The sequence below is a fragment of the Bacillus sp. AFS040349 genome, from assembly GCF_002577655.1.
Lineage (GTDB): Bacteria > Bacillota > Bacilli > Bacillales > Bacillaceae > Metabacillus.
Map to the genome: position 1 here is coordinate 1 of NZ_NUMC01000055.1, position 57671 is coordinate 57671.

The 57671-nt window shown below is 33.9% G+C and carries 69 protein-coding genes (1 of these 69 running past the window's edge); 64 read left to right on the plus strand and 5 right to left on the minus strand.

All coding sequences use genetic code 11. From position 1 onward, the window contains the following. Nucleotides 1-42: 42 nt before the first annotated feature. The 25 genes from COD11_RS12880 to COD11_RS13000 all read left to right on the plus strand — a co-directional run bounded on the left by COD11_RS12880 (nt 43) and on the right by COD11_RS13000 (nt 22093). Nucleotides 43-741 carry a P-loop NTPase family protein gene (locus tag COD11_RS12880; protein ID WP_098797312.1) on the plus strand — a complete coding sequence of 233 codons (699 nt, stop codon included), beginning with the start codon at nt 43-45 and terminating at the stop codon, nt 739-741. After that, on the plus strand, nt 738-1610 hold the full coding sequence (locus tag COD11_RS12885) for a hypothetical protein (RefSeq protein ID WP_098797313.1): 873 nt from the start codon (nt 738-740) through the stop codon (nt 1608-1610). The genes COD11_RS12880 and COD11_RS12885 overlap by 4 nt, the downstream gene beginning before the upstream one ends. Before the next feature lies 1 nt (nt 1611). Further along, nucleotides 1612-3492 carry a P-loop NTPase family protein gene (locus tag COD11_RS12890; RefSeq protein ID WP_176551073.1) on the plus strand — a complete coding sequence of 627 codons (1881 nt, stop codon included), beginning with the start codon at nt 1612-1614 and terminating at the stop codon, nt 3490-3492. 7 nt (nt 3493-3499) lie between these two features. Beyond that, on the plus strand, nt 3500-3808 hold the full coding sequence (locus tag COD11_RS12895; RefSeq protein WP_098797314.1) for a hypothetical protein: 309 nt from the start codon (nt 3500-3502) through the stop codon (nt 3806-3808). Next, nucleotides 3802-5859: a hypothetical protein gene (locus COD11_RS12900; protein WP_098797315.1), complete on the plus strand. Its 2058-nt coding sequence runs from the start codon at nt 3802-3804 to the stop codon at nt 5857-5859. Before COD11_RS12895 ends, COD11_RS12900 begins: the two co-directional genes overlap by 7 nt. A 29-nt stretch (nt 5860-5888) precedes the next feature. Then, nucleotides 5889-6335, plus strand: a complete 447-nt coding sequence (locus COD11_RS12905; RefSeq protein ID WP_098797316.1) for an ABC transporter permease — start codon at nt 5889-5891, stop codon at nt 6333-6335. 14 nt (nt 6336-6349) lie between these two features. Beyond that, entirely contained in the window at nt 6350-6739 is a 390-nt protein-coding gene (locus tag COD11_RS12910; RefSeq protein ID WP_098797317.1) for a hypothetical protein, read from the plus strand. A 3-nt stretch (nt 6740-6742) separates the two neighbouring features. Beyond that, a complete protein-coding gene (locus COD11_RS12915; protein ID WP_098797318.1) occupies nt 6743-7297 on the plus strand; it encodes a hypothetical protein in 555 nt (184 codons plus the stop codon). Continuing rightward, on the plus strand, nt 7284-8249 hold the full coding sequence (locus COD11_RS12920) for a hypothetical protein (protein ID WP_098797319.1): 966 nt from the start codon (nt 7284-7286) through the stop codon (nt 8247-8249). The genes COD11_RS12915 and COD11_RS12920 overlap by 14 nt, the downstream gene beginning before the upstream one ends. 105 nt (nt 8250-8354) lie before the next feature. Then, the gene (locus COD11_RS12925; protein WP_098797320.1) at nt 8355-8549 is read left to right on the plus strand and encodes a hypothetical protein; all 195 of its coding nucleotides are present in this window, start codon (nt 8355-8357) and stop codon (nt 8547-8549) included. A gap of 40 nt (nt 8550-8589) precedes the next feature. Beyond that, nucleotides 8590-9576: a hypothetical protein gene (locus COD11_RS12930; protein WP_098797321.1), complete on the plus strand. Its 987-nt coding sequence runs from the start codon at nt 8590-8592 to the stop codon at nt 9574-9576. Nucleotides 9577-9586: 10 nt separating this feature from the next. Continuing rightward, on the plus strand, nt 9587-13093 hold the full coding sequence (locus tag COD11_RS12935) for a DUF5704 domain-containing protein (RefSeq protein ID WP_098797322.1): 3507 nt from the start codon (nt 9587-9589) through the stop codon (nt 13091-13093). A 101-nt stretch (nt 13094-13194) separates the two neighbouring features. Continuing rightward, nucleotides 13195-14253, plus strand: a complete 1059-nt coding sequence (locus COD11_RS12940; protein ID WP_176551074.1) for a GGDEF domain-containing protein — start codon at nt 13195-13197, stop codon at nt 14251-14253. 223 nt (nt 14254-14476) lie between these two features. Beyond that, nucleotides 14477-14689, plus strand: coding sequence for a helix-turn-helix domain-containing protein (locus tag COD11_RS12945; RefSeq protein WP_098797324.1), 213 nt, complete (start codon nt 14477-14479; stop codon nt 14687-14689). Between the two features lie 184 nt (nt 14690-14873). After that, on the plus strand, nt 14874-15221 hold the full coding sequence (locus tag COD11_RS12950; RefSeq protein ID WP_098797325.1) for a hypothetical protein: 348 nt from the start codon (nt 14874-14876) through the stop codon (nt 15219-15221). 289 nt (nt 15222-15510) lie between these two features. After that, nucleotides 15511-16044 (plus strand): hypothetical protein, encoded by a 534-nt coding sequence (locus COD11_RS12955; protein WP_098797326.1) that lies wholly within the window; start codon nt 15511-15513, stop codon nt 16042-16044. Next, entirely contained in the window at nt 16041-16442 is a 402-nt protein-coding gene (locus COD11_RS12960) for a hypothetical protein (RefSeq protein ID WP_098797327.1), read from the plus strand. Before COD11_RS12955 ends, COD11_RS12960 begins: the two co-directional genes overlap by 4 nt. Further along, complete coding sequence (locus COD11_RS12965; protein WP_098797328.1) at nt 16436-16672, plus strand: hypothetical protein; 237 nt, start codon at nt 16436-16438, stop codon at nt 16670-16672. Before COD11_RS12960 ends, COD11_RS12965 begins: the two co-directional genes overlap by 7 nt. Before the next feature lie 19 nt (nt 16673-16691). Continuing rightward, on the plus strand, nt 16692-16961 hold the full coding sequence (locus COD11_RS12970; RefSeq protein ID WP_098797329.1) for a hypothetical protein: 270 nt from the start codon (nt 16692-16694) through the stop codon (nt 16959-16961). Between the two features lie 91 nt (nt 16962-17052). Further along, on the plus strand, nt 17053-17976 hold the full coding sequence (locus COD11_RS12975) for a hypothetical protein (protein ID WP_098797330.1): 924 nt from the start codon (nt 17053-17055) through the stop codon (nt 17974-17976). A gap of 61 nt (nt 17977-18037) precedes the next feature. After that, entirely contained in the window at nt 18038-18508 is a 471-nt protein-coding gene (locus COD11_RS12980) for a hypothetical protein (protein WP_098797331.1), read from the plus strand. A 42-nt stretch (nt 18509-18550) separates the two neighbouring features. Further along, nucleotides 18551-19117 carry a hypothetical protein gene (locus COD11_RS12985; protein ID WP_098797332.1) on the plus strand — a complete coding sequence of 189 codons (567 nt, stop codon included), beginning with the start codon at nt 18551-18553 and terminating at the stop codon, nt 19115-19117. Nucleotides 19118-19247: 130 nt separating this feature from the next. Next, a complete protein-coding gene (locus COD11_RS12990; protein ID WP_098797333.1) occupies nt 19248-20039 on the plus strand; it encodes a hypothetical protein in 792 nt (263 codons plus the stop codon). 125 nt (nt 20040-20164) lie between these two features. Next, nucleotides 20165-21883, plus strand: a complete 1719-nt coding sequence (locus COD11_RS12995; protein ID WP_141549685.1) for an adenine nucleotide alpha hydrolase family protein — start codon at nt 20165-20167, stop codon at nt 21881-21883. Between the two features lie 21 nt (nt 21884-21904). Continuing rightward, nucleotides 21905-22093 (plus strand): hypothetical protein, encoded by a 189-nt coding sequence (locus tag COD11_RS13000; RefSeq protein WP_098797335.1) that lies wholly within the window; start codon nt 21905-21907, stop codon nt 22091-22093. A gap of 280 nt (nt 22094-22373) precedes the next feature. Here COD11_RS13000 and COD11_RS13010 read toward each other — a convergent pair whose 3' ends face one another. Together COD11_RS13010 and COD11_RS13015 are read right to left on the minus strand one after the other, a co-directional pair. Further along, nucleotides 22374-22733: a hypothetical protein gene (locus COD11_RS13010; protein WP_098797337.1), complete on the minus strand. Its 360-nt coding sequence runs from the start codon at nt 22731-22733 to the stop codon at nt 22374-22376. Nucleotides 22734-22816: 83 nt separating this feature from the next. Further along, a complete protein-coding gene (locus tag COD11_RS13015) occupies nt 22817-23179 on the minus strand; it encodes a helix-turn-helix domain-containing protein (RefSeq protein WP_098797338.1) in 363 nt (120 codons plus the stop codon). Between the two features lie 281 nt (nt 23180-23460). Here COD11_RS13015 and COD11_RS13020 point away from each other — a divergent pair, with 281 nt between their 5' ends. From COD11_RS13020 to COD11_RS13175, 35 genes are all read left to right on the plus strand, one after another. Next, the gene (locus tag COD11_RS13020) at nt 23461-24327 is read left to right on the plus strand and encodes a hypothetical protein (protein ID WP_098797339.1); all 867 of its coding nucleotides are present in this window, start codon (nt 23461-23463) and stop codon (nt 24325-24327) included. 164 nt (nt 24328-24491) lie between these two features. Next, complete coding sequence (locus COD11_RS13025; RefSeq protein WP_098797340.1) at nt 24492-25037, plus strand: hypothetical protein; 546 nt, start codon at nt 24492-24494, stop codon at nt 25035-25037. Nucleotides 25038-25314: 277 nt separating this feature from the next. After that, nucleotides 25315-25665 carry a DUF6018 family natural product bioysynthesis protein gene (locus tag COD11_RS13030; RefSeq protein ID WP_098797341.1) on the plus strand — a complete coding sequence of 117 codons (351 nt, stop codon included), beginning with the start codon at nt 25315-25317 and terminating at the stop codon, nt 25663-25665. Between the two features lie 94 nt (nt 25666-25759). Beyond that, nucleotides 25760-26398, plus strand: coding sequence for a JAB domain-containing protein (locus COD11_RS13035; RefSeq protein WP_098797342.1), 639 nt, complete (start codon nt 25760-25762; stop codon nt 26396-26398). Between the two features lie 62 nt (nt 26399-26460). After that, nucleotides 26461-26955: a single-stranded DNA-binding protein gene (gene ssb / locus COD11_RS13040; RefSeq protein ID WP_098797343.1), complete on the plus strand. Its 495-nt coding sequence runs from the start codon at nt 26461-26463 to the stop codon at nt 26953-26955. A gap of 119 nt (nt 26956-27074) precedes the next feature. After that, a complete protein-coding gene (locus COD11_RS13045; RefSeq protein ID WP_141549686.1) occupies nt 27075-28148 on the plus strand; it encodes a DUF6094 domain-containing protein in 1074 nt (357 codons plus the stop codon). A 61-nt stretch (nt 28149-28209) separates the two neighbouring features. Then, nucleotides 28210-28644: a hypothetical protein gene (locus tag COD11_RS13050; protein ID WP_098797344.1), complete on the plus strand. Its 435-nt coding sequence runs from the start codon at nt 28210-28212 to the stop codon at nt 28642-28644. A gap of 25 nt (nt 28645-28669) precedes the next feature. Continuing rightward, complete coding sequence (locus COD11_RS13055; RefSeq protein ID WP_098797345.1) at nt 28670-28954, plus strand: hypothetical protein; 285 nt, start codon at nt 28670-28672, stop codon at nt 28952-28954. 95 nt (nt 28955-29049) lie between these two features. Beyond that, the gene (locus COD11_RS13060; protein ID WP_098797346.1) at nt 29050-29397 is read left to right on the plus strand and encodes a hypothetical protein; all 348 of its coding nucleotides are present in this window, start codon (nt 29050-29052) and stop codon (nt 29395-29397) included. A gap of 90 nt (nt 29398-29487) precedes the next feature. Next, entirely contained in the window at nt 29488-31329 is a 1842-nt protein-coding gene (locus COD11_RS13065) for an LPD1 domain-containing protein (protein WP_098797347.1), read from the plus strand. A gap of 79 nt (nt 31330-31408) precedes the next feature. Then, entirely contained in the window at nt 31409-32815 is a 1407-nt protein-coding gene (locus COD11_RS13070; RefSeq protein WP_176551075.1) for a DNA cytosine methyltransferase, read from the plus strand. 74 nt (nt 32816-32889) lie between these two features. Further along, complete coding sequence (locus COD11_RS13075; protein WP_098797349.1) at nt 32890-33747, plus strand: hypothetical protein; 858 nt, start codon at nt 32890-32892, stop codon at nt 33745-33747. A 435-nt stretch (nt 33748-34182) separates the two neighbouring features. Continuing rightward, on the plus strand, nt 34183-35259 hold the full coding sequence (locus tag COD11_RS13080; protein WP_098797350.1) for a DnaA N-terminal domain-containing protein: 1077 nt from the start codon (nt 34183-34185) through the stop codon (nt 35257-35259). A gap of 626 nt (nt 35260-35885) precedes the next feature. After that, nucleotides 35886-36767, plus strand: a complete 882-nt coding sequence (locus COD11_RS13085) for an ArdC-like ssDNA-binding domain-containing protein (protein ID WP_176551076.1) — start codon at nt 35886-35888, stop codon at nt 36765-36767. Between the two features lie 30 nt (nt 36768-36797). Beyond that, complete coding sequence (locus tag COD11_RS26860; protein ID WP_176551077.1) at nt 36798-36962, plus strand: hypothetical protein; 165 nt, start codon at nt 36798-36800, stop codon at nt 36960-36962. 114 nt (nt 36963-37076) lie between these two features. Next, a complete protein-coding gene (locus tag COD11_RS13090; protein ID WP_098797352.1) occupies nt 37077-40391 on the plus strand; it encodes a helicase-related protein in 3315 nt (1104 codons plus the stop codon). A 19-nt stretch (nt 40392-40410) separates the two neighbouring features. Next, nucleotides 40411-41208, plus strand: a complete 798-nt coding sequence (locus COD11_RS13095) for a hypothetical protein (protein ID WP_098797353.1) — start codon at nt 40411-40413, stop codon at nt 41206-41208. 425 nt (nt 41209-41633) lie between these two features. Continuing rightward, a complete protein-coding gene (locus tag COD11_RS13100; RefSeq protein ID WP_098797354.1) occupies nt 41634-42299 on the plus strand; it encodes a hypothetical protein in 666 nt (221 codons plus the stop codon). 201 nt (nt 42300-42500) lie between these two features. After that, the gene (locus COD11_RS13105; protein WP_098797355.1) at nt 42501-43103 is read left to right on the plus strand and encodes a hypothetical protein; all 603 of its coding nucleotides are present in this window, start codon (nt 42501-42503) and stop codon (nt 43101-43103) included. Between the two features lie 30 nt (nt 43104-43133). Then, a complete protein-coding gene (locus COD11_RS13110) occupies nt 43134-43781 on the plus strand; it encodes a hypothetical protein (protein WP_098797356.1) in 648 nt (215 codons plus the stop codon). Between the two features lie 135 nt (nt 43782-43916). Beyond that, nucleotides 43917-44357 carry a response regulator gene (locus COD11_RS13115; protein WP_098797357.1) on the plus strand — a complete coding sequence of 147 codons (441 nt, stop codon included), beginning with the start codon at nt 43917-43919 and terminating at the stop codon, nt 44355-44357. A gap of 98 nt (nt 44358-44455) precedes the next feature. Next, nucleotides 44456-44776, plus strand: coding sequence for a DUF2325 domain-containing protein (locus COD11_RS13120; protein ID WP_098797358.1), 321 nt, complete (start codon nt 44456-44458; stop codon nt 44774-44776). A gap of 34 nt (nt 44777-44810) precedes the next feature. Beyond that, a complete protein-coding gene (locus COD11_RS13125) occupies nt 44811-47018 on the plus strand; it encodes a type IA DNA topoisomerase (RefSeq protein ID WP_176551078.1) in 2208 nt (735 codons plus the stop codon). A gap of 15 nt (nt 47019-47033) precedes the next feature. Next, complete coding sequence (locus COD11_RS13130) at nt 47034-47294, plus strand: hypothetical protein (RefSeq protein WP_098797360.1); 261 nt, start codon at nt 47034-47036, stop codon at nt 47292-47294. Nucleotides 47295-47329: 35 nt separating this feature from the next. Continuing rightward, nucleotides 47330-48181 (plus strand): hypothetical protein, encoded by an 852-nt coding sequence (locus COD11_RS13135; protein ID WP_098797361.1) that lies wholly within the window; start codon nt 47330-47332, stop codon nt 48179-48181. A gap of 26 nt (nt 48182-48207) precedes the next feature. Beyond that, the gene (locus tag COD11_RS13140; protein ID WP_098797362.1) at nt 48208-48567 is read left to right on the plus strand and encodes a hypothetical protein; all 360 of its coding nucleotides are present in this window, start codon (nt 48208-48210) and stop codon (nt 48565-48567) included. Between the two features lie 2 nt (nt 48568-48569). Continuing rightward, nucleotides 48570-48728, plus strand: coding sequence for a hypothetical protein (locus COD11_RS26865; protein WP_176551079.1), 159 nt, complete (start codon nt 48570-48572; stop codon nt 48726-48728). Nucleotides 48729-48870: 142 nt separating this feature from the next. Then, nucleotides 48871-49692, plus strand: coding sequence for a tyrosine-type recombinase/integrase (locus tag COD11_RS13145; RefSeq protein ID WP_098797363.1), 822 nt, complete (start codon nt 48871-48873; stop codon nt 49690-49692). Between the two features lie 28 nt (nt 49693-49720). After that, nucleotides 49721-50083 carry a YhjD family protein gene (locus COD11_RS13150; protein ID WP_098797364.1) on the plus strand — a complete coding sequence of 121 codons (363 nt, stop codon included), beginning with the start codon at nt 49721-49723 and terminating at the stop codon, nt 50081-50083. A gap of 21 nt (nt 50084-50104) precedes the next feature. Next, nucleotides 50105-50236: a hypothetical protein gene (locus COD11_RS27535; protein ID WP_255301621.1), complete on the plus strand. Its 132-nt coding sequence runs from the start codon at nt 50105-50107 to the stop codon at nt 50234-50236. A gap of 28 nt (nt 50237-50264) precedes the next feature. Next, complete coding sequence (locus COD11_RS13155; RefSeq protein WP_098797365.1) at nt 50265-50612, plus strand: hypothetical protein; 348 nt, start codon at nt 50265-50267, stop codon at nt 50610-50612. A 38-nt stretch (nt 50613-50650) separates the two neighbouring features. Beyond that, nucleotides 50651-50983, plus strand: a complete 333-nt coding sequence (locus tag COD11_RS13160) for a hypothetical protein (protein ID WP_098797366.1) — start codon at nt 50651-50653, stop codon at nt 50981-50983. 215 nt (nt 50984-51198) lie between these two features. Next, complete coding sequence (locus COD11_RS13165; protein ID WP_098797367.1) at nt 51199-51378, plus strand: Myb-like DNA-binding domain-containing protein; 180 nt, start codon at nt 51199-51201, stop codon at nt 51376-51378. 17 nt (nt 51379-51395) lie between these two features. Then, nucleotides 51396-51602, plus strand: a complete 207-nt coding sequence (locus tag COD11_RS13170) for an aspartyl-phosphate phosphatase Spo0E family protein (protein WP_098797368.1) — start codon at nt 51396-51398, stop codon at nt 51600-51602. A gap of 286 nt (nt 51603-51888) precedes the next feature. Continuing rightward, complete coding sequence (locus COD11_RS13175; protein ID WP_098797369.1) at nt 51889-52347, plus strand: hypothetical protein; 459 nt, start codon at nt 51889-51891, stop codon at nt 52345-52347. 61 nt (nt 52348-52408) lie between these two features. Here COD11_RS13175 and COD11_RS13180 read toward each other — a convergent pair whose 3' ends face one another. Then, on the minus strand, nt 52409-53617 hold the full coding sequence (locus COD11_RS13180) for a hypothetical protein (RefSeq protein ID WP_098797370.1): 1209 nt from the start codon (nt 53615-53617) through the stop codon (nt 52409-52411). 289 nt (nt 53618-53906) lie between these two features. Between COD11_RS13180 and COD11_RS13185 the strand changes: the two genes are divergently transcribed. The 4 genes from COD11_RS13185 to COD11_RS13200 all read left to right on the plus strand — a co-directional run bounded on the left by COD11_RS13185 (nt 53907) and on the right by COD11_RS13200 (nt 56155). Then, the gene (locus COD11_RS13185; RefSeq protein WP_098797371.1) at nt 53907-54119 is read left to right on the plus strand and encodes a hypothetical protein; all 213 of its coding nucleotides are present in this window, start codon (nt 53907-53909) and stop codon (nt 54117-54119) included. 390 nt (nt 54120-54509) lie between these two features. Further along, nucleotides 54510-54917 (plus strand): hypothetical protein, encoded by a 408-nt coding sequence (locus tag COD11_RS13190; RefSeq protein ID WP_098797372.1) that lies wholly within the window; start codon nt 54510-54512, stop codon nt 54915-54917. 2 nt (nt 54918-54919) lie between these two features. Next, entirely contained in the window at nt 54920-55513 is a 594-nt protein-coding gene (locus COD11_RS13195) for a hypothetical protein (protein WP_098797373.1), read from the plus strand. Between the two features lie 138 nt (nt 55514-55651). After that, nucleotides 55652-56155, plus strand: coding sequence for a hypothetical protein (locus COD11_RS13200; RefSeq protein WP_098797374.1), 504 nt, complete (start codon nt 55652-55654; stop codon nt 56153-56155). A gap of 157 nt (nt 56156-56312) precedes the next feature. On the opposite strand, the gene COD11_RS13205 is transcribed toward COD11_RS13200, so the two are convergent. Then, nucleotides 56313-56888, minus strand: a complete 576-nt coding sequence (locus tag COD11_RS13205; RefSeq protein ID WP_098797375.1) for a lasso peptide biosynthesis protein — start codon at nt 56886-56888, stop codon at nt 56313-56315. 133 nt (nt 56889-57021) lie between these two features. Then, nucleotides 57022-57671 carry the 3' portion of a tyrosine-type recombinase/integrase gene (locus COD11_RS13210; RefSeq protein ID WP_098797376.1) on the minus strand. The gene runs 511 nt beyond the window's last position, so only the last 650 of its 1161 coding nucleotides appear in the window; its start codon lies beyond the right edge, outside the window — the gene reads right to left on this strand; the stop codon is at nt 57022-57024.

A 57671-nucleotide genomic window follows, 5' to 3' on the forward strand; every position in this document is an offset into this window, starting at 1 on the left:
AGAAGTTTTGACAATACGGAAACAAGTGAAGGGGAGTAACGTATGAAAAAGGTTTTGTTCCTGGGAACAAGAGATAAGAGCGACTTGGTATTATATGTTGCTCTTACACTCGCCCAAATTGGTTATAAAACAGCCGTTGTCGATTGTTCTAAGAAAAAACGATATTTACGGACCTATACGAATTACACTGATAAGAATGAACTGTATGATTTCTTCAACATTGACATTGCGGCAGCTAATAGCCCAAACGAGTTAGAGTCCATTATGAAACAATCAAACGAAAAATTAGAATCCTATGATTTTGTTTTAGTTGATATTGATAACCTTGATAGCAAGTCTAATTGGAGACCATTTGATAGACGTTACTATGTTGGAGATCACGACAAAATCAATTTAATTGATGATGGTGAGTTAGTGAACAGTTTCTTACAAGAAAATGAAAAAGAAGTGGAATTCAATAAGGTCACATATGAAGTACCGAGTGATGTTGATGAAGCATATTTAAATCAATTATTTAATCACAAGATCAAATGGACCGCTTCAAGTTATGAATTACCATTCGATGAAATGGATGCTGCGAATAAAATCAACATGCAATATAACATGGAACCAACATTTAAAAAGTTATCTAAAGATTATAAGAAGGTTATCACATCTATTGTCACTTCAATTGCTGGTAATCACGAAAAAGAAAGTAAGATCGCAATGAAAAAAATGGAGAAGGGAGATTTCGTCATATGAGTACAGTAGCATTTTGGTCGCCAGTCCATGGACAAGCGGGTAATACAGCAAACCTTATTGCAACTTCAAGCATGTTAGCAGTTGAGTATAGTAACCGAACAATGGTGACACAAACTCAACTCTCTCACTCAACATTAGAGGCAGCGTTCACCAAAAGCACCGGAAAGGGGGATTTACTTAATTTCTCTGATACAGGAATTGATGCACTAGAGAGGCTTGCAAGAAGTAAACGATTAACAGACGAAAAAGTATCAGATTACACAATATCTGTTATTAACGGCCGATTAGAACTATTGGTCGGTAGTTCGAAGCCAAGTAAGACGATGTATGAAAACATCGACAGTGTACTTGATACCATCTTCACTGTTTCTTCTAAGTTTTATGATTTTTGTATGGTCGATGTTCATTCAGGTACGCAAAACAAGATGACTCGAAGAGTCTTAGATGAAGCAGATTTAATTGTTGTAAATCTTAATCAAAATGTTCATGTCTTGGATCGTTTCTTTAATAAAGAAGATTGGCTTGAAGTATTAGATGAAAAACCATATGTAATTGTACTTTCGCAATATGACCCACATTCACATTATTCTGTTAAGAATATTCAAAGGAAGTATAAATGTAAGCAACCTATTCTAACGGTCCCTTACAACACTGCTTTTAGAGATGCTTGTAATAATCGTGATGTCGTGGAATTCTTCTTAAGAGCTTCAAAAGCAAAGAAAAATAACCCAAATCATTTCTTTGTTACAGAAGTGCAAAAATTAATTAAAGAAATTATGAAACAAACACAACAGCAAGTCATAGTAGATGAGGTTGAAGAACAAAGTAATGCTACGAAATTGAATTTACTTGAGACAGGGGCTTCTTAATATGTCGGCTGCCTTAAATCTAATTATCATCTTAGTTTTACTTATTCTCATAACAATTTTTCTAGTGATTAAATTAACTCAACGAAAAGATGTAGAGAAAAGAGTGAAGCAAAATCAAAAAAACTATGACATTGAAGAATTTTCAATACTAAAGATTGTTGAATATGTTAAAAATTCCTTGAATGAAATATCAAACTCTAATCTCCACGACCTTGGTCTTTCAGAACAAGAATACTTGCGAAGAAAGCGGAAGCGTACAGAGTTAGAGGACGCATTAAAAAGTTGTAATACAGGTAATGTGAATGACAAGTTGTATGTGAAAGAATTTATTGGAGATCTTTTAATTCAGTCTTACAACATTAATGAAGAAACTATAAACATTCCAATTCCCTTCTTAGATAAAAGTAAGTTATCACATCAAGATAAATTTGATATTCTCTTACATCTATATAAGAAAAAATATGATACAAAAGCATTATCAAAGCTGATCGATACGTACAATTTAGACAGGTTAAAGCCTGTAGAAAATGCAGACTCAGAAGGATATTACATCACAAAAAAAGAGATTGATACCATCTTTCAAAAAGAATACATCAAGAGCCTTAATTTTGACGACAAGCTTCAAATTGTTGTTCAACGTGTCTACTCGATTTACAAAGGATTCGGAGTTATTGATGACATTCGTGACCAAGTAATTGACGGAATTAGTGGAGGTGTTTCTGGATTACCTGAAACGATCCAATCTATTGAAGAAGAGGTTGAAGCATTAAATACACTTCAATCATCCCCTAGAACGGTGGATTCAGTTTGGATTATGTATAAGGGTAAAACGATTCATCTTTCATTCCTGTCTTTTGGTACGTTATCAGAACTGCGAAGAGTAACTCAGAACATTTATAAGTTTAATAACCCAGGTCAATTATCCGAATCTCGTCCATACATAGTTAATGAAATGGCTGATGGTTCACGTGTAGTAGTTGTTCGACCTAACTTTTCTGAATCATGGGCTTTCTTTATTCGTAAATTTGACTTACCAAACGCCTCTCTTGAAAGTATTGTTCAAGATGAAAACAGTGAGATCGTTATTAATCTATTAAGATTTCTAATGGCTGGTGCAAGAGTAACAGGAATTACTGGTCAACAGGGATCTGGTAAAACGACACTTCTCATGGCGTTGATTAAGTATATTAGTCCAACTCATAACTTACGTATTCAAGAATTGGCCTTTGAGCTACATCTGAGAAAAATATACTCTGGTCGAAACATTCTTTCTTTCCAAGAAACAGAACATGTTTCCGGTCAAGAGGGATTAGATTTACAGAAGAAAACAGATGGTTCCGTTAATATTCTCGGTGAGGTTGCTAGTCACGAGGTTGCAACTTGGATGATCCAAATGGCGCAGGTTGCTTCTGAATTTACAGTCTTTACTCACCATGCTAAGACATTTAAAAAATTAATTGAAGCATTGAGAAACTCTCTTCTAAAAACTGGAATGTTCTCAGATGAGAAGATTGCTGAAGAACAAGTAGTAAATGTTATTAACTTTGACGTTCACTTAATAAAAGATTCAAGTGGACACCGTTATATTGAACGAATCACTGAATGCATTCCATTGAACGATGAAGTTGATTATCCAATGGAATGGAGAGATAAAGAAACGAAGGAAGAGAAGTTAGACGCCATGATGGAAACCATGACTGAATACTTCAGACGCCGAACTGATCGTAAAGCTTACCAATACCGTAACATCATTGAGTATCGTGATGGTAAATACGTTGCTGTTAGCAAAATTAGTGATAACCAATTGACTGAAATGATGGAACGCATGACACCTAAACAAGCAAAAGAATTTGCAGAGTTTACTAGAAAGAACTGGGGGTAACGAGATTATGAATTTCCTAATAGTTTTCTTAATGATTGTTACTCTTGGAATTCTCATTCTTATATTAAAAGAACCCAGTATTCCACGTTTATTAAAAATTGTGTATGCTGCAGCTTTGTTACCAAACATTTTTGCTATACAAATTCGGCAATTAATTATTAGTAAACTACCTCATTTAGCACCATTTTATGAAAGTCAATTAGGTGGCACATTTATAGTAGTTATTTATGTTATTGCTTTTGTAGCAAGTTTAACGGTTCTGCTAGTCAGTAAAGGGATGAAGCCTGCAAGTATTGGGGGTGAAGAAGTTTGCTAATTGAATTAATATTAGCCCTTTCCGTTATAGGTTTTCTAGCTTTTCTCATACTTTACGTATATGTAAGTAGAAAAATGGAAGGACAAGAGAAACAAACAAACGTCTCATTATTACTCCCTAAAGAAAAAAGAGGATTTCGTTATAAGTTTAGTATTTTAGCTCAAAAATATTACCCTATATTCGTTAGAACACCAATATTAAGAGGATTAGTACGAAATGTAAGAGTACGCTTGGAAACAATTAATACCTATGATGAATACAAAATTCGTAGAGAAGTAATGAAGATCATCCTAATTGCTCTTAGTATTTCAGTTTTTATCCTATTGGTTTGTTCCTTGTTTAATCAGAGTATCTTGTACCTTTGTATTGTTCTTATAGCAGTAATATTTCTAAATGGTGTATTAATTGATATGTTTGTGCATCGTTTAGAGGACAGATTATTGAAACAATTTAAAGACTTTTTATCTGACGTAAGACACAGCTTTCAGCAATATAAAATGATAGATACAGCTATATATGAAGCAACAAAACAAGCTCAATACGAAATGAAATTACAAGGGGATCGAATCTATCAAATACTTGACTCTACTAACCCTCATGAAAAGTTGAGTGAATATGAAAGTGTGGCACCCAATCGTTTCTTAAAAGCTTTTGCAAGTATTTGTGTTCTGGTACTTGAAAAAGGAGATGTAAGAAATGCTGATGGCTCAGTCTTTCTAAACGGATTATCTGGTTTAACCCAGGAGTTAAACTATGAAATTCTTCATAGAGATCGATTGTCACAGATCTTTAAGGGATTAAGCGTCGTTACAGTTATTCCAATTATTTTCACTTTACCTATTCGACACTGGGCCGTTACTTATTTTCCTTCCATGATAGCTTTTTATGATAGTCGAATCGGACTTATATCACAATTGATTTTATACTTTGTGATTATCACCGCTTATGTACTGATTAGAAAAATGAGAGAAGTCAATGAAGCGAAATACACAGCCCGAATAAAAAGAAAACTCTTAAGTGAAAGGCTCTATAATATCAAACCAATTACATATGTGGTTGATGCTTTTACACCTAAGTATTATCAAAAGGATTATTTTAAGTTAACTCGTTTAATTAAACAGGCAAATTCACCTACAACGCTAGAGTGGCTTACAACTCAGAGGATCATGGTATCTATTCTTACGTTTCTTTTTATCGTAGGTGCTTTCATATTTAGTAGCTACTCTATAAGCCAACATGCTTTATATAGCCCAACAACAGATGTTTTAATGGGGAAATTGACTGAAGAGGAAAGAATAGCAGCTGAACAAAGAACAGATTTTGATCGTGAAGTAATACTTCATTTTAAGGGGGTGAAAGACAGGACATACGAAGATATCGTTACATATGTGACAGAACATCTCGAAAGTGAAAGTGGACAAGCTTCTGAGATTACTGTAACAGCTGATAGGATATATCAAAAATTGAAAACTGTTGAATCGTCATATTTTAAATGGTGGGAACTAATAATCGCGGTTCTCGGTACCGTTATTGCATACTATTCTCCAGTCTGGTTACTTCATTTCCAAGCATTCTTGAGAAAAATGGATATGGAAGAGGAAGTAAATCAATTTTATACCATCATCTCTGTTGTCTCACACTTTGAAAGTGTATCTGCACAAAATGTACTAGAGTGGATGGAACGCTTTGCGGTTATCTTTAAAGAGCCCCTAAAAAAGTGTCTATTAAACTATGATAGTGGACCTGATGAAGCTCTTGAAGAACTAAAAGAGGATGTATCTTTTCTTCCTTTCTCAAGATTAGTAGACCGCTTAACTTTAGCAGTTCAACGAATATCTGTGAAAGATTCCTTCGATGATATTGATTTAGAAAAACAATTTTATGTAGAACAAAGAAATCGTTATAACGAAAATGTTCTAAACAACAAAAAAACGTGGGGCGAAATAATATCGTTTGCCTCAATCCACACGTTAATCTTTTTATACTTAGTTATTCCAATGCTGTATATCAGTATTACGAATGCAGCAAACATGATGAAGCAATTTCTATAAAAATACTATTCTAATGGAGAGTGAAACAAATGACTGAAACACCACAAAAAGCACTTTTACTAGGTGCGGCATTATTTATCACAATCGCTTTAATCACTTTGGGGGTTGTCGTCTATAATACTGCATCTGATGGAGCTAAGACAGCAAATAAAGAGTTTAGTTCAATCCAAACTGAGCTTTCAGAGCAAACATTCTTAGTCTATGACAATACGGATATTAGTGGATCACAAGTAATTAATGCTATTCGTAAATTTGATGATGATGAACTTGGTATTAAAGTAACGACTGGTAAAGGAACAGCATGGTACAACTATGATGCTACTAATCCAGATACATTAACTACAGCTTCAGGTGCAATTGCTAATACATCAATTGAAACGAACAATGCTTATATTAATCCAAGCGGTAAATTTGCTGCTAAAATCATTCGTGATAGTAACGATGTTATTCGTGCCATTCAATTTACACAACAATAATATAGGAGATTCATATGGAAGTTATCCTGAAATTCCTAACACTTATGGTAGCTGCGTTCATGACATTGGGCGCAGTCTCCCTTTCTTTTGAATCAAATCATTTAATAGATCAAGCATATGAGAAGCAAAGAGAACTTCAAGAAAACCCTTCTCTAATAGAAAAATTAACAATACCTGAAGAGACAATCATAAACGGTTCTGAAATCGTAAATAAGCTTTATATGTATTACGGTCAAAATCTTCAAATTACGATTGATACTCAGACTTATGATATGGCAAATGATGATATTACTGAAGATGACTTTGCATTAATCATTGATGTAGTAGCAACCTATCAAGAAACTATTGAACGAGATACCGAAGGTAAATTAACTAAAATAACGTATACGAAAGAGGTGCTTTAAAGAATGGTAGATGCTATATCAAAAACGGTTGCTTTTTTACTAGCTATTGTATTGTTGTTTCTTGTACCTCTTTCGTTTAATTTTGAACGAGAAGATGAACTAGCAAGCCTAACCGCTCAAAATGCGGTAACTAAATTTGTAGATTCTGTTCGTAACAAAGGCTATATTTCTCCAACCATGTACAATCAATTCACCCAAGAATTACAGAAAATCGGCTATACATATGACATTGAAATAACACATGAAAAGAAAACCTATTTTCCTGTTTATACAGATCCAAGTGATCCGAATAGTTTTACAGGTGAATATATGACAGATTATCAAAACTATTATTCTGCTCAAATACTACCTATTTTATTTCCAGATAATACACTTCCGATAGATGATGATAGTAGACTATACAAATTAACTACTGGAGATTTTTTTAAGGTGGAAGTGAAAAATACTAATCGAACTAATTCAACCATTCTTCGAGATTTTCTAACCGGAGGGAATACAGGAAATCCAGTTGTGATTCATATTCCGTATGGAGGTATGGTTCATAATGAAGATTACTAATTTTGCGATTATCTTTATTTTAATACTTGGTCCATTTTGGTTTTCATTGCAAGTAAAGGGTAATCAAATTGAAAAATCAGACCAGTTATCTAATCGTTATGACCAAGCTCTAACTATTTCAGTTGATGATGCTGCCAAATCACTTTTAACAAATGTTAAACAAGACTTTGAGAGTGGATATGGTTCTGACAAAAATACAAGTGCAAACAGAACGGAAGCTTTTAATACGTTCTTTAAAACATTGTCTCTGAATTTTAATGTTGAAAATCCCAATGGTCTAGGGGTATTGCAAGCTTATATCCCTGTTATGGCCATTGTTGATTATAAAGGTATTTATATCTATGCGATGGACGAATACAAAAATGCCGAAAACGTATTGATTCGTGAACATGTTGAAATGCCAATGAAGCCATATGTGTATAAAGATGATCAAGGGAATATGATTTCTTTTACCCTCGATGACTATGTTATTGCATATGATAAAGCCCAAGACAAATGGAATGAAGGTTTTAGAGAGGAAATTAAAGATTCCCTTTCAATCCCCTTACTACAAAATGCTGAACTCTTTGAAAATGTGAGAAGAACTACGATCCTAAATGTAGTGCAAGATGAAATTGAGTATTATATCAATCGTCATAACACTTATGCGAAAAGACTTGGTGTTACCTATCGTTTTACCATGCCTGTATTGAGTGGCGAAGATTGGCAAAACACCATAGATGATATTGGTGTGATCTCATTTGTTCAAGGATACCCGCTTGGTGGGGGAGATACCTATAATAACTATGCTCTTGGTGGCAGTCGTATCATTAAACAGCATGATTATTACGGAACAGTGATTGACGGTATTAAGTATTATTATCGTGATGATGAAGGGTATTCTTACCCTGTTGATGAAGTTTTTCCTAACGAAAAAGAAGCGGTGAAAAAAGGTTATTTTCCACTAGATTAAGATATAATTGATTCCATAAATTAACTTGGTAATACTTTACATAATGTTATAATGATGTTATAATAACATTAATATAACATTAAAATGTTTAGAAAGGGGATTTCTATGGATGAAAAAACCAAACGACTTCAACTTTATCTTCCTGAAAGTGTGAAAAGTGATTTAGAAGATATGGCGAAGGAAACTGGTCTTAGTCAGAATCAACTAGCAGTCTTAGCTTTGCAGAGCTTGTTAGCAAACTATAAGTTAAATGGAACTAATATCTTTGCAAAACTATTAGATGTTGGAAAAGAAAAATAACCTATAAAAAAACGTTTCGTAAACGAAAGGAGAGAGGGACATGAAAAACACATTATCAAAGGTAGCTTTATCCGCAATGTTAGTTGGTAGTAGTTTTGCGCCGCTTACAGTAACAAATGAAGTGTCTGCTGCAAGTGTACAATCTTTACCTAAACAAGAAGCAAAAGAAGTATGGGTAGAGGGACCACATGTTGACGAATTAGGCAGAGAATATCCAAATATAAAAGATTATAATGTTGGATTTCAAACAAAAAGTGCAGAGAAAGGTACATTGATACTCGAAGTCCGACGTAACCAGTTTTGTGCTGGATGTTGGGAGAATTATCGTATTACAAATAGTAATATAATTGCTGATTATTCAAAAGTTCCAGTAGGTGTGAACGGAAATAAGGCAAGAACAGCAACTTCTGCTTCTTTAACAGATCTAATAAATACAAATTCTAAAGAGGACTATTATGTAAGATTAGTAGGCCATATTAATACTATTACTGCAAATCAAACTTATTATCTTAATATGATGGGGGCAGACGATCCCGATTCATATAACTTTAAAGCTTATTTTTATCCGAACATTGACCTAACTAAAATGTCAAAGTCTGATAGAAATCAATATGTTGTTAACGGAAAAGATACTCTAGAGTTAATACCAAAGTCTAATGTTACTCATATCGGTAGAGTTCTTATTAAAGGAACAAACCAAGTATTGTATAACCCGCAGGGAAAAGTACATCGGATACTTCGACAAAACGAAGGCTTACGTGTTTATGAAGTTCAAAATGACCGATACCAAGTTGGTGGAGGCTATTATGTAATGAAGAGTAAAGATACTTTGTATTATTATGGTCATATTTATAGTAATGAAAAAGGTTATAAATATATGGCTATATATAATCCTAGTAATGAACTTTTTAAGAACTTTGAGCCAATGCAAACTTCTAGAGTTTATGGAATAACAGAAAGAGGGTTATATAACGTAGGTGGAGGTTATTATGTCATTCCTGCAAGTCATATATCCTTAGAAAGATAAGGTGGGGTGTATGTTAAAAAAGATTGTATTGATTGCGTTTCTATTTTCTATGTTCCTACAGACATTTCCTGTAGGAACTCCATTTGGTATACCAGAAGCAAAAGCTTATGATTTTTCAAGTTTTGGAAATCCTCCAAAAAGTAGGTCTTATTCTAACAATCCAGATGGTACGACATACTGGGTAAATTATTATGAACTTCTTACTCCGGAAAACACGAGTGACCCCTATGGAAAAGTGCAAGCAAGTGGTCCTCACTGGCAAGAAAGTACTGATACATGGGAGAGTCTTGCTAATGGCGCTAGAGCTTACAAAGATCAAGTTTGGAATCAAGTATGGGCATGGGAAAATCAACCAATCCCAGCTGGTGGAAAGATTATTAAGCAAAGGGATATTACATGGACAAATGGTTTAGCATCTAGTATTCAGACGTCATTTCAAGAAATCCTTAATGAAAATCCTGGATATAAAATTAAAGAAGGTTTTGTTTATCCTGTACATTACGAGCGGACTTACCCTGTTTCCGCTGCGGATGCACTTTGGAAAATGGCTGAGGATGAACGAGACGGACAATCTGAGCTAGATAGTCAAATTGATTATGATTTTTCTAACATAAGAGATATTGATAAACCTTATGGTAATGGTACCAGATCAACATTATGGGATTCTAAAGCCTTATATTTTCGAACACCACCTTTTGAGAGAAATGGTACAACCTATTCATTTAACACGATTGAGGATGTATTTAAACCAATCAATAATGATACTCCTTGGTTAACTGGTCCAGGTTTTTGGTCAAACTGGGCAATTAAAGAAAAAGACGCAAGTAAAGGTCTTATATACTGGGCAGAAGAAGCAATGAAAGATGATTCAAAAGGGTTTTGGGGGAGAGCACACCCAGTACTTTATACACCAGGAAATGATCCTTACATGCGGAATATGTTTGGACATCATTGGACTATGTACAAAAGTGAGGTTAACACAAGTACGGGGTATTGGTATTTCCACTGGCATTCTATGGTGAACGATGGTAACGACTTTAAAGTTGAAGCTATCTTGGAGCCGGACGATATCTGTACAACAAATCCATCCGACCCTAGTTGTGGAGGAGGTGGCGGTGGCGGTGGCGGAATGTGTAGCCCAGTTATATCTCCACCATCTGCTGGAACAAGGCAACAAGCAACCAAAATGGAACCAAACACGTCTGGTGTCATAAAATCAGATTCACGTGGAAACGAGCAATTTAATGTACTACAAGGCATTCCAACAAGTGAGTCCTTGTACGCAAATGCTTTTTCTAAAGAGTACCTTTTCCAAAATACATTTACTCAAATGCGTGGAAATGTGACTTATACGGTTACTGTGAAAAAGACCTATAATTTGACGTGGACAGAGGAAACATCGGGACCTCCTGATGCAGATGGTAATCCAACTGTTGTTAAAACACCTAAAAGTGATACACAAGTTGTCGAAAAGAAATATACTGTTGTTCGTCCATATTCTTATTGGCAGATTGATAACTTAGAAGTATATGGGTTACAAAATGCTACTATGTCAAACTATGCATTACCAAGTGGCTCTATTACGATGTCACCTAGCGGATATACGGCTCCAAGTGTCATTGCAAACAATAGCGATAATGTAAATGATCATGTATATCCAGCAGAATGTAATAATGTTGATTTAGGTAGCCAAGGCTTAAATGGTGGAACATCAAGACCATCTGTACCAAGTGAAAACTGGCAATCTAATGCAGAAGGTGCAGTAGGTAAAAACGATGTAAAAAACGATAAAGTGACATTTAAAGGTTCTACCATCATGAATGATGCTAAAACGGTTGAGAACGGTCCAACACCGACGACTATTCCAGATTCGCCAATGTCGAATCAAAACGTATTCTATCGTTCAGGTATGGTCATAAGTAATTCTCTCTTAAATAGAGCCAATACTCCAAGTAGCGGTAATGTTAATTACAACCTTATAAAAGGAATAAAGGGAGGATCACCTAAGACTTATCCGATCAACGGAATTAACACTGTCACCGTTCATACACCAACTGTTATATATGCAAATGTTTCAAATGACTCAGCTCATAACCAAAGAACAAATCCTGATCCAGTTAGAAAGGCTGTTATACTTGATCGTCCATTTACGATTATGATGCCAACAAATGGACAACATTTGAATATTCAAGGTTATGGAAACCGAGATTATGCTAAATACATTAATCGTAAGCGGGTTCGTTTTCCGTTTGATGTTTACCATTATACCGGTGGAACACAAGGAACTTTCGTTCCTGCGAATACTTGGATTGATATTCCTGTAAGTGAGTTATCTTCCGCTTTTTATACACCTGTATGGGTTGATGAAGGTAGTTATGATGTTTTATTCCGAACATTTGCTATTAACTCTCCTACAAGTGGCTTTACAACACAAGCGGATGCTAATACAAATCTAGCAAACCATGTAGCAACTGATGTTATCCCTATTGATGTAATCGGGCGAGTCTTTGATTTCAGAGTCACAGACATTGCAGATTACAATTGGGAGAATGTATTTAGAGTAAGTGAAGGAAACTATCGTCACACAGGTAACTATTATTGGGTACAAGATAAAGGCATTGATGGTGACCTAAGAGGGAATACCGCTCCTTATCTATTACCAATCACTCCTGGTAGTCACCCAGATTACAAGAATGTGAGTGTGAAAACTGGTTACCACTTCAAATTCGACCTGAAAACAAAAGGAAATATGTTTAATCAAGGAGACGGTATTCGTATCACTCCAACATTCTATTTTGTTAATAAAGATGGTTCGAATAGAAGAGAAGTAGATTTATATTATAAAAACGAAAATGAAAGCTTTGTTCAAATCGGTAGTGCTCAAGATCAAGAAAAACGTTACGTGAAATTAGTAGACCGATTAAGAAATGTACCAGAGAATGAAATAGCTGCTGCTGCTGATTATGCATTTGACCACTATTCAGGAGTAACAGCAACAATAAAAAATCGTTATATCCAAGATTATCTTAAAGATGCTAACGATAAAACGTATATTGGGCAATATTCATGGATGATTTTGCCTTCTACATTAAAAACTCACATTGGACCAAGCTCAATTCCTCCAAGTGCTAGTGTAGATCAACAACGTGCAGTAGCTTCTATCCATCAATGGTATGGAGAATATAGCTTACCTGCAGCTGTATACACAGTTCCAAAGGGAACAAATTTAGCGGAAGTCGGACGTATGGAACCATTAACAGATAAGTCACCTGTATTCTTAAAAGATGGTTATATAATTGTTAACTTCAATATTGAAACGATTAAAAACCAAGATACTTCTAATCCATTCTTACAGTACATTCATGCACCATTAGCAAACCAATGGAAAATAGAAGGATACCAGAATAACAGGATTGATCCATACGGAAATAACTTCTCACTTCTAGATGGAGATGTAGTATTCTACCATGGGGATTTGAGTAGCTATGATGACTTTGGGTCTAGCGTGACACATTAAAATGATTTAACACATAAAATAGCCCCGTTTTAAAGAGAGAGCCATGGACGGCTAAAAAATCTTTAAAATGGGGCTATCATTCTATTAAAAAGGTGATAATGATGTTTGCAGAACAATTATATTTTTTTCCTCTACTCTTTAATATGATCATATTATTACTGATGTCCTTAATGGCTGCTATTCTTTACATAAGAACAAAGAAAAAGACGTATGTAAAAGTGGGAATATCTTTCTTCCTAGCCATGATTTCTTTTATATTCGTTTCTTTTGGGAGTATTAATTATGGTATTTCTATGTTTTCTCCAGCTATTCCGCTACTTATAAGTTCTCTTATACTTGTACAAGGTGGAGTTTATTATTTTTATAATCAAAAGAATTCTAAAAAACTTCTATACTTTATTATTACAATCATTTTAGTTGTTTTCACTGGAAGTACTTCATTTCAGTTATTTTCTATTTTTCCGTTTTTGATTTTAATTACATTTTCTATTCTTTCTTACATTCAGATATCGAAAGACATGTTAAAAAGAAATCATTATACTTTTTCTGTAATCTTTACGGGTTTAACAGGAATTAGTGGTCTTCTATCCATTGTGTTCGGTATGGAGATGATACTCTTTTTATTTTCATCTTTTCTAACTATCTCTTTTATCAGTCAATTCCTTATGTTTTTTGAAAGAATAATAGACCTAATGCAAGCTGCATCCTATACGTCTGTGACAGATGGATTAACTGGATTATTCAACAGAAGATTCTATACTAAACAAGCAGAACTTAAGGCACAGGCTGGCTATATAGGAGTAATATTCTGTGATATTGATAATTTCAAAAAATTAAATGATACCCAAGGGCACGATATGGGGGATAAAATTCTTAAACAAGTAGCGAACATTGCCAAAGAACTTGTGAAGGGAATCGGCATTGCTGGTCGATACGGTGGAGAAGAGATTGTATTATTAATAGAAAATCCGAAAGTAGATATCAGTGAAATTGCAGAAAAAATAAGATCAAGAGTTGAAAAAGAAACAATTGTTACTCTCTCAGTAGGGTTTGCTACTAGTAATGGAGGATTAAACTATACTGAAATTATAAATTTAGCTGATAAATATATGTACGAATCTAAATTAAGTGGTAAAAATAAAATATCAGGTCAATTATAATTACGTTAAATTGTTTTTAATTTTTTAGCAAATAATGTTAATATTAGTAATAAAAATAGGTCTTTTCTATCAATGCCATCATCCTCATTTGGTCGTTAACTCACTTGCATAGATATATTTAACTAGAATAACTATAGATACAAATAAATTTTACATAATTGTAACATCAAAACGATTGTATTATGACTTAGAAACAGTATAAAATTAGTATGGAGTTGAAATTATGGTTGAATTTGAAGATGTGAAGAAAAAATTTGGTAGACAAGTTAGAGAATATAGAATGATACGTAACCTATCACAACAAGAACTCGCAGAATTAACATCGCTACATAGGACATATATAAGTGATATAGAAAGAGGTTTACGAAATATTACACTTGAAACTATTGTAACAATTGCGAAAGCATTGAATGTAGATACTTCAGAACTTTTATAAAGATTTATTTTGCGATCAGGTTCTACTCAATTAAGTCTCTAAAATTTTTTGAATAATATTACGGAATTCTACAATAAATTTAATTATAATAATTTATTATTATAAAAAGACACATAAAAAGATACATAAAAACTAATAACTTTCCGAATGTATATATTATTATAGAGATTTAAGGAGTGGAATAATGTCTCTTATTACGAAATCTAAACAACAAGAAAATTATAGAATCGAATATATTTTTAATAGAATGAAATTTATCATTAATGATACTCAATTTGTAGACTTAATATCTTTAACAAAGGATATTTATTTTGAGTTAGAAGAACAACAAGAATTTGATACTATCGTGTTGGAAACGGATTCAAAAGAGCTTTTCTTAAGTGATTTTCCCGAAAATTTCACTGAACAACTAAGAGAAGAAGGTACAATTAAAGAAGAAGTTGTTTTGACTGAAGAAAAAATGAATTTATTAATAGAGAATTATAAAGATAATTTATTTGATATTAATATAGAGCAAATAAAATTAAATTGAACACTACCATTGCGTTTGTTATAATAAAAGTGTTAATTTTTTCTTTTTTGTTTTATTGCAACCTTTTATGGTTAGCGGGTTATTACTTCTAAACGTTATGGAGCCTTTGGGCTTGGTTTTTTTCTACGGAGAAACCATGCCTAAAGGCTCTTTTTGCGTTTTTAGGAGGTTGTGGCCAAGTTTTTATAACTAGAAACTTTTTAAGAGAGGATGTTTTTTATGAGTAATGGGTGGATTTTTTGTGTTTTATTTTTCAATGAGTTTAACAGAAATGTAGGTGAAGATTGTCATGTTTAAAATAACATGTTTCGCACCAATATCTCCTGAAGACTTGGGGAAAGCGTTAAAAGCACTTAAATTTCAAGAGAAGAAAGGCTGTTATGAGTGGTACTTAGATGGACATGTATTTAGAATTGAACCATTTAAGAATCAACCACGAGATAGTATGAAAGGTTATAGAGTTTATTTTAATGGAAACATAGATGGTGGAATCTATCTATTCGACTCTGCATTAGGTTGGTTAGAAACCAATATTAGTGGTGTTGAATGTGAATTAGAAATAGCATCTATGAAATCTAATGACTGGATTAAGGACCTTATTAGTAGGAATTCTTTCAAAACTCTTGATACAAGAGGATTATTCCTAAAAGGTCGTGTAGGGGTAGTTGTTGTTAATGACAAAGTAAACCTACAGATCCGCTCAACTAAAGGCAAACAATTAAAACTTATAGAGTGTTTAAAAGAGGTTAATGTTATACGGGATGAATTACGCCCAGATGACTTTAACCTCTTTTCGTTTATAGAGGAAGGTGTCGCAGTATGACATTTGACTTCTATACGTTCAACTCAAAGTTTTCAATTGGTGAGGATTTTATTATGAAAAATGGAGAAGTCATTGCAGAGGGAAACGTATTTCTCTTTCAAGTCTTACTCGGATATCCAGCGTATTTAATTGTTAATACGAAAAATGAATTCTGTCTCCCTCTTGTAGTAAAAACGGAGCCTATTACTTCTGTTTTACCAGAATATGAATTCTTTGATGGTTCTCAAAGGCCACATAAGTACTTATACGAGGTCGACTTTATTTATCAAAAGAAGCCTAGAAAGTTTAATGTTATGGCGGTTGATGCAGCACATGCGCGAGACCTCATAGAAATGAATCATAAAAAGGCAGAGTTTAAATTAATTAAACGTATTAAGGGAGAGAAAATATCATGTTAAAAGAGAAAATCGAGGATTTATTTAAACCGTTTTATATGAAGGAAAAACTATTCAATATGTTAAAGAAAAACGGTCAATTTATACGGCAAGATTCCACATTAGGTTATCTTTATTCTCTTTCTATTGGGGTATCCAGTGGCAAAGAAATAAAGGTTGAAGTCGCATTACAACCAGGTAAACAAATTTCTATTTTGAATGCTGCGGTTTGTGAACTTCAAATTACAGCTTAATGAGGAAAGGGAGAGAATAATGGATATTAAGTTATTACCAAATATGGTTTCTGTTAATGGAGATTGTACAAAGAAGGAAAACGTAATGATTGAAATTGTTGATTACGGAGATCAATACTTCGATGTGCATTTTCTCAAAAAGGATGAAGATTGTCTTTTGGGTACTTCTGCTTTTTGTGGCATTCATTACATAGATAATGCTTTAACAAAAGCGGGATACCTTGCTAGACAAGCTAATTTAGAGTTAAATCAAATTCGTTTTCGTTTTGTAACTGAATCGAATGAATAAGTGAAAACTCAATAACCCCTTCCTAGTAGGGGAGTAAATAAACTTTTGCTCCCTGAATACTAGGTGGGGAGCTTTATTGGGAGGAAGGAAAATGAAAAATTGTGAGAATTGTAGATTTAATTCGGACCGTTCAGAGTTTGATTTGAAGAAATGCAAGAAATGTTCCCGTACTGATCGGGCATACTTTGAACCAATTCCGAATGCTGCTTCTATTATGGAAGGGTTAATGAAAGATGGTACGTATCCTTCTCTAAATAATATTAAAAGCAGATTAAAAACAATTCAAAAAACAATGGAAAAAGAGTTATCGGGTTCTGAGTCTAAACGCCATGAATTTTCTAGATACAACGTTGTAGCAAAGTTTGTCCCTAAGAAGATTAATTCCATTGATTATGAGGGATTAAACGAATTTCTTTATAATGTTGGACTTTTGCTACCAGTTGTAAAAATAGATCATAAACAGGTGAAGAAGGACCAAGAGGTTTTAGATATCCTTGAATGTTATCAGCTGGAGCCGACCTATTATGTAAAGCCAAACTTCAATAAAAAGGGAAAAGAGCTAAATCAAGCAGACCCCTTTGAAATTGAAGGATGGAGTTTAGATCACTTAGCTGGTACCTACTCAAACCTAAATTCTCAATTGGAACATTATAAGTTTGACTATGAAAAAGCAAAACTAGCCATGTTAGAGTGTAAAGAACTTCTTCAGGATAAAAAGCTTTCTCATGAATTTGGTTCAGTTTCATTAATAGCCAATGACCCGCTTTATAATGTTCCAGCTATTAACGAAGAATTAGGCGAGGATTTTTTAATTAAATACGGTAAGCCTGATACTGATAAATTGGATTACTTTATCACGAAAGGAACTATATCCAAACGTGATATTGAACAATTTAAAACGGTGACTGACATTCGACTAGACTTTATTGTTATGGAACTTGATAAAGAAAGAAGAATGTTAGAAATGCTGCATAATAAAACGATCCGTACAGGTTTAAATCTTATGAGAGCATAAAAAAACTATAGCGGATATTTAAGAATTATCCGCTTCTTTCAGTGAGAGGTGGAAAAGTGATATGGCTAACAATTGGGATACATTACATTTCACCGATTTTAAGGATTTACAAGAGAAAGCCTATGCTAAAGCCTTAGATTGGAGAATGTATAACTTTCAAAAAAGATGGTTAGATAATTACACCAAGCGGTATGCACCTAGTTCTGAAGTCAGGTTGTTTAGATCTACAATTGAATCTTATGGAAATTACCTACAAGGTAAGATTACAAAGGTTCAAGGTGAACAGGACATGCGAGAAATTGAGAGTAAATATAACAAATTTCATAACACGATAAAAAAGGTTTTTGGATTCCATTTAGAGATGGACAAAGCTTTTGAAGAGCAAAATCAAGAATTTGGTGAGATAACATTTGAATGTCCAGTATGCAACGGACAAGCTTATGGAGCTCGCTATTCAACTCCTGATAATATGGCTCATAAAGTGACTATGCGTGCAGGTTGTCATGGTTGTGGAATTAAAATGATGAATTAAGAGACTTATATAAATCTTATATGATAACGAGGAGTGTTCTAAATGAATAAAGAAATGTTTTTTTCATTAGTACCAAAAGAAGTTATAAAAGAGGAAGATACAGATAAAAGAATCAATGAGCAAAGAAAGATAATAGAAAATGGAAAATCGTTCGTGTCTCAATTGTCAATCAATCAATGTGTATACAAAAATTTGGTGGACTTCGATATTGATGAAAGACTAAATCTATTTGACAATTTAAGATCAAGTTTAATTATCAATGAACATGGCATGTATTTCTATGACCTTGATACAGAGAGTTTTGGTTTTATATTAGAAGAAACGTTCAACTTAGAAAATATGTATGAGCTTGATAATCTATATATTGAAAACCTTTTAAATGGCAGGGATATTACGAAGGAAGAAATCTTTCTTTATGAAGGCAGAACAATGATTTTTAAAGACATTCTCGAACAGTTTGTATTCTCAAGTGGAATGCCATCTGGGAATGATCTTATGCTGATGTTAACAGTAAAGAAAGCATTGCTCGGTTCTTTCCTAGCAGAGAAAAATATTGAATCTTTGCTAAAGGGTCAAAAGGAAATTTATGATATTTCCATTTTGGTGTAAATACAAGAAAGATTTTACGACTTTGAGAAATGATTATCTTAGACATAAGAAGATAGAGGAATAACTAAAAATGGAAAGTTAAGGGAGTAACTTATTATTATTACTCTCTTAACGTTAGGAGGAAACTAAAATGTCAGAAAAAATGGTAGCAAACTTAATCCCGAAAGCAGCAAAACTTTTAGATTTAGGTGTATTTAATAAAGTGGCTGTTAGGGACGTTGACATTAGAGAAGAATTTGGAGATACACATACAGGTGATGCAGTAGAAGTTTTGACTTTTTACAGAACTGTTAGACGCACTAGTAAAAAGAAAAGAAGCTCAATCACATATGCCTTACATATCTTTTTAAAGGGTAATACTGACAAAGTAGAGGCTTCTGCTTTTGTTAGAACTTATCGGAATAAAGGGAATGTAACAATGGGGCATCGATGGTCTGCAGTTTTTCAAGGATATCGTGAAATTGATATTTCTTCAAATACAGACCAATTTAAACTAGTATCACAAGAGAGCATTTCCTTTGATGAATTATCTGTTTTTATTTCAGATGCTATAAAAAAATCTCAGGAAGTATTTAAAATTACGCCTAAAAAAGACGTATATAAACAATTCCATGAAACGGTTCAGTTCTTAACTGATCTATACAATCATGAAAATGCTATTGTGGATTTGATGTCCGTTCATTTATCAAGCACAACATTATCTTTCTCAATCACCTGTGAGACTGGTTGGGGTAGTGACTATCATTTCAACGTCACAAAAGATGGTAAATATGCAGTAATGACAATGGAAGTCGATCCAAGAGAAGTAGGGGATGAGGTATCTCCAACATTCCAGGCAAAAGAAGAGATTGAATCAAGTGATTCAGACAGTATCTATGAAGCTTTTACAACTTTATTTAAAGGCTACGGCATACTAAATTAATAATCACTTAAAAGATAATTAAAGAGTATAAATCCAATATAACGTAAGGAGGGAATGTTCCCTTGCTAAGCATATTAGCAGGGGGACATCCCCCTTTTAATATGTTTTAGCAGTGAACAAAACATATGACAGATATATTCCAAGAGATTAAAGAACACATGAAAGAGGTTTATTTGCGTGACGATGTACCCATTTCTTTAGCATTTTCAGCGGGTAAGGATAGTACTTTGCTCTTGCTATTATTATGGGAAATGCTATCTTCTTTAGACGTGAATGAAAGGAAGAAAAAGGTTCACCTTATTACTTCAGATACTGGTGTTGAGACACCCGACATGGAAAAATACGTGAGCTCAGCTCTTGATTGTATTCAGAAGTCTGCAATTGAGCAGCAGATACCAATTGAAACGACCCTGATGAAACCTAGTCTTAAACAATCATTTTGGTGGAAGATACTCGGGAAGGGTACTCTTATTTCAACTCCTAATACGCGTCACAGATGGTGTACAAGTATGCTCAAGATACTGCCCACTCAAGACAAGCTAAAAGAACTACTAGCACAGTCTCCAGTTCAAATTGGAAACCATAACAAGCATCAATTGATTCTCATGCTTGGCACACGCTTAGATGAGTCAACCCGACGTAAAATGAGCATTCAATCTTATCAATTAAGCGAAGAATCTCTATTTAGTCGTCATAGTGATTTTGATGAAATCTTGTGCTACGGGCCTCTGAAATTCGTTTCTTCTGATGAATTATGGTTTAAACTAATGGACTATGAAACTTTTCCTTTTGGAGTGAAATTAACAGATTTAACACTTCAGTACGGAGAATCAATTATGGAGTGCGGAATGAAAACGAGTAGTGACCAAGGTAATTCTTGTGGTGCAGCTGGAAATCGCGCAGGATGTTGGACTTGCGGTATGGTAAGTGGTCAAGATCCTATGCTTCTTCGACATATTGAAGAAGGAAAAACGGATTATAAATATCTATTAGACTGGAAATCACTCATGTTACGAATGAGAAATGATATCCGCTACCGAGAGGTACTTCCGAGACAACAGTTTAATAAAAAACTGAAAGAACTTGAACAGGACCGCAGTCAGAGTAATCAAATGGGCTTGTTTGAATTAAGTGAAAATCCTTATTTGGACCAATATCACTCATTTAAACGAGCTACATATGATGAATATGCTCCAGGTGCTTTGACAGTTGAGGGTAGAAGGATTCTTTTAGAATACCTATTATTCATACAAGAAAAAACAGGCTATGAGCTTATTAAAGACTATGAGATTGATGCTATTCTTGAGTGTTGGAAAGATACTGACGGAATATCCGTTAATCGACAAGAGTTGAAGCCCACTGAATTTTCTTATGACGGAGAGGTTATTTTCTTGCCTAATAAACGAATCAATAAAAAACTCACAAAAAACCCTAACTCTGTATTCTATGTAGACATAGATTTAAAGATGGAAGAAGGGGAGTTATTTGAGTTTTTTAAGGAACGTCAGCAAGCAACAGGAAAAAGTTATTTCTTTTTTCCGAAAACCTTTGAAGTAAAAGAAAAGACAATGGTATGGAACCAGGTATCCATAGTAGTCTGTCGTGAAGGTATTGAGGACTCACAACAAGCCCACGAAGCTGTTTATGAATGGTTAGGTTGGGTGTATGGGTCTTTCAACGAAAAGACACGAGAAGCGGCTTTAAAGCATCTCATGTTAAGTGCAATTGGTGAAGGTCTGCTTAGTAAGATAGAAGAGGATAAAAAGAAAGCTAAATCGGCTGTTCCTAAAGTGGAAATACCACTTGTCGAACATGATAACGGACAATTTAGTTTAGCTATATAAATGCGCTAGGAGGAACATGGAATGAATCAACATAATGTAGAATTTGATCTAGAAAAGATGAAGAGATTAGCGGAGAAAGATAAGCTTATACAGTTTGTCGTGAATGATCTTCTTAAGAAATTAGAGGATGAGGTAGTTACTTATCAAGTTGTCTTCAATAGTTATGTCTTAGATGACTCGACTATGGAAGATTTCTATAGTAATCTTTAAATAATAACCAAAAAGGAATCAGATAAATATTTTATCTGATTCCTTTTTTTAATTTTTTTCGGTAAGCCAATCAGGAAGCTTAAAATTTTTCTTCCATTCTTCCTCCTTCTCATGAAAAATACCAGTCTCATACTCAAATTTGCACTTTTTGCAAATATCCCATCTACTGGTAATATCTCCATTTATATATAAAGAAGTATCGGCATCTCCTTCACACAAAACGCATATCTTCGGTTTTTCGCACATTCCCTAACACTCCTTTTTAAATAATTCAGTAATCTTACCCTTTAAATTCTTCTATCTGATGATCTAAAAAATTACTCATGAACCTTTGTAATTCAGCTAGTATTTTTTCAGCATCTTTTTTTCGAGAAACACATATAGGATTATTTTGTCCGACTTTAAACACAAAGAAGCCCATTAATTTATTTGACTCATATTCACCTGGATCTATGGATATAACTATTTTTCTTGAAAAAGTTCTCTTAGCAACAGTAACGACAGTTTGCTTATTTTCCTCTAAGTTATTTAGTACAAAGTCCCGAAATGATTCACTTAGTATTTGTACGTCACAAACAACCTCGAATTTTCTAAGACTATTTTTATTTGTGTTTATCCATGTGTTAACGTAGTGCTTCATATAATTTCCTCTCTTTTTCCCTACTCTGTATACTTTTTTTTACAATAGTGTATCTATTTTATGTGTCTATATAAAAGGATTCCTTACTTACTATCCATTAGGATAAAATCAAGGTACTTTAGTATATCTTTCTTTTTTTCATCTGATATCACAACGTTTTTGTTTTTAATATGAGTAACAATTGCTCGAATGGCTGGTCCATTGATATCAGTCGCTTCTTCATTGCCACTTCTTTCCTCTAAAAAGTAGTCTAAGTTTTTCCCGAAATATTTCGCAATAGTAATTGCTGTATCTATTTTAGGTTCACCTAAATCATTCTCATATCTAGAAACCATACTTTTACTTATCGTCGTGCCATATTGTTGATTAATGTTTTCGACAAGATCATCTATACTAACTTTTTCTGTAAATCTTAGTTCTCTTAATTTTTCTCCAAATTTCCCCATAAATTAATTCCTGCTTTCTATCATTTAATTTATATATTTATAATATATCTTCTGTTCCTAAAACGCAACAAAAATAACGATAATCCATTCCTTAAATAGAACATTTTTTCATTAACCTATATGAATAAGTTTTAAAGCCTAACTAATTAAAGAATCCTTTATAGATACTTGCTTTAATGTTATAAGTCTTGAGCCATAAAAAAGCTGTGTTTCTATGTCTATTAAACTTTTTGATTGACCATACTTCTATTAGCTAGTTATCAAGTAAAGGAGTGATTCGGTTGTTTACACATAATCTTAATTGGGTTTATAGAGTTCACGAAAGTTTAGCTGACGGTTTAATTGAAACATGTGATGTTTTTGAAGGAATGTTCGAAGAAGGGATATTAGAACTTAATCTCATTACAGCAGACGAACACCCTCAGATTATTTTAAAGTCTAATGACGTTGAAGAATCTATTGAAATTAATTTGTATTTCGACCCTTATAACCAGGAATTTTATACATACAGTAATAGTAGAGATGTTAAGTTTTTGAAGAAGGACTTTAATGAGATCCTAGAGTATTTTCATGAAGAGTTACATTATTCTATTGAAAATGAATTTGATAGTGAAGTTTCATCAGGAAATAGCGGTGTTACTTGGTTTAATGATTATCAACTGGCGGATTCGCATGAAATGGAAGATAACGTTAACCTAATATCCCTCTATCGTATTGGCATTAATGAATTCAGAAGAGTAATAATCGAAAATAAGAAGGAAATATATCAAGGGGAAGAAATGAAAAGCTCAACCATAACAGGTCAAGAATATTATAGTATTTCTGATATAGAATGCCTTTCCTCCTTGTTTAACTCATATGTCATTAAACCAAGTGAAAAGGTTAATAAAATCATTATATTAGTGTTTTTTGAGTCTCAAACTGTATCACTTAAATTAGATGATGGGAAAATAGCGGTAGTCAATCGCATAGCTGGTGAGTATGTTATTACGGATTATGAGGAAGAACCTATTGTTATCGGTAGCATGGATGAATTTGAAGTATTCCTCTATACAATTGCAAACAAAATTCAATCTTATACTTACCAGAATAAGTATGGCCATTTAGAGTTATTAGATGATGATATAGAAGATAAGAAGGCGGAATAGTGTACGGTTATGGATTACTATTAACTCAAAGCGAGAAAGAGTAATTTTTCAAGATAGTCCTGAGTTAGTTACCTACTAACTGTTATAACCTCCTAATATAGTTAAAAATTACAAGCAATTCCAAATATGTAGTGATAAAATAGTCCTGAAAAGGAGTGTTTTATGTGAAAAAAGTACCTACGATATTATTATTTTGTTTACTCGTTATTCTGACTGTTGGTTGTTCATCAACTAAAAATGCAAATGCTCAAGCTGAAGCTAAAAAACAAGCAGAATTGGATAAGGCAAAGTATAACGAGGCATTAGCTAGTTTTTACAAGGATACAGATCTAACATTTTCTTATTCAGAAGAGATTTTAACTAAATACCTTGAATACTGGGATTTGCTTGGAGCGGATAGTGTAGATGCTGCGATGGCAGTTTCAAGAGAAACAAGAGATAAGGCCAATGAATTATTTGAAGGTTTACCAGATAATTTAAAGTTGGTATCAGAAGCTGCGAAACAATATCCTGAAGAATATCAAGAGATATATGATGAAACTAAAAATTTATACGAAACCACTATAGCCCTAATGGAACAGGTAAACAGCCCGTCAGGTAATTACATAACATTTACTGAGAACACAACTACTTTATCCCAGGATTATAAAAGCAATCGTGTTCTCATTGATGCATTATTATCAGATGATGTGAAAGAACTTATAGAATAGAAGAAGTGATTGGAATCTACCGTTTATTTCTCTATTATTTAAAAACTGAAAAATCTGTTGTACAGGTTACCAAAACATAGTAATATAAAGGAGTATTGTATTTTTGTTTTTGTTTAATTGCGACCTTTTAGGTTAGCGGGTATTGTTATGAAACGTTATGGCGTTCTTTGGAGCGATTCTTTTTCACACAACACGTGTGTCTATGAATCTTTCTGGAGAACGCCTTTTTGCGTTTTATATAAAAAATAATTTATCTTCAGAAAGGTGATGTTTTTAAATGGGTGCAACAACATTAGCGGAGTTATTTAACAAGAGTGATGTAATTGAGGATTGTAGAAAGTCAGTACAGAATAAGGTAGCTTTTTATGAACGTTCTCGAATTTCAGCGGAGATCATTTTAAAAGATGGTACTCGTCGTTATTTTCGTTGTCGTTCTAATAATCAACATATTGCTTTAGGGGAAGTTTTGGCTTTCGTTAAATCGGTTGAAACTGCTACTGGTGAACAAGTTGTTTGGAGATTCAAAGGGGAAAACATGTACCGTATGGGAAGTGAAAAACCAGTTGAATTATCTAAGAAACATAAAGTGGTTCATTTTATCAAAGAGTTATTTTATCTAAACGATTAATTAAAAAGAATTAATGGGTGTGAAAGGCAAAGTGATTTTATCGCTTTGTCTTTTATTTATTTTGGGAGTTCAGAGAGGAAAGGATGTTTGTATTATGAAGAAACATTATTCAATTGCTAAAGAGGAAATGGCATTTTACGGAGCAGATTGTACAAGTTTACAAAATTTCTTAGCCATCTTAATTGGACCAAATGCAGATCCTTCTGTTACCGGTCAATTAGCTGGTTTAGGGATTTCAAAACTAGCTTCATTAAGTGTTGAGGAATTAAAGGAATTTCAAGGTATTGGAGAACTTGGAGCATCAAGGATTGTTTCTGCATTTGGGTTAGCTAATTTGTTCAAAAAAACCGCAAAAGAAGAAAGATATACAATTCGATCACCGAAAGATGCTGCGAATTTCTTTTCTGACTTAGCGGGATTAAAACAAGAACAATTTGAAGCATGTTACTTGAACACAAAAAATCAAGTAATCTCAAGAAAAACAATCTTTAAAGGTACTTTAAATGCTTCTATAGTACATCCTAGGGAGATATTTCACGAAGCTTTAAAAGTTTCTGCTGCAAGCATGGTTGTTTGCCATCAGCACCCTAGTGGTGATCCTTCTCCATCTAATGAAGATATTGAGATTACTAGGAGACTTATTGAAGTAGGGAAAATAACAGGAATTGAGGTTTTAGACCACATCATAATTGGTGAATATGGTTCTTACAGAAATGTAAAAGCATATATTTAATATTCTTTTATTAACGAGGTAAAAAATATATTAATAATAAGTGAAATAGGAGATGTAAAATAATGTCAATTAATCGTATTGTTCTAGTTGGTAGGCTTACAAAAAATCCCGAGCTAAAATTTACTCCTAGTGGAGTAGCTGTTGCTACTTTTACTTTGGCTGTTAACCGTACATTCCCAAATCAACAGGGAGAGTATGAAGCAGATTTCCTAAATTGTGTTGTTTGGCGCAAACAGGCTGAATCAGCTGCCGACCATCTAAAAAAAGGAAATTTATGTGGGGTAGATGGTAGGTTGCAATCTAGAACATATCAAGATCAGTCAGGGAAGACAGTTTTTGTTACTGAAGTTGTAGCCGAAAGCGTACAATTTCTTGAGCCGAAAGGTAATAGAAATAGCGGTCAAGGCAACAATAGTAACAATAACAATCAGGGTAATAACAATTACGGAGGATATCAGGGCTCTGGTAATAACAACAATTCAGGTGGTTACGAAAGTGATCCATTCGCAAACATGGGCACTCCAGTAGACATCCCGGATGACAATTTGCCATTTTAATAACCTAAAATGATAAATAACTAGAGACCTATATTAGATATTTACAAGAGAGTGTTTTATTCCCAATGGAATGAGCACTCTTTTTTGTTACTTTAAAACGATTTTGGGAGGATATAAATATGTCACATATTGGAAATAAGATTCGAAGTGGTTTCTTTGCAACACCAGAACGTCAAGGAGAATATCTTGCACAGCTGCTTGATGTAAAAGGAGATAGTGCCTTTTTTGACCCTACTTGTGGGGAAGGCTCAATCTTACATCAATTAGCAACTGCTTTAAGAAGCGATGATTGTACGATCTCTACTTACGGTGTTGAGTTGGATAAAGCAAGAGCGGAGAAAGCACAAGGAGTACTGGATCATTGTATTAATGCACCTATTGAGAGCATGGTGATACAGAATGATGTGTTTTCTTTCTTATTCTTAAATCCACCGTACGACTTCACAATGAAGGGTATGGAGGATGAATCTGCAGATCGGAAGGAGTATATAGAATTAACTAGAAATGTTCGTTATTTAAAAGAACGTGGGTTAATGATCTATATCATTCCTAGTTACCGATATGCCGATAAGAAAATAGCTAGATTCCTTGCGACTCACTTTAATAATATTGGAGTTATAAAGTTTTCTGATGAAGATTATGATGATTTTAAACAGACAATCTTTATTGGAAATAAGAAAGGCGGGAAATTTAAAGAGTTTAATAAAAAGCTCTATGATTTCTTGCTGGAAATGGATAACGAAGAGTTTGTTAAAACCAAAGTGACACCTATCAATCAAATGGTAGGTAAGCATAAATGGACCGTTCCAGTAGGAGCTTTAGAACTGAAAACCTTTTATTCCAAATTAGAAAGTAAATCTAATTTCTATGAAGGTATTCTTCAATCAAAAGGGTTCTCAGCTTTTAAAGAGCGTTCTAAGCCGAAACAATTGGTTATTGGAGGTAATCCATGTTTACCAATCAATCAAGGACAAACCTCTTTGCTTCTTGCTAGTGGGGCTGTCAATGGAGAGATTGGAGAAGGAGATCATTACCATCTTGTTCAAGGTTTAGAAGTCGTATCGAAAGTTACTGAAGAAGAAGTGAGACCTCACGACAACGGAAGCAAGACGGTTATTACCAAAACGAGAACAAAACGTGATGCATCGATTAAATTCTGCACACCATCTGGTTTGGTAGGAAAAATGATGTAGTAAACGAAGGTACGTATGATTGCGTGCCTTTTTATCGTATTCCAGGGAGGTAGTTAATAATATGGATTATAAAAAAGAGGATATGATCAGACAATTTAAGAGAGTGATTGATGACCGCAGCTTAGATAGCATGAAAAACAAGTTATATGAATTTTTCCATCTGAACTGTGGATTCATCGCTCATTATAATATTGTTGGATTTAAGCACGAATACAGCGGTCATTCTTTCTTGCGGTTTCTCGACCAATTTACGACTCCACCATATTATTTATCTTATCGTGATGAATGTGGAGAGATTATACGTGAAATGTGTAAGTACGCAAAGGAATGTGAAAAACAAATTCGTTATGAGTTTGAAAATCGTACTGTCAATCAAAAGGTCAATCGCTTGAGAATGTTAGCAGAGGAATTAGGTTATGACATTGTTCCGAAAGACAAGGGCTCAAATGCTCTACCTTTATCGGTAAGTGACAATGGCCAATTCACCTTATTTTAAAACGAATAGAAGAGAGGTTACTAAAATGGTAGGAAATTTTATATATATTGATGTTTTTCTATGCAACCAATTGACTGATGAACAGGTGAAGTTACGTGTTCGTTCAAATGAGGAATATGATCAAGCGTATGAAAAATACGATGAGCTACTAACGAAAGATGATTGTTGGCTTATGGTAAGAGCGCCGTATGTAAAATGCGCTTGTAATAGACTTGTAGAATGTGGAGGCTTTACGAATACATGTGATTGTGGTCGTGATTACAATTTTTCTGGTACAGAATTAGCTAATCGTTCTCTTTGGGGTGAATAGGCTGGTGAGCACTAGACAAGTTGTATGTAAGTCTTCAATTGATACGTTATGTGATATTAATAAATGGCATATTATTTTTATGGAGTGATTCATTAATGAGTTATGCAGCGGTTAAACTTCTATCACAGAATTCATTAGATAATGCATTTTATGAGTTCAAGTCTAAGGAAGAACGGGAACAATTCAAATTACCTTTTTATAACCTCAAGATTAACGACAAAGTTTCTATAAAAGGTTGTAAAAAACTTTGGATTGTTTGTAATACCAATAATGGTAATGAGTTCTATTCATGCGGTAAGTATCATGTGCATGGAAACATTACGATTAATGATGAAAAAGGTTATTACGCTTCTATAAGAAGAGAAGACATTGAGAAGATCATTAAAGATAAAGAAGATGAAGATTTGTTTTATAACAATGGACAGTTAGCATTTTCTTTTTAAATAGAACTTTAATTTATACGAGAATTTTTGAGCGTAGAGGATAAGCATAGCTTGTCCTCTTTTTATTTTAACGAAATGGGAGAGGTTAATATGGAACAAATAAGCTTATTTCCTTCACAGGAGGAACAAGAATCATTAGATATTCGTGCAGAGCAACAACTTAATAGAAAAGTATCTTATGATGTGGGAGAAAAAATTGGGAATAGTCGTAAAGACCAAGCAGCTCTAAAGAAACAATTCTTAGAAGATAAGAGCATTGATGTACTTACACAAATCGAAAGTGCGTCTGCTGTTCTTGCTGCGGAATTGATTTCAAAACAGGAGTTGTTTGCTGATTTTTCCTTAGAAAAAGAACGTGACCTTGGCGTGGATTGTATGGTGGCACGACTTAAACAATTAGTTATCCAACGAGTTGTTAGTCAGCCTGCTGATGAAGCGGACTCACGAAAGGACTTCTTCAAAGCATCTCAAGAACTGATGAAGCGAATGAATAATCTTTATACATGGGATGAATTTGAATCCTTCATAAAGGTTATGAATAACCAATTGAGATACGAGGGTTCTAGTGGAGAATACACTGAGAAAAGAATTGCGACATTGAAAGAAGAGATTTCTAATGCCGACACTTTGGATCCAAAAGAGTGTGAGGAATTAAAAAGAAATCTTCAAAAAGCAGAAATACGCTTAAAAGATATTAATGAAGCGAACCTGTGGAATTTTAGTGTGCTGGGTGAATCATTTAAAAACTTTTTCACTAAACAACAAAGTATTAATAGCACGATAAAAGCAGCAAGCAAAATTAAATCATGGGATGACTTACTTTCACCTAAAAAAAGTAAAAGCGGGAGAAAAACAAATAAGCCAGTATGGGAACGTTCGTTACCAGACCGTCCAGATCGTGTTGGTGGGAGAGAGATCAAAGTCACAAATCCAGAGAACATGCTTCGTACTTTTAGCTTTAGAGGAATTGAATTCGGAGTTTATGTTAACGACCAAAAGGGTCTTGAACATATTTTCCGCTGTTCCGAAGCACTTCTTGATTTAGCGGAGATTTTAGAGATCTCAGAGTACTCCATTTCTCTTAACTCTACTCTTGGTCTAGCATTTGGAGCAAGAGGTAGGGGTGGAAATGCTCTTGGCACATACGAGCCGGGCTACAAGGTAATCAACTTCACAAAAGAACGTGGAACATTAGGCATTACTGCCCATGAATGGTTTCATGCTCTTGATAACTATTTATTTGATCATTCGCATCAACATAAAAATGGTCAATTTGGTTATCTTTCAAACCTTGAAGGCTACGGAATAACAATCTCAACAGGCATCGTTAACGCTATGAAAGAGCTTATGGAAGAAATTCGGGAAGGTAGTTCTTTGGCTTATTTCAGTAATGACAATAAACCAGAGGCAAGCTGGCGTTTATCGTACTCATTAAAAGATTCTTATCAACGTGAAAATGGAGATTTATTATCCGTTATGACGAAATACAAGAACAAACTTGATGAGTCTTATAGCTACCATGTTAAAATGCTCTCTTTTATCGAGCGAGAAAAAGGCATGGAAAAGCTTGAAAAAAGATTGCAGAGGGATTTAAAGAAGTATGCCCAAGCTCTTGCCTGGTATCATGAGCAACAAACAGGCGAGCGTGTAGAAGAGATTCCGTATCCATCTAATAAAAGTCAGTATTTTCAACAAGCAATCCATTTGGATCGTGGAAAAGTGAATAAATACTGGTCAAAAGGGGTGGAATTGGCTGCACGTGCTTTTGAAGCATATATTGAAGATAAACTAACTTCAATGGGCAGAAAAAATGATTATTTAGTATGTGGAACAAGAGATGCTTCCGCTTTTCCATGCGGAGAAGAAAGAGAAGCAATTAATCATAAGTTTGGTGAACTATTTAAACAGATTGAAAAAGTTCATCTTTTATAGAGACATATTTTTGGAGCAAGGGAATGAATGACTACCTTGCTCTTTCTATTTTATTAAACGAAAGTGGGAGGACTACATGATGAAAGAATTATTGAGAAAAGTTTATGCAAAACGACAAAAGGCTGGTAAGGACGGTATATGGTTGCAATCGCTAGTATGTGAGACTGCTCAGTTTAATGAGGGTGATTCGCTGTATGTATCCATTACAGACGAAGAGATTGTTATTCAGAATCAATCACATTCGGAACAGGAGCATGTTATTCATGTGAGCGGCCGTCTTAACAAAACAAGTGGGAAGAGACGTCCGTTGGTTGACAGTTGTGGTGAGCGTTACACATCGATCCTTTCAATGACTGATAAAGTAGAAATTATCGTTCAAAGAAAAGGAGAAATGTCAGCGGTCATTATTAGACCATTACACTTTTCTTTAATGGAAACTGATACAATTGAAACACCAAAGAATGATCGAATTCGTACTTTATCAATAGGAGCAGGTTGTGGGATTGGTACTAGTGCTCTTGTAGAAACAGGCTACTTTATTCCAGTGATGGAAATTGAAGTTGAAACTGATTCTGCAGAAGTTCTTAAGCATAATTATCCTCATTCGCTATTATTTAACGGTTGTATGAAGGATGTTCATTCAGTTGCGAAAGCAGATATAGCGTTAGTAACCATGCCATGTGATCAAAGTTCGACACTTGGAAAACGTGAAGGTAATATAATGAATTCTCTAGCTATTGCAGCTGCTAAGATCATTAAATCTTCCCAAGCTGAAGTCTTGTTTTTTGAGAATGTGCCAAAGTGGTATGAAGAGAAGGATTGGTTATTACTAAAAGAGTTGATAAAAGATGACTACCCATACTTTGCCGAAAAGCAAATAGAAGCTTGGGATTTTGGTTCTATTGCGACAAGGCTAAGAAAATACGTGGTCTGTTTTAAGAACCAAGAAATGTTCTTTGATTTTCAGTTTCCGAAAGCACCAAAGGTGAGAAGGAGAAAATTGAAAGATTTCCTTGATGGTAAACATGTCACTCATGAGTGGAAATCATTAGACACTTGGATGAATAACTTCGAAACGAGAGATTCTTCTTGGAAAGACCGTAACTTAGATAAAACCTTCGTGACAAAGGATACACAAGTGATAAATTGCATCCCTAAGCGCTACAGAGGGCAAAGTGCCTCTTCATCATATGTGTTGAGTGAAGATAAAAAGCATTGGCGTTATTTAAGTGAAGCGGAAATTAAGCGAATCTTGGATATACCTGCATGGTTTTCTTTTTGTGATCACACTCCTATCACTCGTAGATACGAAATGATGGGACAAAGTGTGTCATGCCAAGTCATAAAAGCCATTGGTAACAACATTGCTGCGAGCTTTATAAAGAATGCATTCAAGAGGGTGAAACAATCAATTCAAGAAGTGAAACAGAGAGTTGAAAATGCTATTTCAATAGACAATAATGGTCAACTTGAATTAGTTATATAAGGGTTTGAAGGGTGTGTTTCATTACACCCTTTGTTAGTTATATTAAACATAATTATAATGGAGGTCAATTCAATATGAATAGCACAAGGATAGAAGCGTTACTAATTGAAAAAGGTGTCTCTCAAAAAGAGTTGAATAAATTAAAAAATCGTAGAGTAGTTATTATGAATTCTCAACTATATGAAACACAAGAAGAGATTAATGAAGTTACTGAAATTCCAACTTCTAAAATCGTATCTACTCATAGAACATTAGGTTCGTGTCGTTCCTGGTGGGATAATATTTTTGACGAACGATTTAATAACATAGATGATGATAAATGGAAACGTATATACAATATATTTGAAAGAGAATCGTTACAAGAATTCAGGAATTCACTATCGTATGTTGCTAAACCTCTAGAATCAGCAACTTATTATCCTGAATATGATGTGTATAAAATAGGAGAAGGTCATCACAGAACCTGTTGGTCATTGTTAACTGGGACGCCTGTTTTAAAGGTTGCTAGATTATCAATCGTAACGTTTAGTGAACAGAAATTATCTGAGAGAAAAGAAAGGTTATCCGACATAAGTAGCATTTATAACAGTCTTATATGCAAAGAAGGTATAATAAAGGGACTTGTGGAAGAACTTAACCTGGTTTTAATTGAGGGAGATATTAAATATCGTGAACATCATGTTTGTCAAATTGACACTATTGATGTTAAAAAGGCTAAAGAAAGTAATAAACTACTTCTTCATGGTCCTCGGTATGAGGACCAATTAATATATGCAATTTCATATATTAATAACATAATGAGTGAGCATAATAAAATAAAGCATTATCCAAAATTTCTAAGAGAAAAAATACTAGCTGTTAAAACTTTTTTATTCTTTACAAAAGAGAAAGAAGCTTTACAAGATTTGTATCAAAGAGGCTGGTCTATTTAAAATATATTTTATGAACATTTGTCGTTCATAAAAATTGTGGTAAAATAGATTGATAAATTAATATTAAAGGGAAACCCCCTAAATGACGCAAACTTGCCAATAGGTGAAGTCTGTCCATTTAGGGGGTTTTTGTGTCGAATTAACATAAGGCCATTTGATATGTTAATAGTATTTTGTCGCATTGTTTGTTAAAATGTAAACTATCAAATTACGGTTATTTCTATTAAAAAAAAACATAAAAAAACCCACCATTGCTACTTCATCTAATCTAGACACTTTGGCCGGTGAGAAGATTAAATGAAACGAATAGGGCGGGGTTTCTTATTGTTATTAATCTGGCTTTATTTTATCATAACCAGATTATTATAGACAAGTAGAATACCCTAAGTATTCCTATCCTATTTCTTTATTGGTGGGAGATAGGAGCAATTAACCATGGAAGACAATAAAAACCTGAAAGGGTCCAAGGATATTCTAAAGTACTATCGTTTAAAAGATACTGAGTCCTACATTGAGCGAGTAAAATTAATCGATATATCAAGTGATTCGGTTACCAAAACCTACTTTTATCCTCAACAAGATAAAATCCTATTTAACGAAGAAGAAATAAAAAAGTTTTCACTAGATTCCTATGGGGAAAGCATTCCTTATATAGATGGTGAATTAACTATATTCAGTAATTATTTTTGGGATTTTTGGGGTTATTACCTAACATCTGAAGCTACTTCGTTATATGGTCATCTTAAGCGATATGCATATGGGAGTAAGGATTGGTGTTACCCTAACTTTGACCTTATTGGTGATAAAATGGGGAAAAGTCGTAAATCTGTTCTTCTTTATTTAGATATTTTAGAAAGGTATGGTTTTGCTTATAAGTTTAATGTATTAAATACTTCGCGCAATAACGTTGAAGAAGGTCCTATATTTAAACTTAGAAAGCAAATCCCGCTTCTTTCTCACAAACTGATCTATGGCGATCCCGACATTGAAATACCCAATGATGCTCCACCTCATATGAAGAAAGCATTAAAAAGAGAGCAGCAAGGTTTACCGCCTAGATTAAGAAAAGTACATGAAGAATTTGTAAGTGAACATTTACATAATAGTTCATCTGATAAATTAAAAGAACAAGTTGATTACGAGAAGGTTTATAGTGCTTGGTTACAATATGGAGAAATCTTAAAGAGCAAAGAACCAAAAGAAATGAAAAAAATTCGTAGTGAACAATCGTCACTTTTAAAAGAAATGAATGAACATGAGAAAATTTTATTGAAATTCATCTTGGATGAAGCTAAACAACATTTATCTAAACCATCCTATGAAACTTGGTTTAATAATCTCTATTTAAAAATCGATGGAAAAGCCTATATCATATTTGCTCCAAATGAATTCGCCCAGGATTGGTTGAAAAAGAAATATGCTTCTTTCATAGAATCCTGTATATCCAAAATAGAAAATATCGATGATGGAGCAGCTGAAGTTGAAATATATAGTTATGAACTTAACCAATAGGTTAAGTTTTTTTATTATTTTAACCTACCTTGGAGAATTTATAAGGTAGGTTAACAATTTTACAAGGTAGGTTAGAAATCTTATAAGGTAGGTTGGAAAATTTACAAGGTACTAGGTTGGAAAATTTACAACCTAGTTTATCCACAGAAATATAGGTTGTAAATTCTACAAGGTAGGTTGGAAAATTTACAAGGTACCCCTAGGTTGTAAATTTTCCAAGGGGAGGTTGTAGAATTTTCAACCATAATAAATACAAGGGGAATAAATACAAAGGTTTTTAAAAAATAATATATAATAAAGCCCTTATTTACTCGTTCCTTTCAAAAAATCTCTTCTTGTGGAATTCCGTAATAATATGTATAATATGCCTATATTTACTTTTTATTTTTGTTTTATTGCAATCCAATATTGGATTAGCGGGATTTGTTAGACATGGAATACAGCCTTTGGGTTGAATAGTATGCACTACCTTTGTGCCTATTTAACTCAAAGGCTTTTTTGCGTTGTTTTTTAAAAGCTTAATAGAGTTGTGGTTAATAAACGAGAATGGATAGGACGATTTATGTCTTAATATGTTCTCGTTTTTTATATAGATACTAATTATCAGAGAGGAATGGATGTTTGTTATGAAAAATGGGTGGAAGAAAAAAGCTGATCAACCAACTCAAAAAGAAAGAGTAGAACAGCTAATTAAGACATTAGAAGAGGGAGTTGAGAACTTTTCATATTCTCCAGAGGAATTTAAAGCCATCTTGGAAATGAAAGCTCTCATGCCTAACTATTCGTTTCGCAATTTACTAGTCGCAAAGGCTCAATTGCCACATGCTAGTTTTATAGCTTCCTTTAAGCGATGGAATGAATTAGGGAGAAATGTTAAAAAAGGTCAACAGGCACTTAGAATCTTCGCACCGCGATTTATTAAAGCGGAAGAAGAGGATTGTAGTAGCAAAGAAGATTATAAATTAGTTGGATTTGTTACTGTTCCTGTGTTTGATTATAGCCAAACGGAAGGTGATCCGCTCCCAATTGATAAGGTGAAAATTACTCTTGAAGGAGATTGTCCTGAAGCAAGGGAGTTAATTGATTTTGCTGAGCAAGTAGCAAGAGAAGATAACTGTCCTGTTACATACGGTGATACTGGTACTGCAAATGGTTTTTATGTACCTGCCATGCACAGTATTACGGTTTCAGACACTTTAACTATCAATCATCGTTGCAAGACCTTAATCCATGAGCTAGTTCACTCAAAGGTTCATCGCTATGACACTAAGAGCACTAGCAAAGAAAGAGAGGTTGTAGCGGAAGGATCAGCTTACGTTATTTGTTCTTATTTCGGATTAGACACATCTAGTTATTCATTTGGTTATGTCAAAGGATGGAGTAAGGGTGATGAAGAAGCTCTCATGAAATATGGTTCTCAAATTTGTGATATTGCCGGAAAGGTGATTAAACAATTTGAAAACTTAAAGGAGCAACATCAACAACAAAGGCAAGTTCAAACTGCTTAATTGATATATCGCTTATTGGGAGGATTAGATGTGCTTAACGTAATCAAAAGAAGAAAACGAATTAAATTGTTTTCTCAACGTAGCAAGTTAAAAGAAATGAATCAACGCTTAGAAAAAGCAGCACTTGAACAAGATGTTGCTTGGGTTGAGGAATTGATGGAGGAAAAACGGAGACTTATAGATAGTTTGTTATAAGTCTATAAACCGTAAAAATAAAGATATTTAAGGGAGGTGTATCCCTATCTATTAAGCAAGACAGATAGGGAGCCCTCGGGCCCTTGTTCTGTTTTAGTAGATAAGGGATTAAATATGAGTGTAATCGAATGGAATAAAGTAAAAGAAACAGAAGATTGTCCGAAAATGTTGGAAGTCTACCTAGATCAAGCTTGGCAAGATGCATTTTGTTATGCATTAGCTGTTGAACCACCTGAAAAAGAATGGCAACAACCTAAGTTACTGATGACGGTCATTTCTGGAAATGATTCAACCTTACAAGCAATGAAAGCTGCTATTGCTTTAGGGGGAAATGGATTACATTTCGGTTATGGCGATAAGAGTTTAACAGGTTACGAGTTTAATAAGGACTTTCAACTTTGTTCCGAAAAAGGGGCATATGAAAAGTTTCCGATCACTATTAATTCAAACCGAAAGGCAATTGCTATTGTCCATGACAAACTCTTAGGTAACGATGAATACGTCCTTTCTTTTGAAGGAGATCCAGCAGAAGATATTCGTCAAGTTCTTGGTGGCGGAAAATACGGACTACCTATTTTACCAGAGTGGAAAGACATTGTTTACCAAGAACTCCGTAATAGAGGACATTTGGAAGACATTGAATTCTACTATGATAAAGGACTTTTTCCAAATGGTTTTTCGCTGATGAAGCTTAATTTAGAGGAAGAACAAGCGGATCAACTGTTGTCGGAATTAATTAAGACTAATCTTCTTAAGTTTCCAAAAGAGGGAACTGGGAAAGCATTAGAAAATGTGAAGGACCTTACGACATACATGCAAAGCTATGTGAATGACATGGTTGCTAAGGTTTCTGAACAGGTTACTCCGACACATAATCCAATTGAAGATGAAAGTTTTAAAGATTTCGAGAATTATAAGCGTCAATTATTTCCTGTACAAGCTCATGTTTCAACTGCTATCGCAAAAAGACTAAGAGAGCAAAAGAGTCTGATCTTACAGGGTGAGATGTCAACGGGTAAGTCTACTATGTTAGTAGCTTTGACAGATGCTTATAACCAAATGAAGGGAAAAAAAGGTTATCATGCATGTTTAATGGTACCACCATCTTTGACGAAGAAATGGCCTGAAGAGATTAAAGAGGTAATTCCTGATGCAAATGTTATCGTGGTTGATAAAACTGAACAGCTGATTCAGTATCATGCTGATTGGACATATGCTGGTAGACCAAAACCTACTAAACCAACATTCTTTGTTGTGAGTTTTACAACAATGAGAGGAGATTGTGCAATTGCACCAGTAGTAGATTTCGAGAGAATTAAAACGAAAAAGCAGATTGCTGATGATGAACCTGCTTTTCGCTACGGATATTACTGCCCTGATTGTGGTCAAGCACATCAAGTCATTGAATCTACTGAAGTTCAATTGAACGAGAATGGAGAAGAAGTAACGACTCAATCAAAACGTACGATGGGACCAGGTGAATTCGGAGATACCCGTAGAATTCATAATTCGAAAAATCCTGCTAATGCTTTTTGTTCTGAATGTGGTGGTAGCTTATGGACGAAGCGTGTGCCTACTCGTTATGGTTCATTCAAAGAATGGGCAAAGCATGAAAAGAAACTTTCTCATGCACTTAGTCAAGGGAACGAAAGACTTGTTAAGCATGTACAAGACTCTCAACCTGAGATTCCAAAGATAGTAGGGCGCCCAAGACGTATTGCAACCGTCGAGTACATTCGAAGAAAAATGAATAAATTCTTTGATTTAGCACTTGTTGATGAAATTCACGAATTGAAATCAGGTATGAGTGCTCAAGGAAATTCATTAGGTAGTTTAGCTGCTGCAAGCAAAAAAGTTGTAGGTGCTACTGGTACATTGTTCGGTGGTAAGGCAGAGGATATTTATTACTTGTTATGGAGACTTTTCCCAAATGAAATGGTCAAAAATGGATACAAATATTCCGAAGTAAGAAAGTGGAATGAGGAATACGGGAACATCGAAGTAACTACAGTCAATTTTGATGATAAAGGTGAATTCACTAATAAGCAAAGTCGCGGTGGTACAAAGAGAACTGAAAAGACTCTACCAGGTATATCGCCTTTTGTGTTTGGTAAGTTCCTTATTCAAAATACTGTACTTGTTCGATTAGTAGATGTATGGCCAGATCCAGTTGAACTTGTGAATGTTCCGACGATTTTCGTTGATATGGACCCCGAGTTAAAACAGGTCTACGATGACATGGAATTTACTTTCAAAAGAGAAATTGACGTAAGAGAAGATGGACATAAATTGTATCTTCCTTTAACCAATACAGGTATAGCTTTTCCGGATAATCCTTTTACGTATCCTGATGTTTTATTGAAGAACGAAGAAGGGGAACGTGAATTGATATGGAAACCTACACATCTTCCGCAAACGCAACTTCTTAATAAAGAGAAGAAGCTGCAGGAACTTATAAGCGGAGAAATGGCTGAAGGTAGGAAATCAATTGTCTATGTTCGTGATACTGGTAGTTCTGTTGAAGGACGAGATGTAAGACCGAGATTAAAGAAAATCCTAGAGGATATTGGTGCCAAAGTGGAGATCCTTGATACTTCTTCTACCGCTACAAATAAACGTAGTGAATGGGTTCGTAAGAAGATTGAAAAAGAAGATAATGATGTCATTATCGTATCTCAAGAACTGGTTCGTGTAGGTTTGGATCTATTGTGTACACCCACTTTGATTTTTTATCAGTTCAGTTGGAGTCTCTTCACGATCAGCCAGGCAAGCCGACGCGCATGGAGGATCTCGCAGTCTCAAGAGTGCAGATTATATTACTTGTCTTACAAAGATTGTTATCAAGAGCAAATGGCTCAGCTGATTGCAATGAAAAATAGAGCGGCTAGTGCTATTAATGGAGAAACATCCAGTGACGGGCTTGCGGCGATGTTGGGTGATGATGGTGATCTTCAAAGCATGTTGATCAAATCCATTAAAAAAGGTGAGAAGTTGAAAGGTTCTACTGAAGAATGGGTAGCGGAAACTTCTGATCGTGCAAGAGAAATCCTTGCTGGAATCGGTAAGAAGAAGCAACCTTCACTAAGAGAACAATTTAACCAATGGGTTAGACAACAAATTGAAACGGATTCTACTCTCAATGTACTGCTTAAAAAGGCAAATAGTATTGTCGAGAACATTGAAAGTGGTAAGATCAATGGTTTCAAATCCAATCAAGGTGTATTGGAAGTTGATTTAATTGAAGCCTTTGGATTCGACCTTGTATCCGATGGGGCAGTCCTTTCTCACTTAGTAAGTGTTGAAAGAAAACTTGCAAATCCAACACCATACAATGCGTCAATCTTTGAAGTCAAAGCAGAGGAAAAGAAAACAAAACGCTCAAAAAAAGCTCCAATCGACGGGCAATTGGCGTTTAGTTTATTTGAATAATTATTAGGAGGATATATAAATGTACTTACCAATTATTGAGTGTTATATGATTATCTTTTTATTTATCGAGTCATATGTAATTCAACGTGTAGCTGAACTAGAGATGGATGTAACATTGGGCTACTTTGAAATGGTCGAAAATCTAGAAGTAGATTGTAGCAGCAAGCAGGAAGAGTTTACTCTTCTTGCTTTCTCAGAAAATGAAGATTGTTCAACTTCTGAAGTGTCAGGTCCAGCTATTGTACCAACCATATCTGTTTTAGATGATGGAGCTTTGGAGTTGATGAATTCTTTAGAGCAAGAGGTTATGGAGTTAAACCAAGGTGATAACCTTGATAATCAAGAAGATTACTATGTTTATAGTGATGCTGATTGTCCTCCTGAACTAGATGGACAAAACGATGAATCACAGTGGGTTAAGCTCAATAGTGTTGAGGAAGAGGAAGACTATCTTTCTATGTCTGACCTGAATGGAGAAAATTCAGATCAACAACTAAATATCGATTCTTATTCTCAATTTTCAACCTCGAAGATTTCAGACAACATGGAAGGTCTACAACAATGGACTGTTAAGGTTGTTGGAATGGAGGATGCGTATATCCACGTTAGTGACGGACAGCGTATCTGGTTGAATGTTGGAATAGAAAAAGCAAGAAAGATCACAAACAATGACATTCTTGCAATCGATGTGATGAAGAACGGCAAAGAAGTTGAAGTCTTAAGAATCATCAAACTAGAGTCGGGAGTAAATGAAGACTATCTGATTCCAGATGAAGAAAGCTACTTTGGAGTTGAAGATAGTAAGGTTGCTATGTAGCAAGAAAAGTAGGACAGCAACAACTAAGTTGTTGCCTCCTACTCAAAGAATATTAATGTGTTATTTTAGTATTTTTCGAGTAGGAGAATATCAAATAAACAATTGAAAGAGGTTAAATATGTGGATTTTATAGTAAGAAAATGCCTAATCATCACATAATTTGCAAATAGTCAAAAAGTAGTATAAATAAAAAAAACAAAAAACTACTTTTTTAGCATTACATTTCGACATTGTGTAGTATTATAATATACACATGCTCATATATTGTAAAAAAAACAGGAAAACTTTTCAAGAAAAAGAAGAAAATTGTATAGAATAGTCTATGATATGTCGATATAATACCTATTACGTTAATGATTTGTGTAAAATTTACTATTTTAATATTAAGGAAATAGTGCTAATTATTTACAAGATGAGGTGCCAAAATGATTCTCGATGACAAAATAATAGAAACCTTTATAGAAGAAATGAAAGCTAAAAAGGCAAAGACAGAAATTATATACTTCAAATGTAAAGATGGAAAATATATGAAGATTCATGGGTACGGAGTTGCTGGTGTAGTTCAAGATGAAGAATTTTTCGAAAATCTACATGATCACCTTATCTATTCAGAATTAAGTTGGATACAGCCAATTATTGATGTCTTCAAATGCCCTATTGAGGCGGAAGCAGATGTTGACAATAGCGGGAGTGTAGGCAATGAAAAAATAAAAATAGAGGCGAGAATCCAGATTCCGAAAGAAGCTAGCCGTAATTTACCTGGGTATTTGTATCCTAGATTTCAATCTATTATTAGGCTGCATTCCTTTATCCAAGATGTAAAAGTAGACGGATATGATGGATGCTTATCGGCATTACTATTCACCTTACAGATTGACGCAAAAAAAGTTAATAAGGTTTTAAGTAGTTCAGCTAATGGAAATAAACAACTTACTAACCAATGGATAACTACTATAGAAAAATACCGTATGTTTAACATAGGAGCAGAAAGATTTTCAACTATTTACCAAGTAATTAATGGGAAACTAGATAAAGAACGAAAAAGAGACTTGTATTCAGCATATATAGATTTAAGTAAAAAAATAGAATAGTATAGTAAATTCTTCTATCATTAGTATCAACAAGATAAATTACATAAAAACTATAAACACTAAAATTCAAGTTATTAATATTGTTAATTTGAGAAGGTTTCAAGACTTTCAGAAATAATACCGTTATATCCTCATAAAACTGTTTTTTTCTCAAATTAACAATGAATAATGAACTATTTTTCGAAAGGAGATTAAGAAATTGTGCTAATGAAAATACCTAAGTTATATTTTCTAATCATTCCTATACTGTTTCTATTTGTGTCATCTGTAACCTCAACAACATATGCTGCAACTGAGGATTTACCATTTTTGAAGAATCAAAATGGGGTCACTCAGAACACTCAAAATTTTGATGCCTTTATTGATAATGCAACCGAAGAAGTAAACAGCACAGCTCCAATGGTAAACACTATCGTGACAACTTTGTTAAGCATTATGTTCTTAGTTGGTGTTATAAAAATGGGATATGCCCTTGTAACTAAAACAGGAATGGTTTTAAAAGGATCCACTGGAGTGCTTATCGGAATACCTATTTTCGTTTTGACATTACGACTATTTTTTATTTTATCCTTTACAACAAATAAACAGGGTGTTACACTTCTTGTAATTGATGGAATGAATTTATTAGTTAGAGTAGGACTCTTTGTTTCTATAGGGATGGTCCTTATAGGGTTACTGATGAGGCTCTTTCATAAATTTCTTAACCATCCAGAGTATGCGCGTTGGAGTAAGCGATTGTATATCGGTGCAGCGTGGCTCTGCTTATTAACATCTGTAATGCCGATTGTCATCAGAAGCATATAGGTATTGAGATGATATAAGGAGAAATGGAGAATGAAATTACAATTAGTCGTTAATAATAAAAATAAAAATAAAAAACAAGATATGCCTACATGCAGAAAAAACTGTGAATTATTTGATCCTATCACAGAACAATGCGGGGTTAATTATAAAATAAATCCTGATGATCCGCTCTTAACAGCAAGATGTGGTGAAATGATATACAAAGATGAAAATGATGATTCAGTTTATATACCCAATGCAGATAACCGCTCAATCAAATATACTCTTATTGAAGATGAATTTGAATGCGAGCTAGAAGATGAATCAATGTTTCTCGAATTTCATGGGGACAAATTTAATCCAATCACTTCAACTTATCCTATGAAGCCTGATTATCAAGTAAATCGAGATGATGCGATATGGTACGTTTCACCAAGTGGGGATTGGGGATGCTGGATAATTAACAAAAGTAAGAAGCGCTTTTTTACTATCCCATCTAGCTCAGAAGTGATAAAGGGATGGACTAAAAATGTCTACATGTCACCATATCCATTGCACGATCATAATTCATCATTGTCTTTAGCATCAAGGATGGCATGGTTCGTTGATGCAGATGGATATGGTCAATATGTCCTAATAGCCAATGGTAAGATCTCGATGATTGCATCTCCTAAACCAGTTAACTGGACTAATCAGTAATTGTTGATTTCGGAAGGAAGATAATGTTAAAATATATATTAATTAAAGAAAAGGGATACCCCCTAAATGTGAGAAAAGGACTATTCTGTCTTCTTCTCTGTTTAGGGGTTTTTTGCATGTAAAGGGGATAGTAATTTGACTGAAATTTTAGTAATTGGTTCACATATTTCCTTCCTTGAAGGGTTTAAAAACTTGCTCGAAATACAAATAAACCATTGTAGAGTAGAGATATTTACATTTAAAAACAGTGAGGATTGTTTTTATTTAGATTATAGCCCCGATCTTGTTATATTCGACCCAGTAGAAGAACACTTCGATTATGCTGTTGAGCTTATAGACCGCTTTCTATCCCAGAAGACTAAGGTGATTATCTTATCTACGGGTGACCATAGCAAAGAAAAGATTCTTGATCTACTAGAAAAGCAAATTTCGGGATACCTACTAAAGAGTATGAAGAGCATTGATTTGTTGTGTAACATTAAACAAATTTTAAAGGGAGATCGGTACATACATCCAACGATTGCGAATGTTTTATTGGATGAATACCGTTTAAATAAACAATTAACTAGTATTTAACAAACCATTTTATCTATTAATTTATTACAAAATACTTGCACTTAGTGTAATATGTGGTATATTTGTTATAAATAAAAGGATAGAGAGGTTGATTTAACATGAAAAAAACGATTGCAATTATTGGTGGTTCTCAAGAGATTACATATCGAAAGATTGCTAAGAAATATGGGTGTGATCTTAAATTCCACAATGGTAAATCTCGTAATGGTGGAAATAAAAAAGAATTCAAAAATGTTATTAAAAAAGCAGATTGTGTTTGTGTTCAATTAGGAGCAATTGGTCATGTAGCAACAGAGATGGTAAGAGATCTTTGTAAAGAGATGGATATTGAGCTGGTATTCCATAATGGATTTGGTGCAAGTGGTGCCGTACAACTCTGTGTAGAAAAACTGTCAGAAGCTCAAAAAGTTGCTGCGTAATTAGTAATTAGTAATTAGTAAAAGAGGTGTGCAATTGGGAAAAAGCCTTTTAATAGCTGAGAAGCCTAGTCAGGCTAAAAAAATTGCTGAAGCATTCTCATATAAATCTCAATCGGGATATATTGAGATTTTACCTTGCGATACATTCAAAGAAGGAGCTCTTGTAACAAATGCAATTGGGCATATCCTTCAATTAGTCGATGCGAAGACTTATGATCCTATCTATGAAAAATGGGATGTGTCAACTCTTCCAGTCTTACCAAATCAATTTAAGTTGGCCGTTGATCCATCGAAACGACAGCAATTTAATAAAATTAAGAAGTTAGTAATGGACCCGTCAATTTCGGAAATTGTGAATTGCGGTGACCCAGGTATGGAAGGTCAATTGTTAGTTGATGAGATATTGGTTTTGCTAGGAAATAAAAAACCTGTAAAACGTTTGTGGTCAACAAGCTTAACAAAAGACGCCATTAGGAAAGCTTGTAAAACCTTACGTAATAACAAGGACTATGAGAATATCTATTATTCTGCACTTGCAAGACAACACTCGGATTGGTTACTGGGAATAAACGCTACACGTTTGATTTCCTGTCTAATAAAGGAAAGAGGTTTTCAGCTTACCGGCAGCAGAGAAAGTTCTTTTTCTTGTGGAAGAGTTCAGAGCCCGTTGGTTGCTCTTATCTATCGGCGTGAAATTGAAATAGAGAACTTTGTTAGTCATCCATATTGGGATATCTATGCAGAATTCAATATTGAAGGAAAAACGTATAAAGGAAAGTGGTTTAGCGAAGGTGAAGAACACATCTTTGATAAAGATACTGCAGGTGCATTTGTTGAGTATTGTATTGGAAAAGGCGCTTATATTCACTCAATAAAATCTGAAGAGAAAGCAATAAGACCACCACAACTATATAATTTAACGACTTTGCAATCTGAGGGAAATAAAAAGTTGGGTATGTCTCCATCGGAAATATTGAAAGTAGCCCAAGGTTTATATCAGCGTTCTCTGATATCTTACCCAAGGTCCCAGCCAAGACATGTAACACCTGAAGAAGCCAAGTTGTTTCCTACAATTTTGGAGAACTTGAGTAAAACTCCTGAGTATGCTGCTTTATTACCCGCTCCAATAAAAGATATTTCTGGTGATAAACGATTTGTCGATGCCTCGAAAACGGATGATCACTACGCCATTATCCTTACGGAAGAGTCAGTTGATTTATCATCTTTGTCAAAAGCCGAAAAAGTAATCTATGACATGATCGCGAAATCTATGATTGCTGCTCATTATCCAGATGCTACTTATAACACTACTGAGATCGTTACAGTGGTAGATGAACGTTTTACCTTTATGACGAGAGGAAAGCAAATGGTAGACGAAGGTTGGTTAACTGTATTCGGAAAAGAATCCATGGAGTCCGATGATGAAGGTGAAGATGACGAACTTGTAACAGGTCTGAAAGAAAACGAAAAGGGAATCATCGCTTCTATAGAAATGAAAGAAGGGAAAACGACATCCCCTAAACGTTACACATTAGGAAATCTGGTCAAGCTTATGGAGAATTGTGGCAACGCCCTTAGCAAAGAGGAAAAAATGGATTTTAAGAATTCCGAACTTGCGCTAGGAACAGTTGCAACAAGAGCTGGGATCATCAATCAAATAAAAGATAACGCAAAATATATTCGTGTAGAAAAAAATAAGATCTACCTTGAGCCAAAAGGTAGGATGCTGATAGAAGCTTTAAAAGGTAACCAATATCTAACATCACCAATCACAACAGGAAGAATGGAGCGATATTTAGAGAAGATTGCTAAAGAGAAAGTGAACTATAAACAGGATTATGAAAAATTTGTTAATCGTACAAAGGATATTGTAAAAGAGATTGTTGAAACGACAATTGAAAATTCTAAGTCTTGGAATTTCGAAGATTTAATGAAGGAGCACCAGGAATCTAAAGTATTAGGACCATGTAAGGTATGTGGGGAACCAGTAATAGATGTTGGGAACTTTTATGGATGTACAGCATATGCAAAGACGAAATGTACATTCAAACTACCAAAGAAATATTTGGAGAAAGCATTATCACCATCTGTTATTGAAAGCATTCTTACGAAAGGTACTTCACCTCTCATAAAAGGATTTCAATCTAAAACAAAAGATAAGAAGTTTGAAGCTTTCCTAGAATGGAGTCCAGCTGAGAATCGATTACAATGTATTTTTCCTCCAAAGAAAAGTAATAAATAGCGGAGTGATTTAGTAATGAAAAACAGTAATGAAATCACATATGAACTATTAAAATTATTCTTCCGGAACGATTCTTTAACCTTGGAAGAAATTCAGCAACATTTTTCCTTTCGTTCAATCGCAGATGCTCTTGATGTTTTAGAATCATCACATTTTGTGAAACGAGAAGGTGAGAGGTATCAATTACATCCTAATGTCCCGGAACTTGTTTTAGAAATGATAAATGCATATGAACGGATGCCGAAAAAATTATGTAGTGACATAGGGATAGTTTAAGTGAATTTTCTATATGAACAAAAGGAGGCGAGCGAATGAATTCAGCGATGTTACACAATGGGAAGGTTATTACTTCTAAAGAATACAATCAAGACGTACATGGAAGTAGATTATACTGCATTGATAAGCATTGTAAGGCTCTATTAGTTTTTGTTAAAGGAACTGATACAGTCTCTCCTCATTTTAAGACAACGGGCAAAAATAATGATTCTAAACATAAATCAAACTGTGGTTTTTACAAGCCTTTAAGTTTTATAGATTCTATTAAAAAAGTAGAAGAATATCAAGAAGAACTTCTTGATCAAGGTATAAAGGAAACTGTTATTAGAGTGAATTTCACAAAGTTAGATCCAGACTATGTTCCGAAAGAAGTGAACAAAGAAGAGCAGCCTGAAAAAAAGAAGAAGGCTACAGATGATATAAAAGTTAAACAAGAAAGTGCTACCCCATCTACACTTAGTTCACTTAAATCACTTGTTAAGCTAATGACCGAATATGAACCCGATGTTTTAAGCTCAGTCTTGGTGAATGTAAAGGGTAAAAAGATTCCGCTCTCACACATGATAGGAGACCAAGCCAAAATACATCAAATGCTTTGGGATAACGAAATCATAGATAAGTTAGGTTACTTTGTATATGGGACGGTAGAGAGCGTTATAAGAAGGGAAAAGGTTTATTATATAAACTTTGAACCTTTAAATAGTGTATCGTTTTCACTGACTATTTTTGATCGATATTTTAAACACTTTACCTATTCAGATGATGAGTTAATTGGTAAGCATGTATTGGCATATGGCTATTTGCAAAAAAATGAATACAACAAAAAAAATACAACTATTATGACAATCAAATCGGATAAGTATATAGAATTTATCCCAATGAAATGATAGATTCTCAAGAACAGGAGAAAAAAATGTACTGCGTAGACTTAAAGACAGTAGAAGAAAGTAATTTAACCAAAAGGTTTTCTTCAACATTACAGATAAGCATTACGGATATTCATTTTGGACATAAGCTTAACAGATTGCTTTCAGAACAAATGTATTTTATCAATTTAAGCTTTAAGAGTATGATGGGCTTAAATTGGTCTAGAGTGTCAATCGACACATCTAAATCTGAAGATAAGAATAGCTATAAATTTGAGATAAATAAAGAGATCTTAATAAACTTCCCGTCACAAAAGGTGAAGGAAAATGTTGAAATGAAGCTGGTTAGCAGCATCTTTTCTTTTCTTGATAAACAAGTAAGCCTGGGAAAGTTAGGGGGATTTTAATTATGAAGGAACTGAATTTAAAGGATTTAAAAGAATGGTTTGATATAAAGTGTAAAAAATGTAAGAGCGATAATGTTACGCTTCTTGATCACGAGGGAGCTATCACTTTCTCTTGTAATAATGCTACTTGTGATAATGACAAAATAACTTACCCAGAGTAATGGAGCATTCATGTAACGGAGATGATTTTGATGAAGTGGTATCAAAAAGACGATATTGTACTACCGCTCATTTATGTCATAGCTGCATTACCGATGTTGCTATGGGCTTTAAAAATTATTTAATCGGAAAAGAGGTGTAAACTTGAAATCTTCGACGGAATTATATGGTAAAACTGATTTCACTTCATTCTTAAGTCGTGCTGGAATAAATGGGAAAACCCAAGCGGGTTATATAAGCTCTATGAACAATCTTTTTAAATACCTCTTAAAAGTTAAAAAGGCATATAAAGAGCTAGATTATGACCTAATCGATATTATTGAATTTTTAAAAGCAACTCAATTAAAAGGAAGAGTAAGAGGTACACTACTTCAATGTGTTCAAGCAATAAATGCATACTCTCACTTCATAAATAAAAACCTATATATAGAATTAAGGGATATACCGCTATATATAACAAAAGAATACCCGCAGAGGGAGTTTGTTATTTTAAGTAAAGAGGCTCAAAAGTCTATGTATTATTATGCTCAAAAGACTTGGAAAAAGCGAGATATAGCAATTCTTTTACTTATGATTGAGACAGGGATTAAGGTTTCAGAAATCATAGCATTAGAGAAAAATGATCTTTCTGAAGAAAACAGCATGTGTTACATCCGAATCAATTCAACTATACCTCGTGTAGTGCCTATTACACGAATCTTACATGATCAAATCATTCTTTCATATTCAGCGAGAAATGATAAAGATAGTGCCATGTTTATTAATCAACGAGGGACTAGAGTCAAGGAGGTTAGCATACAAAATATACGCAGAAGTTATCACTTAAGTTTGGAAATACTAAGAGATACTTATATTCATAATCATCTAATTCGAGCTTCAGTACTAAAAGGAATTGGAGAAAATCAAATAAGGATTCTTTACGGAGAACATACACGAAGGTTCATTGACTTCAGAGCGAGAGTTTAGTCATGCTATTTGAAATGGAGGCTGAGTCTTGAAAGAGCCAATTACCATCGACCAAAAGAACATTGCTGCTGAATATATATATCTAACAATATTATTAGATGATTTGGAGAAGGACATTGAAACATTTAAAAAAGTTCCTGTTAAACTCCAAGAACCATACCTTGCATTATTAGATTCAAAAATTAAGAAAGTATTGACTGATATGGCCGCGGTAAAGAAACAAATGAAAGAAGAAAAAATTAAGGTAGTATTTCCCGATAAGAAAGCAAATGAGGACTTTTGGTACTTTGACTATTTTGTAAATGGGTATAAAAGTGAGTTTCATTTTCTTGAAGCTGCACTTAGGAATCACGTGAATAGAAGGATGCAACGTTACTTATTTGGTTCTTAATTCGAAAAAGGGAGCATCTATATGCCAATAAAAACAGTGAATATCCCAGATGAAGTATTAGAGAACATTGATAATTTAACAATTAGCAACGATGAAAAGGAAGAGTTAAAACAGGACCTAGACCGTCTACTCGAAGACCTAAATGAACAATAAATCTTCATTAAAAAAGGAAGGGGTTATTATGCATTGCACGCACGAAGAAATCGAGACAATGGTTTCTAATAATAACTACGAAAGAACAGTCACAGATCAACTTACGCAACTTATCGAAATTATAGAATCGCAAAAGACTAATAAGATAACACTGGTTCCTAGCATCGACCTCACAGCAGGAGAGGATAAAGTTTGGGCTGGAGTTAAAGTATTCGTGGAAGAAAATGAAATTGATAGAGTAACGACATTTGAGGGAAACGGAGTATATTCAGATAAGAATATCGATAACCTATATACCGAATATTTGGTATCTTTTTACGTGAAAAATAGTTTGAAGAGACGATTTGCCAATCTTTCTATCAATGTTGTGTTTTAACTAAAAAACTAGGTGTATCCATGAGGGAGAACTAATAGATGAAGATGATAAATTCAGGATATGAAACAGCTGTTAATTCAGTAACCTTGCAAGCCAACGATTTGTTGTCTGTTGATTACATTAGCAATCACACAGTATCACAAATGAACGGTATCCATTATTTATGCCAGTTAATTATTGAAGAAGTACAAAATGAGAAATATCATTCATACCGGGAAATTTATGATGGTCTACAATCCCTTATGGTTGGATTATATAACAGCAACAATATTGAAGATAATAATCCGGAATTTGTGCAGTCTGTAAAGAAAAATTGCGATATGTTTCTGCAAACGTTACAAGCTTCAGTTACAAAGGAAGTGATTATATGAAACAGATCGTGGTATTCATGCTCTTATTAGCGCTAAGTATCGTTATTTCTACTAGTAATATTTACATTTGATAATCGACATAAAGATAACTTAGACTATTTTTAAAATGTCTAAAACACAAACTAAAATGTTACTTCAGAAAGAATGATACTTCTTTTATTGTTTTATACCTATTGAACAGAATAGGTACATTTCATAAACTGGAGGTATTTATTATGCAAATTAGAACGTACAAACATTGGACAACAAAGGAAGATTTTAAGTTAATAACTTTAAGAGATAAAGGAAAAAAATATAGGGAAATTGCCAATATAATGGAAAGATCTCCTTTAAGTGTTGAAAAAAGATACCGGAAAATTAAGTATCTAAATATGTATGATGCTGTTTCACAGTAAAAAGGAGAATTAATGATATGGAGAATACTAAGGAACAACTGTCAAACAACATAGAATTAGTACGCGAAGAAATGATGCAAGCTGTTTTAAAATATGGTATACAAAATGAAAGATCAATAGAGCTTAGTCAAAAATTAGATAGATTGATTGTTGCATTTCAAAAAAGCACAATAACAAATTCTTGTGAGGACAGTTGTTGTCTTGGAAAGTCAAAACTAGGGTGAGGATTTATATTCTCGCTCTTTTTACTTATAGTTATTAAAGAGAGCGAAACCGAGAGCGAAACCTGTGTATCACTGGTGCATTAAATGCACCAAATAATAGGTGTGCCTTTGGTAACAACAAACAAGGATCAAATGTTCCAATATAAAATATTATGACTTTTTCGGAAAAACATGTTGAAAAGATAGAATTTTAGATAAATCTATCTTTTGTTGTAAGATTGGATTAGCGTGTTAACGGTTTGTTCATCAAGTTGGGTTAATTAGACAGAAGAAGGGGTTTTGTTAGATGGAAAAACTTAAAAAGCTACTATGGGCTAAAAAATTAAATAAGCTAAAAAGAGATATTGAAAAGGAAGGAGATAGTTTAGCTAAAATCTATAAAATGGTTTCTTTTAGAATTATAAATGGTAGCCTTTCAGAATTTCAGTCAAATACCTCTAATAGTGCTTATGATAGTAGTTCAGAAAGATTCTATGTAAGCAAAATCCCTCCTATCACCATAGAGGCACTGATCAAAGAATTAAAGAGGATCTCGCATAATACAATAGCTATTCAATTAGAATTTGATGAATATAATGGTGGGAAAAATGTTGAAATTGAGTTTTATGATTTAAAATCCAAGAAAGATATCCATCATTTATTTGAGATAGTAAAACCGCCTTGTAGTGTTGCTCTATCTGAAAGATTTTACTATGAATTTATCGATAAATTGAGAGAGGGTGCATATCCCACAGAAAGTAAATAACCTTTAAAAAAGCACCTGTAGTCAAATAGCGATGATTACACGTGCTTTTTTGTATATATTATTATTGAAAATCTACTGTTAAACTATAAGGGTTTGTTGTAGACCAGCTACCGTATTCCTTAATACTTACATAATATTGACCGACATATTCAGTATTAACTCTAATAGGACTATAATAATCTGTAATAGAATCTCTGATTACATTTCCGTATTTATCATATACCGAGACATATTTATCTTCTGCATTAAAACCAAGACTAACAGTTAATTGACCTAGTGTAGAGACGTTTAAAATGTAAAAATCAACATCATTATTTGTATCCATTGTTGAAAAGTAAGTGCGTCCAGTCTTAATCGGGTGTGCGGTTAGTAAGGTATCATTTGATTGATTGTTATTTTTAGTTGGATACGTTACTTTTAGCGTATAGCTTTCTGTACCATTACTAATTCCACCATGTACTACTTTTACATAGTATTTCCCAGCAGTATTAGCTTCGAAATAACCATCATAATCTAATGGAACACTGTTATTATCTTCATCGTATACATAAACATAAAGATATGAACCACCATTTCTAACAACCTTTGATTTTCCGGGTGTTTCTACATTTATTTCATAGAGATCTTCTCTATCGGAACTATAGTTTAATGATCCTTTATAAACCACTCCTGAACCAAGTGTAGTCGCTGTAGAAAAATCATCATTAGGTTCAACTTCATCTAATACTACCGTATTTTCTTTTGCAGGGTTCTTATGTTCCCTAATATCCTTTTCTTGACTAGCAAGACTTGCATCAATAGAGTTTGGTAGTGATTTGTACCCGCCGGCTTCTTTAATTTGAACCGCTCTTTTTTGTAGTCGATCTAATTTTGCTAGATCACCAGAAATGTTTACTGAAGCATTTGTAAATAATTTCGTATCAATTGCGTTTAATAGGCGATACTGGGAAACTTCATAAATAACACGTTCTCTTGCAATCTTAGCAGGTGTAACATATTTTTCGTTAAGTTGTTTTCTATTTGAACTTCCGCTTACTTTACCTATAGCTTTTTCAACGTTTTTGATCTGTTGAGAAAGAGCATCATATTTGTCATCAATATTCTTGATATACCCGCTATCGATTGCTCCATTAAACATTCTTAATTGTGGTTGCAATTGTTCTCCTAGATTAATAGCATTTTGCTTAGGTGTTGCCGCAGCTGCACCAGTAGCAAATAAACTAGATCCGGCAATTAGCCCAGCTAATGATAAAGATAATACCTTTTTCATATCGTATTCACTCCTGTTTTTATTATTCATAGTTGCCCATTAGAATTAGTAAATATATCCCGAAAACACAAAGGATTTTACCATTACAAAAGCCGTTTATTTTTCCTTGATATTCCATACTGCACAACTATTTACATGGTATATTTTATCATATAGGTTTTTAATGGTTCTCTATTACCGACTTTTTAATTGTACTGATTTATTTAATCATCAAAGTTTATGATAGGATTTAATGGTAAATAGTTGAAGTATCTAAGTGGGGAATTAAATAAGCAAAGGGGTATATACAATGAAAATAAGTTTGTTTATGTTTAAATTATCTGCAGTAAAAATGTTCAAACCAGAATTAGAAAAAGGCGAAAGAAATCCATACACAAAAGGTGACGAAATAGGGAATCCTTATATGAAGGATATAAAGTTAGATATTAAAGAGGAAGATGTAAAAGAAGTACTACAACTATTAGAGGGTAAAGGATATGATGTATCAAATTTCAAACCTTAAAACAATAACTAATACTTAGGCCTGCTTCTATAATTATATGCAGGAGACGAAAAAGGGAGATGTAAACAATTGGTTTACATCTCCCTTTGTGTTTATAGCTATTTAACAACTTTTAAGTTCTTAACCTTTTTACGGTTCTTTTTTGCGTATTTTGCAAGTTTTTTCGCATCACTTGAGGAAACGCCTTGTTCAGTTAAACTCTTTTGCTTCCACATATTATTAACCTCTTTCGTAGGTAATGTTCGTTCTTACCATATTTGACTAAAAAAGATGGTTTTATACGTACTATCTCCCTCGTATCTTGAATAGATTGATTATATAACTATATGACTCTTTGACCCTAGCTTAAGAGAGGAAAAGGGGCTAAAGGGGAAGAGGGGGAGTGTACAAATGACGTTGAATCCTATTTTTAGAAAAGATATACCAAAAGAGATGGTTAACCCTAATGTTCGGAATAATCCAGTGGACAAGCCGAAGAGAGCAACAAGAAGTGATAAGAAAGTGCACATTAAAATACCGCTCACACTTGAGGAAAGACAGCTCGTCCGAAAAGTAGCCAGAGAAAAAAAGATGTATCCAACACACTTATGTACATATCTCATTAAAAGAGGGTTGCAGTTGGGAACACAATTTCCTGCATTTGATTATCCATCTAATTCTGATAAATCATACCCAGCAAAATTAGATCAACTCACGACTGAAAAAATTGATTCTTTAACAATTGATTGGGATTGTAGTCGAAGGCAGGCTGCACACCGTATCCTTATTACAATGCTTAAAGCGGAAGGAATCGATTAACGATGAGTCATAAAAAACTTAGCGTTTATAACTCCGAATTAGAGGAAATTAGTCTTGCTGCCACATCAAAGACATTTACTCAAAAGATTACAAATCGTTTATTTAGGTCATTGACGCAAAGAAGTTTTCAAAAATATGAAATAGAGCTACCGACAAGCATTTATCTTAGAGGGGAATTACTATGTGAGGATATTGCAGATAAAAGCGGAGTGACCTTTGACTTTCACAGTCTAATATTGGTACTAATCGAGGATTTCTTGATTGATCTCCGGAAAAAGTATGATCCAATAGCTGTTTACAAAGGCTTGCTTGCAAGGGATCAAAGACCACCAATAGTAAAGAGGTATGAAACTGAACTAGAGCTAATTTCAAGAACTGACACCAAAATTATTAGCCTTGAATTTGATTTAGAACGAAAATTGGCACTCAGACTTGAAGTATTCGTAGCTGATTTGGAAGACTTAAATGTTGAATATCCTTTAGATGTTCAAAGTATTATAGAAATTTTAATCTGTGACTTTATTACATGCTATAAAAAGGGATTGAGTAAGAATGCCTTTAAAGAAATTGTAGAGCATCTTACAGGTGAAAAATGATATGTCTGACGAAAATAGTTTAAGAAGCATAAAATATTTGATGATTGTTTACAACATTACTATTTACATAGTAGCCAAACCTCATTATAATAAAATTACACGATAGCCAAAACCCACAATGTTATAGGAGGTATTATTATGCCAAGAGTTTATTTGACATTAGAACAGGAAATGTTTAAGCGCATCGAAGAAGATGCAAATAAAAACAATATTACTATGAATTTGCTCATGCAAAATATATTTGAAAGAATTTATATGAGTGGCTTAAATTACGGTGATATTGTTGATAAGATAGGTTTAGATACAGTAGGTTTCGATTATACTGCTGCACTAAATGAACTTATTAAAGAAACAAATGAAAGAGATGATGGTGAATTTACACTTGTAATGTTAGATTCATTTTCTAAACAATGTATTTCTACAGTCGACAAGGGCTACTTACAACCGTCCACTTTAAGAGCAAAGCTTGGTAAACTTTATAATTCAGTTGTCAAAAAAGATATGAATAAAGATGATAAGGATAAGGTTCTTCCAGGTGTTGAAAGGGCAAGAAATGATAACGGAGATTTGAAATTTATATCTAGAACTGCTGTTTATGTTAAGAATTCTATAAATTACAAGGAGAACGAAGTACATGAATAACTATATTTGTCTGTTATGGTAAAGGTCTCTTAAGATGAATAAACTAGTTATTTGAAACATCTTTAATATTCAGCAACCGAGTTAAAGCTACAGGAGGGGTATTTACAGTAAAAAACAGAACACTAATATATAGATGTTCTGTTTTTTGAAATTCTCTTTATTTTCTTTCAGAGATTAATTTTCTCTGGGTGTTAGCGTATCGCTTCGGAATTTCTTTTAAATCAAATTTTAATCGAAGGTCTTTTCCGATCAATTTGACTATCTGCCATGCGCCTTCTTTAAAGTTAGGATATGCATTCATATAATTTACAAATGAAGTTTTAAGAACTCTTTTACCATCTGAATCAAATCCTGTTGGAGAAGTTGTTCCATAGACTCTTTCTACTGGTTTCTCAGTATATAAATCATATCCTGCGTAAACAGGTGGATTTATTTCACCTTGCAAAGTTAGTTGAATCGCAATATCGAAAACTTTTTCATCTATTTCAATCCAAGAATGGTCAAAAAACAAACCCTTCTTGTAAGTGACTTCACCGATACATAAATCATTTTCTATTCCTTGTTCCTTTAATAAAACATGAAAAACACTAGAAATTAAATGACATGCTCCAGGATTAGGATTGTTTTTGTAGAAGTTAGATATAGCGAAAAATGTGTTGTAAATCTTGCTCTTATGCTCATGTTCAAAAGGTATTTCTTCTGCCACTATTCGGAAAGATTTTGTCTGATTCATAAATAGCACCCCAATATCAAATAATTATTCTCTTCAATTTTATCAATCTACTAATTGTAAAGCGAAACATAATTATATTTATTCAGTAAAAAACAAAGGGAATTTCGAAATCAATACTTCAAAATTGTTGAACTTAGATATTATTTAAAATGTCTGAATTTGCCCAAGAGTGTGATGCACTATTCTTCCTAGCAAGAGTCTTTTCGAGGTAGATCATCGTCGTATTCACATTTTTATGCCCCAAACTCTGACTGATTCTGAGTAGGTCGCTGCCATTTTCAGCTGATATGATGGCGTATGCGTGTCTAAGCGTATGGGGACCTATAGGATTTTTCCTATGAATAACAAACGGTAACTCGGTTTTGCGAATAGCCTTTGTGATGTAATTCGATAAGTACTTATAGTTATATTCTTTCCCTTTGGCTGTTGTAAAAATAGGGGAACTGTCGCCCTTATCTAACACCATATTTTGACCTCTTCGTTTTCTAAATTCTTTGATCGTATTAAATACGTTCTGATGAATTAAAACTTCCCGCTCTACATTTCCCTTACCAATTACTTTTAACCAATAACGGCCATTATCATAAGATAGATCACTCATTTTAGTTTTGCAGAGCTCCTGAATACGGATTCCAGTTGTTGTTAATACTGCTAATAAGCTATATAGGATAGGGTGATCTCGGTAATATGCCATCAATTGTATTACCTCCACAGAATTGAGATCCCTATCCGGCAAATCTCGCCTGTTAACATTCGCGGTTTTTAATGCATCATGCAGTGGTG

Coding starts and splice junctions, on each gene's coding strand:
- COD11_RS12880 (WP_098797312.1), top strand. CDS start 43: ATGAAAAAGGTTTTGTTCCTGGGAACAAGAGATAAGAGCGACTTGGTA.
- COD11_RS12885 (WP_098797313.1), top strand. CDS start 738: ATGAGTACAGTAGCATTTTGGTCGCCAGTCCATGGACAAGCGGGTAAT.
- COD11_RS12890 (WP_176551073.1), top strand. CDS start 1,612: ATGTCGGCTGCCTTAAATCTAATTATCATCTTAGTTTTACTTATTCTC.
- COD11_RS12895 (WP_098797314.1), top strand. CDS start 3,500: ATGAATTTCCTAATAGTTTTCTTAATGATTGTTACTCTTGGAATTCTC.
- COD11_RS12905 (WP_098797316.1), top strand. CDS start 5,889: ATGACTGAAACACCACAAAAAGCACTTTTACTAGGTGCGGCATTATTT.
- COD11_RS12910 (WP_098797317.1), top strand. CDS start 6,350: ATGGAAGTTATCCTGAAATTCCTAACACTTATGGTAGCTGCGTTCATG.
- COD11_RS12915 (WP_098797318.1), top strand. CDS start 6,743: ATGGTAGATGCTATATCAAAAACGGTTGCTTTTTTACTAGCTATTGTA.
- COD11_RS12920 (WP_098797319.1), top strand. CDS start 7,284: ATGAAGATTACTAATTTTGCGATTATCTTTATTTTAATACTTGGTCCA.
- COD11_RS12925 (WP_098797320.1), top strand. CDS start 8,355: ATGGATGAAAAAACCAAACGACTTCAACTTTATCTTCCTGAAAGTGTG.
- COD11_RS12930 (WP_098797321.1), top strand. CDS start 8,590: ATGAAAAACACATTATCAAAGGTAGCTTTATCCGCAATGTTAGTTGGT.
- COD11_RS12935 (WP_098797322.1), top strand. CDS start 9,587: ATGTTAAAAAAGATTGTATTGATTGCGTTTCTATTTTCTATGTTCCTA.
- COD11_RS12940 (WP_176551074.1), top strand. CDS start 13,195: ATGTTTGCAGAACAATTATATTTTTTTCCTCTACTCTTTAATATGATC.
- COD11_RS12945 (WP_098797324.1), top strand. CDS start 14,477: ATGGTTGAATTTGAAGATGTGAAGAAAAAATTTGGTAGACAAGTTAGA.
- COD11_RS12950 (WP_098797325.1), top strand. CDS start 14,874: ATGTCTCTTATTACGAAATCTAAACAACAAGAAAATTATAGAATCGAA.
- COD11_RS12955 (WP_098797326.1), top strand. CDS start 15,511: ATGTTTAAAATAACATGTTTCGCACCAATATCTCCTGAAGACTTGGGG.
- COD11_RS12960 (WP_098797327.1), top strand. CDS start 16,041: ATGACATTTGACTTCTATACGTTCAACTCAAAGTTTTCAATTGGTGAG.
- COD11_RS12965 (WP_098797328.1), top strand. CDS start 16,436: ATGTTAAAAGAGAAAATCGAGGATTTATTTAAACCGTTTTATATGAAG.
- COD11_RS12970 (WP_098797329.1), top strand. CDS start 16,692: ATGGATATTAAGTTATTACCAAATATGGTTTCTGTTAATGGAGATTGT.
- COD11_RS12975 (WP_098797330.1), top strand. CDS start 17,053: ATGAAAAATTGTGAGAATTGTAGATTTAATTCGGACCGTTCAGAGTTT.
- COD11_RS12980 (WP_098797331.1), top strand. CDS start 18,038: ATGGCTAACAATTGGGATACATTACATTTCACCGATTTTAAGGATTTA.
- COD11_RS12985 (WP_098797332.1), top strand. CDS start 18,551: ATGAATAAAGAAATGTTTTTTTCATTAGTACCAAAAGAAGTTATAAAA.
- COD11_RS12990 (WP_098797333.1), top strand. CDS start 19,248: ATGTCAGAAAAAATGGTAGCAAACTTAATCCCGAAAGCAGCAAAACTT.
- COD11_RS12995 (WP_141549685.1), top strand. CDS start 20,165: ATGACAGATATATTCCAAGAGATTAAAGAACACATGAAAGAGGTTTAT.
- COD11_RS13000 (WP_098797335.1), top strand. CDS start 21,905: ATGAATCAACATAATGTAGAATTTGATCTAGAAAAGATGAAGAGATTA.
- COD11_RS13010 (WP_098797337.1), bottom strand. CDS start 22,733: ATGAAGCACTACGTTAACACATGGATAAACACAAATAAAAATAGTCTT.
- COD11_RS13015 (WP_098797338.1), bottom strand. CDS start 23,179: ATGGGGAAATTTGGAGAAAAATTAAGAGAACTAAGATTTACAGAAAAA.
- COD11_RS13030 (WP_098797341.1), top strand. CDS start 25,315: ATGGGTGCAACAACATTAGCGGAGTTATTTAACAAGAGTGATGTAATT.
- COD11_RS13035 (WP_098797342.1), top strand. CDS start 25,760: ATGAAGAAACATTATTCAATTGCTAAAGAGGAAATGGCATTTTACGGA.
- ssb (WP_098797343.1), top strand. CDS start 26,461: ATGTCAATTAATCGTATTGTTCTAGTTGGTAGGCTTACAAAAAATCCC.
- COD11_RS13045 (WP_141549686.1), top strand. CDS start 27,075: ATGTCACATATTGGAAATAAGATTCGAAGTGGTTTCTTTGCAACACCA.
- COD11_RS13050 (WP_098797344.1), top strand. CDS start 28,210: ATGGATTATAAAAAAGAGGATATGATCAGACAATTTAAGAGAGTGATT.
- COD11_RS13055 (WP_098797345.1), top strand. CDS start 28,670: ATGGTAGGAAATTTTATATATATTGATGTTTTTCTATGCAACCAATTG.
- COD11_RS13060 (WP_098797346.1), top strand. CDS start 29,050: ATGAGTTATGCAGCGGTTAAACTTCTATCACAGAATTCATTAGATAAT.
- COD11_RS13065 (WP_098797347.1), top strand. CDS start 29,488: ATGGAACAAATAAGCTTATTTCCTTCACAGGAGGAACAAGAATCATTA.
- COD11_RS13070 (WP_176551075.1), top strand. CDS start 31,409: ATGAAAGAATTATTGAGAAAAGTTTATGCAAAACGACAAAAGGCTGGT.
- COD11_RS13075 (WP_098797349.1), top strand. CDS start 32,890: ATGAATAGCACAAGGATAGAAGCGTTACTAATTGAAAAAGGTGTCTCT.
- COD11_RS13080 (WP_098797350.1), top strand. CDS start 34,183: ATGGAAGACAATAAAAACCTGAAAGGGTCCAAGGATATTCTAAAGTAC.
- COD11_RS13085 (WP_176551076.1), top strand. CDS start 35,886: ATGAAAAATGGGTGGAAGAAAAAAGCTGATCAACCAACTCAAAAAGAA.
- COD11_RS13090 (WP_098797352.1), top strand. CDS start 37,077: ATGAGTGTAATCGAATGGAATAAAGTAAAAGAAACAGAAGATTGTCCG.
- COD11_RS13095 (WP_098797353.1), top strand. CDS start 40,411: ATGTACTTACCAATTATTGAGTGTTATATGATTATCTTTTTATTTATC.
- COD11_RS13100 (WP_098797354.1), top strand. CDS start 41,634: ATGATTCTCGATGACAAAATAATAGAAACCTTTATAGAAGAAATGAAA.
- COD11_RS13110 (WP_098797356.1), top strand. CDS start 43,134: ATGAAATTACAATTAGTCGTTAATAATAAAAATAAAAATAAAAAACAA.
- COD11_RS13120 (WP_098797358.1), top strand. CDS start 44,456: ATGAAAAAAACGATTGCAATTATTGGTGGTTCTCAAGAGATTACATAT.
- COD11_RS13130 (WP_098797360.1), top strand. CDS start 47,034: ATGAAAAACAGTAATGAAATCACATATGAACTATTAAAATTATTCTTC.
- COD11_RS13135 (WP_098797361.1), top strand. CDS start 47,330: ATGAATTCAGCGATGTTACACAATGGGAAGGTTATTACTTCTAAAGAA.
- COD11_RS13140 (WP_098797362.1), top strand. CDS start 48,208: ATGTACTGCGTAGACTTAAAGACAGTAGAAGAAAGTAATTTAACCAAA.
- COD11_RS26865 (WP_176551079.1), top strand. CDS start 48,570: ATGAAGGAACTGAATTTAAAGGATTTAAAAGAATGGTTTGATATAAAG.
- COD11_RS27535 (WP_255301621.1), top strand. CDS start 50,105: ATGCCAATAAAAACAGTGAATATCCCAGATGAAGTATTAGAGAACATT.
- COD11_RS13155 (WP_098797365.1), top strand. CDS start 50,265: ATGCATTGCACGCACGAAGAAATCGAGACAATGGTTTCTAATAATAAC.
- COD11_RS13160 (WP_098797366.1), top strand. CDS start 50,651: ATGAAGATGATAAATTCAGGATATGAAACAGCTGTTAATTCAGTAACC.
- COD11_RS13165 (WP_098797367.1), top strand. CDS start 51,199: ATGCAAATTAGAACGTACAAACATTGGACAACAAAGGAAGATTTTAAG.
- COD11_RS13170 (WP_098797368.1), top strand. CDS start 51,396: ATGGAGAATACTAAGGAACAACTGTCAAACAACATAGAATTAGTACGC.
- COD11_RS13175 (WP_098797369.1), top strand. CDS start 51,889: ATGGAAAAACTTAAAAAGCTACTATGGGCTAAAAAATTAAATAAGCTA.
- COD11_RS13180 (WP_098797370.1), bottom strand. CDS start 53,617: ATGAAAAAGGTATTATCTTTATCATTAGCTGGGCTAATTGCCGGATCT.
- COD11_RS13185 (WP_098797371.1), top strand. CDS start 53,907: ATGAAAATAAGTTTGTTTATGTTTAAATTATCTGCAGTAAAAATGTTC.
- COD11_RS13190 (WP_098797372.1), top strand. CDS start 54,510: ATGACGTTGAATCCTATTTTTAGAAAAGATATACCAAAAGAGATGGTT.
- COD11_RS13195 (WP_098797373.1), top strand. CDS start 54,920: ATGAGTCATAAAAAACTTAGCGTTTATAACTCCGAATTAGAGGAAATT.
- COD11_RS13200 (WP_098797374.1), top strand. CDS start 55,652: ATGCCAAGAGTTTATTTGACATTAGAACAGGAAATGTTTAAGCGCATC.
- COD11_RS13205 (WP_098797375.1), bottom strand. CDS start 56,888: ATGAATCAGACAAAATCTTTCCGAATAGTGGCAGAAGAAATACCTTTT.